At 63.2% G+C, this 55,950-nt stretch carries 55 protein-coding genes and 1 pseudogene (2 of these 56 cut by a window edge); 26 read left to right on the top strand and 30 right to left on the bottom strand.

Annotated elements, in window-relative coordinates; translation table 11 throughout:
- The 5 genes from HKD27_RS07745 to HKD27_RS07725 form a co-directional block, all read right to left on the bottom strand.
- Positions 1 to 541, bottom strand: partial view of a divergent polysaccharide deacetylase family protein gene (locus HKD27_RS07745; RefSeq protein ID WP_194689095.1) — the beginning only. 641 nt of this gene lie to the left of the window's left edge; only the first 541 of its 1,182 coding nucleotides appear in the window; it begins with the start codon at positions 539 to 541; the stop codon falls past the left edge of the window.
- Between the two features lie 17 nt (positions 542 to 558).
- Positions 559 to 2,016 carry a S41 family peptidase gene (locus HKD27_RS07740; RefSeq protein ID WP_194689094.1) on the bottom strand — a complete coding sequence of 486 codons (1,458 nt, stop codon included), beginning with the start codon at positions 2,014 to 2,016 and terminating at the stop codon, positions 559 to 561.
- A 128-nt stretch (positions 2,017 to 2,144) separates the two neighbouring features.
- Positions 2,145 to 3,434 (bottom strand): murein hydrolase activator EnvC, encoded by a 1,290-nt coding sequence (locus tag HKD27_RS07735; protein WP_194689093.1) that lies wholly within the window; start codon positions 3,432 to 3,434, stop codon positions 2,145 to 2,147.
- Positions 3,421 to 4,953 carry a 2,3-bisphosphoglycerate-independent phosphoglycerate mutase gene (gene gpmI / locus HKD27_RS07730; RefSeq protein ID WP_194689092.1) on the bottom strand — a complete coding sequence of 511 codons (1,533 nt, stop codon included), beginning with the start codon at positions 4,951 to 4,953 and terminating at the stop codon, positions 3,421 to 3,423. The genes HKD27_RS07735 and gpmI overlap by 14 nt, the downstream gene beginning before the upstream one ends.
- Positions 4,954 to 5,067: 114 nt before the next feature.
- Positions 5,068 to 5,259: a CsbD family protein gene (locus HKD27_RS07725; RefSeq protein ID WP_062493812.1), complete on the bottom strand. Its 192-nt coding sequence runs from the start codon at positions 5,257 to 5,259 to the stop codon at positions 5,068 to 5,070.
- Positions 5,260 to 5,408: 149 nt separating this feature from the next.
- On the opposite strand from HKD27_RS07725, the gene msrB reads away from it, so the two are divergent.
- From msrB to HKD27_RS07710, 3 genes are all read left to right on the top strand, one after another.
- Entirely contained in the window at positions 5,409 to 5,825 is a 417-nt protein-coding gene (gene msrB, locus HKD27_RS07720; protein ID WP_194263597.1) for a peptide-methionine (R)-S-oxide reductase MsrB, read from the top strand.
- Complete coding sequence (gene upp, locus HKD27_RS07715) at positions 5,822 to 6,460, top strand: uracil phosphoribosyltransferase (RefSeq protein WP_194689091.1); 639 nt, start codon at positions 5,822 to 5,824, stop codon at positions 6,458 to 6,460. Before msrB ends, upp begins: the two co-directional genes overlap by 4 nt.
- An 81-nt stretch (positions 6,461 to 6,541) precedes the next feature.
- Complete coding sequence (locus HKD27_RS07710; RefSeq protein WP_062448882.1) at positions 6,542 to 6,829, top strand: DUF1330 domain-containing protein; 288 nt, start codon at positions 6,542 to 6,544, stop codon at positions 6,827 to 6,829.
- A 3-nt stretch (positions 6,830 to 6,832) separates the two neighbouring features.
- Here HKD27_RS07710 and HKD27_RS07705 read toward each other — a convergent pair whose 3' ends face one another.
- From HKD27_RS07705 to carA, 5 genes are all read right to left on the bottom strand, one after another.
- A complete protein-coding gene (locus tag HKD27_RS07705) occupies positions 6,833 to 8,059 on the bottom strand; it encodes a threonine ammonia-lyase (RefSeq protein WP_194689090.1) in 1,227 nt (408 codons plus the stop codon).
- On the bottom strand, positions 8,059 to 8,532 hold the full coding sequence (gene greA / locus HKD27_RS07700; protein ID WP_062493804.1) for a transcription elongation factor GreA: 474 nt from the start codon (positions 8,530 to 8,532) through the stop codon (positions 8,059 to 8,061). The genes HKD27_RS07705 and greA overlap by 1 nt, the downstream gene beginning before the upstream one ends.
- A gap of 193 nt (positions 8,533 to 8,725) precedes the next feature.
- Positions 8,726 to 9,214 (bottom strand): hypothetical protein, encoded by a 489-nt coding sequence (locus HKD27_RS07695; protein WP_194689089.1) that lies wholly within the window; start codon positions 9,212 to 9,214, stop codon positions 8,726 to 8,728.
- A gap of 140 nt (positions 9,215 to 9,354) precedes the next feature.
- Entirely contained in the window at positions 9,355 to 12,609 is a 3,255-nt protein-coding gene (gene carB, locus HKD27_RS07690; protein ID WP_194689088.1) for a carbamoyl-phosphate synthase large subunit, read from the bottom strand.
- Positions 12,610 to 12,612: 3 nt separating this feature from the next.
- Positions 12,613 to 13,989 (bottom strand): glutamine-hydrolyzing carbamoyl-phosphate synthase small subunit, encoded by a 1,377-nt coding sequence (gene carA, locus HKD27_RS07685; RefSeq protein WP_194689087.1) that lies wholly within the window; start codon positions 13,987 to 13,989, stop codon positions 12,613 to 12,615.
- A 262-nt stretch (positions 13,990 to 14,251) separates the two neighbouring features.
- On the opposite strand from carA, the gene HKD27_RS07680 reads away from it, so the two are divergent.
- Entirely contained in the window at positions 14,252 to 14,707 is a 456-nt protein-coding gene (locus HKD27_RS07680; protein WP_041110791.1) for a GatB/YqeY domain-containing protein, read from the top strand.
- A gap of 57 nt (positions 14,708 to 14,764) precedes the next feature.
- On the opposite strand, the gene HKD27_RS07675 is transcribed toward HKD27_RS07680, so the two are convergent.
- Positions 14,765 to 15,544 (bottom strand): helix-turn-helix transcriptional regulator, encoded by a 780-nt coding sequence (locus HKD27_RS07675; protein ID WP_194689086.1) that lies wholly within the window; start codon positions 15,542 to 15,544, stop codon positions 14,765 to 14,767.
- Between the two features lie 115 nt (positions 15,545 to 15,659).
- On the opposite strand from HKD27_RS07675, the pseudogene HKD27_RS16640 reads away from it, so the two are divergent.
- From HKD27_RS16640 to HKD27_RS07660, 4 genes and pseudogenes are all read left to right on the top strand, one after another.
- Positions 15,660 to 16,145: pseudogene (locus HKD27_RS16640) on the top strand (NAD(P)-dependent oxidoreductase); the annotation flags it as partial.
- Between the two features lie 6 nt (positions 16,146 to 16,151).
- Complete coding sequence (locus tag HKD27_RS16635) at positions 16,152 to 16,556, top strand: NAD-binding protein (protein ID WP_370544255.1); 405 nt, start codon at positions 16,152 to 16,154, stop codon at positions 16,554 to 16,556.
- Between the two features lie 9 nt (positions 16,557 to 16,565).
- Positions 16,566 to 16,979: a nuclear transport factor 2 family protein gene (locus HKD27_RS07665; protein ID WP_194689084.1), complete on the top strand. Its 414-nt coding sequence runs from the start codon at positions 16,566 to 16,568 to the stop codon at positions 16,977 to 16,979.
- A gap of 71 nt (positions 16,980 to 17,050) precedes the next feature.
- Positions 17,051 to 18,013: a cation diffusion facilitator family transporter gene (locus tag HKD27_RS07660; protein WP_194689083.1), complete on the top strand. Its 963-nt coding sequence runs from the start codon at positions 17,051 to 17,053 to the stop codon at positions 18,011 to 18,013.
- A gap of 61 nt (positions 18,014 to 18,074) precedes the next feature.
- Here the strand turns inward: HKD27_RS07660 and HKD27_RS07655 are convergent, their stop codons facing one another.
- From HKD27_RS07655 to HKD27_RS07625, 7 genes are all read right to left on the bottom strand, one after another.
- Positions 18,075 to 18,446: a hypothetical protein gene (locus HKD27_RS07655; protein ID WP_062494940.1), complete on the bottom strand. Its 372-nt coding sequence runs from the start codon at positions 18,444 to 18,446 to the stop codon at positions 18,075 to 18,077.
- A 78-nt stretch (positions 18,447 to 18,524) separates the two neighbouring features.
- Positions 18,525 to 19,904, bottom strand: coding sequence for a sensor histidine kinase (locus HKD27_RS07650; protein WP_194689082.1), 1,380 nt, complete (start codon positions 19,902 to 19,904; stop codon positions 18,525 to 18,527).
- A gap of 124 nt (positions 19,905 to 20,028) precedes the next feature.
- Positions 20,029 to 21,012, bottom strand: a complete 984-nt coding sequence (locus tag HKD27_RS07645) for a zinc-dependent alcohol dehydrogenase family protein (RefSeq protein WP_194689081.1) — start codon at positions 21,010 to 21,012, stop codon at positions 20,029 to 20,031.
- Between the two features lie 25 nt (positions 21,013 to 21,037).
- Positions 21,038 to 22,069: an alcohol dehydrogenase AdhP gene (gene adhP / locus HKD27_RS07640; RefSeq protein WP_194263585.1), complete on the bottom strand. Its 1,032-nt coding sequence runs from the start codon at positions 22,067 to 22,069 to the stop codon at positions 21,038 to 21,040.
- A gap of 19 nt (positions 22,070 to 22,088) precedes the next feature.
- On the bottom strand, positions 22,089 to 23,510 hold the full coding sequence (locus HKD27_RS07635; RefSeq protein WP_194689080.1) for an NAD(P)(+) transhydrogenase (Re/Si-specific) subunit beta: 1,422 nt from the start codon (positions 23,508 to 23,510) through the stop codon (positions 22,089 to 22,091).
- A complete protein-coding gene (locus tag HKD27_RS07630) occupies positions 23,507 to 23,836 on the bottom strand; it encodes an NAD(P) transhydrogenase subunit alpha (RefSeq protein WP_041110778.1) in 330 nt (109 codons plus the stop codon). The genes HKD27_RS07635 and HKD27_RS07630 overlap by 4 nt, the downstream gene beginning before the upstream one ends.
- On the bottom strand, positions 23,833 to 25,071 hold the full coding sequence (locus HKD27_RS07625; RefSeq protein ID WP_194689079.1) for an NAD(P) transhydrogenase subunit alpha: 1,239 nt from the start codon (positions 25,069 to 25,071) through the stop codon (positions 23,833 to 23,835). The genes HKD27_RS07630 and HKD27_RS07625 overlap by 4 nt, the downstream gene beginning before the upstream one ends.
- A gap of 343 nt (positions 25,072 to 25,414) precedes the next feature.
- Between HKD27_RS07625 and dnaG the strand changes: the two genes are divergently transcribed.
- The 7 genes from dnaG (at position 25,415) to HKD27_RS07590 (ending at position 32,883) form a co-directional block, all read left to right on the top strand.
- Positions 25,415 to 27,262, top strand: a complete 1,848-nt coding sequence (gene dnaG / locus HKD27_RS07620) for a DNA primase (RefSeq protein ID WP_194689078.1) — start codon at positions 25,415 to 25,417, stop codon at positions 27,260 to 27,262.
- Between the two features lie 165 nt (positions 27,263 to 27,427).
- Positions 27,428 to 29,386: an RNA polymerase sigma factor RpoD gene (gene rpoD, locus HKD27_RS07615; RefSeq protein WP_194263581.1), complete on the top strand. Its 1,959-nt coding sequence runs from the start codon at positions 27,428 to 27,430 to the stop codon at positions 29,384 to 29,386.
- Positions 29,387 to 29,409: 23 nt separating this feature from the next.
- A complete protein-coding gene (locus HKD27_RS07610) occupies positions 29,410 to 29,985 on the top strand; it encodes a GNAT family N-acetyltransferase (RefSeq protein ID WP_194689077.1) in 576 nt (191 codons plus the stop codon).
- 159 nt (positions 29,986 to 30,144) lie between these two features.
- A complete protein-coding gene (gene rpsF, locus HKD27_RS07605; RefSeq protein WP_041110770.1) occupies positions 30,145 to 30,627 on the top strand; it encodes a 30S ribosomal protein S6 in 483 nt (160 codons plus the stop codon).
- 5 nt (positions 30,628 to 30,632) lie between these two features.
- On the top strand, positions 30,633 to 30,923 hold the full coding sequence (gene rpsR, locus HKD27_RS07600) for a 30S ribosomal protein S18 (RefSeq protein WP_062494891.1): 291 nt from the start codon (positions 30,633 to 30,635) through the stop codon (positions 30,921 to 30,923).
- Positions 30,924 to 30,933: 10 nt separating this feature from the next.
- A complete protein-coding gene (gene rplI, locus HKD27_RS07595; RefSeq protein ID WP_194689076.1) occupies positions 30,934 to 31,524 on the top strand; it encodes a 50S ribosomal protein L9 in 591 nt (196 codons plus the stop codon).
- A 138-nt stretch (positions 31,525 to 31,662) separates the two neighbouring features.
- Positions 31,663 to 32,883 carry a cyclopropane-fatty-acyl-phospholipid synthase family protein gene (locus HKD27_RS07590; protein WP_194689075.1) on the top strand — a complete coding sequence of 407 codons (1,221 nt, stop codon included), beginning with the start codon at positions 31,663 to 31,665 and terminating at the stop codon, positions 32,881 to 32,883.
- Between the two features lie 6 nt (positions 32,884 to 32,889).
- Here HKD27_RS07590 and rsmA read toward each other — a convergent pair whose 3' ends face one another.
- The 9 genes from rsmA to HKD27_RS07545 are packed head-to-tail and all read right to left on the bottom strand — an operon-like array spanning position 32,890 to position 42,799.
- Positions 32,890 to 33,708 (bottom strand): 16S rRNA (adenine(1518)-N(6)/adenine(1519)-N(6))-dimethyltransferase RsmA, encoded by an 819-nt coding sequence (rsmA, locus tag HKD27_RS07585; RefSeq protein ID WP_194259049.1) that lies wholly within the window; start codon positions 33,706 to 33,708, stop codon positions 32,890 to 32,892.
- Position 33,709: 1 nt separating this feature from the next.
- Positions 33,710 to 35,083 (bottom strand): peptidylprolyl isomerase, encoded by a 1,374-nt coding sequence (locus HKD27_RS07580; RefSeq protein WP_062494882.1) that lies wholly within the window; start codon positions 35,081 to 35,083, stop codon positions 33,710 to 33,712.
- Positions 35,084 to 35,085: 2 nt separating this feature from the next.
- Positions 35,086 to 37,410 carry an LPS-assembly protein LptD gene (locus HKD27_RS07575; protein WP_062494880.1) on the bottom strand — a complete coding sequence of 775 codons (2,325 nt, stop codon included), beginning with the start codon at positions 37,408 to 37,410 and terminating at the stop codon, positions 35,086 to 35,088.
- Positions 37,410 to 38,600 carry an LPS export ABC transporter permease LptG gene (gene lptG / locus HKD27_RS07570; RefSeq protein ID WP_081107213.1) on the bottom strand — a complete coding sequence of 397 codons (1,191 nt, stop codon included), beginning with the start codon at positions 38,598 to 38,600 and terminating at the stop codon, positions 37,410 to 37,412. Before lptG ends, HKD27_RS07575 begins: the two co-directional genes overlap by 1 nt.
- Positions 38,597 to 39,769, bottom strand: a complete 1,173-nt coding sequence (lptF, locus tag HKD27_RS07565; RefSeq protein WP_194689074.1) for an LPS export ABC transporter permease LptF — start codon at positions 39,767 to 39,769, stop codon at positions 38,597 to 38,599. Before lptF ends, lptG begins: the two co-directional genes overlap by 4 nt.
- Positions 39,770 to 39,826: 57 nt before the next feature.
- Complete coding sequence (locus HKD27_RS07560; protein WP_011251883.1) at positions 39,827 to 40,309, bottom strand: hypothetical protein; 483 nt, start codon at positions 40,307 to 40,309, stop codon at positions 39,827 to 39,829.
- 2 nt (positions 40,310 to 40,311) lie between these two features.
- The gene (locus HKD27_RS07555; protein WP_194689073.1) at positions 40,312 to 41,325 is read right to left on the bottom strand and encodes an L-threonylcarbamoyladenylate synthase; all 1,014 of its coding nucleotides are present in this window, start codon (positions 41,323 to 41,325) and stop codon (positions 40,312 to 40,314) included.
- A complete protein-coding gene (locus tag HKD27_RS07550; protein WP_011251881.1) occupies positions 41,322 to 42,119 on the bottom strand; it encodes a 3'(2'),5'-bisphosphate nucleotidase CysQ in 798 nt (265 codons plus the stop codon). The genes HKD27_RS07555 and HKD27_RS07550 overlap by 4 nt, the downstream gene beginning before the upstream one ends.
- Positions 42,120 to 42,169: 50 nt before the next feature.
- On the bottom strand, positions 42,170 to 42,799 hold the full coding sequence (locus HKD27_RS07545) for a hypothetical protein (RefSeq protein WP_194689072.1): 630 nt from the start codon (positions 42,797 to 42,799) through the stop codon (positions 42,170 to 42,172).
- Between the two features lie 103 nt (positions 42,800 to 42,902).
- Here HKD27_RS07545 and HKD27_RS07540 point away from each other — a divergent pair, with 103 nt between their 5' ends.
- The 11 genes from HKD27_RS07540 (at position 42,903) to HKD27_RS07490 (ending at position 53,770) form a co-directional block, all read left to right on the top strand.
- Positions 42,903 to 44,375 (top strand): leucyl aminopeptidase, encoded by a 1,473-nt coding sequence (locus HKD27_RS07540; protein WP_194689071.1) that lies wholly within the window; start codon positions 42,903 to 42,905, stop codon positions 44,373 to 44,375.
- A 16-nt stretch (positions 44,376 to 44,391) separates the two neighbouring features.
- Positions 44,392 to 44,835 carry a DNA polymerase III subunit chi gene (locus tag HKD27_RS07535; RefSeq protein ID WP_194689070.1) on the top strand — a complete coding sequence of 148 codons (444 nt, stop codon included), beginning with the start codon at positions 44,392 to 44,394 and terminating at the stop codon, positions 44,833 to 44,835.
- A gap of 84 nt (positions 44,836 to 44,919) precedes the next feature.
- Complete coding sequence (locus HKD27_RS07530) at positions 44,920 to 46,044, top strand: aromatic ring-hydroxylating dioxygenase subunit alpha (RefSeq protein WP_194689069.1); 1,125 nt, start codon at positions 44,920 to 44,922, stop codon at positions 46,042 to 46,044.
- Between the two features lie 21 nt (positions 46,045 to 46,065).
- Positions 46,066 to 46,911: an aldo/keto reductase gene (locus HKD27_RS07525; RefSeq protein ID WP_194689068.1), complete on the top strand. Its 846-nt coding sequence runs from the start codon at positions 46,066 to 46,068 to the stop codon at positions 46,909 to 46,911.
- 159 nt (positions 46,912 to 47,070) lie between these two features.
- Positions 47,071 to 48,276: a hypothetical protein gene (locus tag HKD27_RS07520; RefSeq protein WP_228518384.1), complete on the top strand. Its 1,206-nt coding sequence runs from the start codon at positions 47,071 to 47,073 to the stop codon at positions 48,274 to 48,276.
- Entirely contained in the window at positions 48,276 to 49,145 is an 870-nt protein-coding gene (locus tag HKD27_RS07515; RefSeq protein ID WP_194689193.1) for a hypothetical protein, read from the top strand. Before HKD27_RS07520 ends, HKD27_RS07515 begins: the two co-directional genes overlap by 1 nt.
- On the top strand, positions 49,142 to 49,663 hold the full coding sequence (locus tag HKD27_RS07510) for a hypothetical protein (protein ID WP_194689066.1): 522 nt from the start codon (positions 49,142 to 49,144) through the stop codon (positions 49,661 to 49,663). Before HKD27_RS07515 ends, HKD27_RS07510 begins: the two co-directional genes overlap by 4 nt.
- Positions 49,663 to 50,751 (top strand): hypothetical protein, encoded by a 1,089-nt coding sequence (locus HKD27_RS07505; RefSeq protein WP_194689065.1) that lies wholly within the window; start codon positions 49,663 to 49,665, stop codon positions 50,749 to 50,751. The genes HKD27_RS07510 and HKD27_RS07505 overlap by 1 nt, the downstream gene beginning before the upstream one ends.
- Positions 50,748 to 52,187 carry a hypothetical protein gene (locus HKD27_RS07500; protein WP_194689064.1) on the top strand — a complete coding sequence of 480 codons (1,440 nt, stop codon included), beginning with the start codon at positions 50,748 to 50,750 and terminating at the stop codon, positions 52,185 to 52,187. The genes HKD27_RS07505 and HKD27_RS07500 overlap by 4 nt, the downstream gene beginning before the upstream one ends.
- A complete protein-coding gene (locus HKD27_RS07495) occupies positions 52,184 to 52,669 on the top strand; it encodes an NADH-quinone oxidoreductase subunit B family protein (protein WP_194689063.1) in 486 nt (161 codons plus the stop codon). The genes HKD27_RS07500 and HKD27_RS07495 overlap by 4 nt, the downstream gene beginning before the upstream one ends.
- Positions 52,670 to 52,834: 165 nt before the next feature.
- Positions 52,835 to 53,770, top strand: coding sequence for an ROK family protein (locus HKD27_RS07490; protein ID WP_194263565.1), 936 nt, complete (start codon positions 52,835 to 52,837; stop codon positions 53,768 to 53,770).
- 74 nt (positions 53,771 to 53,844) lie between these two features.
- Here HKD27_RS07490 and HKD27_RS07485 read toward each other — a convergent pair whose 3' ends face one another.
- The 3 genes from HKD27_RS07485 to HKD27_RS07475 all read right to left on the bottom strand — a co-directional run.
- Positions 53,845 to 54,726, bottom strand: coding sequence for a phosphatidylcholine/phosphatidylserine synthase (locus HKD27_RS07485; RefSeq protein ID WP_194263564.1), 882 nt, complete (start codon positions 54,724 to 54,726; stop codon positions 53,845 to 53,847).
- A 14-nt stretch (positions 54,727 to 54,740) separates the two neighbouring features.
- A complete protein-coding gene (locus tag HKD27_RS07480; protein WP_062448984.1) occupies positions 54,741 to 55,418 on the bottom strand; it encodes a phosphatidylserine decarboxylase in 678 nt (225 codons plus the stop codon).
- Between the two features lie 89 nt (positions 55,419 to 55,507).
- A protein-coding gene (locus HKD27_RS07475; protein ID WP_194689062.1) for a methyltransferase crosses the window boundary here: on the bottom strand, positions 55,508 to 55,950 show its 3' portion. Its footprint extends 298 nt past the window's final position; 443 of the gene's 741 nt are visible here — the last part of the coding sequence; the start codon falls outside the window, past its right edge; the stop codon is at positions 55,508 to 55,510.

Here is a 55,950-nt window from a genome sequence, read left to right as displayed (position 1 = left end):
CGGGAATACGTGAAAGAACGTCGTAGGTCAGGGCATCGGAATAGCCAAATCCCTGTAGCACGATTGCGATGGCGGTTTTATCGGTCGGGAGGGGCGCCGATGCTTGTGGAGCAGGGGAAGCGGCAGAGGACACAACCGGGGGCAAAGCCTGTTGTGTCACAGCGGTCGAAGATCCCGCTGGTGAAGGCGGGATAGCCTTAGCGGGAATGGTGGTGGTCGCCGTCGGTAAGGCCATGTCAGCCGGCTTTGCCGGAACCGGCACGGCGAGTGCCTGCGCTCCAGCGGCTACCACGGTTGTCTCTTTTGGTGCCTGAGTGGAAACAATCGAAGAATTGGCCGGGGAAGTGGGCTGCGCAGGCAGAGGCGGTTTGGACTGCGGAGTGACCTTGGCGAGAACAGCGGGTTTCTGCTGGTGCAACAGAAACGCCGCCGTCCCGGCTCCACCGGCCAGAAGAACGGCCCAGAACGCGATCAGAAGGCGTCCAATAACGGGAAGTCGTTGCCAGAGCCCTGGTCGGCTGGAGGCGGGACGGTTCTGCACGATCCGGGATGTCCTTGTCAGTGGTGGGCTTCAGGCGGTTTGGGGGTGGTCGGAGTAGCAGCCTTGACCTCTGTTGCTGGCGCGGTGGCCGGTGCAGGATTTGAGAGGCCCGCCATGGCGTTGATCACCTTGATCGCCTGCTGAAGCTGGAAATCGGTTGCAGGCTTCGTGGCATCGAACGCGGGCCAGCTGGCATCCGGCATCTTCGGAATGGACTTCGCGATCGGCGGAATATCGGTGCGCGGCGTTTCGTTTGTGCGGTTGCCGCCGATATTCGTCAGGATATGGGACAGGTCGGCCTCACGATAACCATAGGCATCGTCATCCTTGGTCTCGGAGACGGGGATGTCAGGCGTGATGCCCAGGCCCTGAATGGAGCGGCCGGAGGGCGTGTAATAACGCGCTGTCGTCAGACGGACTGCACCCTGATCGCCGATGGGAATGAGAGTCTGGACCGAGCCTTTGCCGAAGGTCTTTTCGCCAAGAATAATGGCGCGGTGATGATCCTTCAGGGCGCCAGCCACGATTTCACTGGCCGAAGCCGAGCCACCATTCGTCAGGACGACGATCGGCAGGCCATTGGTGATGTCCGTACCCTTGGCATCCCAGCGCTGGTTGTTCTCGGCATGACGCCCACGGATCGAGACGATTTCACCGTCCTTGATGAAGTCGTCCGAAACGGCAATGGCCTGATCGAGCTTGCCGCCCGGATTGGAGCGCAGGTCAAGGATGATGCCGGTCAGCTTGCCGCCCGGTGCCTTGGTGGCCTGTGCCTTGAGCTTGTCGAATGCGGCATGCATGGCGCTTTCGAGATCGTCATCGAACTCGGTCAGGCGGATATAGCCCGTGCTGCCATACAGCGCAGACTTCACGATCTGGACGTGCACGATCTCACGCGTCATGTCGAAAGTGAGGGTCTTGCCGGTCTTGGGGCGCACGATCGTCAGGCTGATTTTCGTCCCCGGATCACCACGCATCTTGCGGACGGCCTGATCGAGTGTCAGGTCATCGATGCTCTTGTGGTCCACCATCGTGATGAAATCGCCGGGCTGGATACCCGCGCGCGCGGCCGGGGTTCCGTCGATCGGGGAGACCACGCGGACATGTCCGGACTCACCCTGAACCTGAAGGCCCAGACCGCCGAACTTGCCCGAGATCTCGGTCTGCATGTCGTGGAACTGGGCCGCGGTCATGTAAGAGGAATGGGGATCGAGATTGCCCACCATCCCATCAAGCGCGTTATTGATCAGGTCCTTGTCGGAGACGGGGTGGACATATTCTGCCTTCACCACGTCCATGACCGTTCCCAGCAGCGTCAGCAGACGGACGGTTTCCGCGCTGTTGTCATGGGAGATTTCACGGGCGAGGGCTGCACCCGGAAAGTCGCCGGAGCCAGCAAGACGCAGGGCTCCCGGTCCGACGGCCAGTCCGGCCAGAAAGGCGGTGCCCAGCAACAGGCCACTGCGAAACTTCATGTGATCTCCATCCTTGGGAACGAAGGAACGTACTGACCGTCGTCGCCTCGGAGGCAGACTAGGCCGGTTCGGGTTGCCAAATTATTAAGAAACGATCCTACAAGGTCAGACGCGCTCGGCAAACCGGATCAGAGGAAAGGAGCGGGACTGACAACCTGCGTACCATGCCGGAGCTGGACAAAAAGCATTCCGTCGGAAGCAGGCATCTGGCCCAGTGTGGCAGCTTTCCTGATGCTTTGGCCACCCGAAACATTCAGCTGTCCCAGTCCGGAAAGCACGAAGCGGTAATTCCGTCCGCAGTCGAGGATCAGCATCTGTCCGAAGGAGCGGAAGGGGCCTGCAAATTCGACTCGGCCCGTGCAGGGGGCCTGTACGGGCGCCGAAGAGAGGGCGGCGTAGGTAATGCCGGTTGCGGGACCGGCTTCGGTCGTCTGGCCCCAGCGGACGGCGATATGGCCTGAGACGGGGGCGTGACCACTGCCGCTGGAAACGCCCTGTCCGGCCGAAGAGAGCGCCTGGGCCTGCGACCGTGCATGGCGGGCGCGTTCGAGCTGGTGCTGACGGGTCAGGGCGGCGGCTTCCTTTTCCAGCTCGGCGCGGGCCTGGGCTTCCTGCCGGACAAGCGCGTCGATTTCAGCGGACAGATCCGCTGCGGCCTGCATGGCGTCGGCCACGGCCTTGCGAGCCTTCTGGGCGCCCTGATCCGCGACGGCTTCCTGCCGTGCCGCAATTCGGGTCCGGGCTGCGGCCGCATTGCGCTCGCGGGTCTGCTGCGCGAGGAGATCTGCTAGTTCTTTTTGCCGGTTGTCCAGATCAATGCCGATTGCATGCAGTTCGTCTTCGCGCGACTGAAGCGCCTGGGCACGTTGCTGCGTCAGGCGCGAGAAGCCACCGAGGACGGAGAGCGCGGTGACGCTTTCCGACGCTGTTTCCGGAGAGGCCAGCAGTGCGGCATCCGGTGCGATGGACAGGCGTGCTGCGACGGGAAGCAGCGGTTGCAGTGCGGCATTCTGCTGGCGGATATCCGCTTCGACAGCCGTCCGCTTGTCCATCAGTTCCGCAATACTGGCCTTGAGTGCAAGAATGTGGCTCTGGGTCGTATCTACGGCGGACTGGGCCGTGTGGGTCTGGGCCGTGAAGGCGAGAGTGCGTGCACTGTCCTGTTTCGCCTTTGCTTCGGCCTGTGCCGAGGCAATCTGTTTTGCTTTCAGGGCTGCTGCTTCATCCGCCTGCCGTTTTTCCAGCGCCCGTCGCGCGGCCTGGGCGCGGGCAAGGGCTTTCTGGCCCTCGCTGGGCGCGGCGGCCGCCGGTTTTCCCGTATGCTGGAGGTGATGATGAGACGCATGCCGTGCTGTCGCCCAGGCAGGCGACAGGAGCAGGGCGAGCGGCAGGAGATATCGCGGATCAGGCGCTTTCAAGCAGGGAGACACCCGTCATCGCGTCAGGCTGTTTCACGCCCATCAGTGCCAGCATGGTCGGTGCCAGATCGGCCAGACGGCCGTCATGGATGGTCTCCCCCTCGGCATGCGCCAGGATGACGGGCACCACGTTGAGCGTGTGGGACGTGTGTGCGCCGCCTGTCACGGGGTCCCGCATGGTTTCGCAGTTGCCATGATCGGCGGTGACGAGCAGAACGCCGCCCGCTTTGACAATGGCGTCATTGATGCGGCCCAGCCCCTGATCGACCGTCTCGCAGGCCTTGATGGCGGCGGACAGGGAGCCGGTATGGCCGACCATGTCCGGATTGGCGAAGTTCAGGACGATCATGTCGAATTTGCCGCTTTCGATGGCGGCAACGGCCTTGTCCGTCAGTTCAGGGGCGGACATCTCGGGCTGCAGATCGTAGGTCGCGACCTTGGGTGAGGGGACCAGAATGCGCTCTTCACCTTCGAACTGGACTTCGCGGCCCCCGTTCAGGAAGTAGGTGACGTGCGGATATTTCTCCGTTTCGGCCATGCGGAGCTGGGTCCGCCCTGCCTTGGCCACCACGTCTCCCAGCAGATTCTCAAGCGGCACTTTGGGGAACAGGATGCTCATGTAAGGTGCCAGATGATCGGAATAGCGCGACATGCCGCAGACGGCTGCGAATTTCACCTTCCGGCCGCTGTCATACTCCGCGAAATCCGGCAGGACGAGGACGTCCAGAAGCTGACGGATCCGGTCTGCACGGAAATTGCAGGCCAGAATGCCGTCCCCGTCCTTCATGCCGGCATAATCGCCCAGAACGGTGGGAAGAACGAATTCGTCTCCCTTGTCGCTGGCGTAGCTGGCCTGAAGGGCCGAGAGAGCGTCCTTCGCGTGGGGGCCTTTTGCGTCCCGGATGGCCTCGACGGCGAGGGCGACGCGCTCCCAGCGGCGATCCCGGTCCATGGCGTAATAACGGCCGCTCAGCGTTGCGATCTGCACGCTGTCAGGCAGGTCCTTCAGGAATTTCCCGATGAAGTCCTCACCCGAGCGCGGCGCCGTATCGCGGCCATCGCTGAAGATGTGAACGGCCACGGGCACACCCGCCGCGCTGACGATTTTCGCAAGTGCGACCACATGATCCTGATGGGCATGTACACCGCCGGGCGAGATCAGGCCCATGAGGTGGCAGGTTCCGCCAGATGCCTTCAGAGCAGCGATGAACTCCAGAAGTGCGGGGTTCTGTGCCAGGGAGCCGTCCCGGGCGCTGCGGGAGATGCGGGGGAGTTCCTGCATCACGACACGGCCGGCGCCGATATTTAGATGTCCGACTTCGGAATTGCCCATCTGCCCGTCCGGCAGGCCAACATCCTCGCCCGAGGTTTTCAGGAAGGCGTGAGGGCTTGTGGCCCAGAGGGTGTCGAAAGTCGGAGTGTTTGCGAGACGGACCGCATTGTCGGACTCATCCTCGCGCCAGCCGAAGCCGTCGAGAATGACGAGCATGACGGGGCGGGGTGTCGAGGATGCGGACATGGGATGTCTCCTGCAGGAAAGGAGGAATGGGACTGTTGCCCATCATGCCATCATTCCCCACAAATGCGAACGCCCGCCATGAGGGCGGGCGTTGCATTGTGATCGGAACAGGCTTCAGAGCTTGTCGATGCCGCTCTTGACCGCATCCTTGGCGTCGCCCGTGGTCTTCTGGACCTTGCCCTTGAGGTTCTGGGCCACACCTTCGCCTTCAAGTTCCTTGTCGTTCGTCAGATGTCCGACTTCTTCCTTGATCTTGCCGGTCACCTGATTGGCAACGCCCTTGATCTTGTCTTCGATAGAACTCATGACCGGATCCTTCCGTCTTGATGTTGTACAATCCCTAACGGGCGTCTCTGCGTCGGGTTGCGCCAGGACAGTTTAAGATGCGTGACAAAATACGGCCGCGCTTTCATACATCGTCAGAAGACGCCTTTCAGATTTTCCGGAGAACCAGCATGACCCAGAGTTGCGGCCCGAACGGGCAGACCGGCAGTGGCTGCGGTGTTGGCCTGACACCGGAACAGCGGCGTATCCTTCACGAACACGGAACGGAACGTCCCGGCTCCAGCCCCCTCAACGACGAGAAGCGCGCGGGGATTTATGCCTGTGCAGCCTGCGGGCGCCCGCTTTTTGCTTCGGAAATGAAATATGATAGCGGCAGTGGCTGGCCCTCGTTTTTCCAGGCTCTGCCGGATGGCGTCGAAACCACGCAGGACAGCCGCTATGGCATGGTCCGCACCGAAGTCCATTGCGCGAACTGCAAGGGCCATCTGGGGCATGTCTTTCCCGATGGTCCGCCGCCTACGGGACTTCGTTACTGCATGAACGGTCTGGCGCTCGATTTCCGCCCGGCCGAAGGAGAAAAAGCATGAGTCAGGCGCTGCCGCCTATCGTCCTCGACCACCCGCTGGTGCGCCACAAGCTGACCCGTCTGCGTGACCGCAATACCTCCACGGCCGGGTTCCGCCGCCTGACGCGCGAACTCAGCCTGCTGCTGGCCTATGAAGCCACGCGCAATCTGTCGCTGGCGCCGCGGCATATCGAGGCGCCGAGCGGCCCGATGGAAGGGGAGGAACTGGACGGCAAGAAGCTGTGTTTCGTCTCCATCCTGCGTGCCGGAAACGGTCTGCTGGATGGGATGCTGGATCTGGTGCCGTCCGCCCGGGTCGGACATATCGGTCTGCGCCGGGATCACGAGACGCTGGAAGTCAGCGAATACTACTTCAACATGCCCAGCGATGTTCCGGGACGGACCTGCATTGTGCTCGATCCGATGCTGGCAACCGGACATTCCGCCGCTGCGGCCATTACCCGCGTGAAGGCGGCTGGTGCCAAGGATCCGGTTTTCGCCTGCCTGCTGGCCGTGCCGGAAGGGATTGCCCATGTGCAGGGACTGCACCCCGATGTGCAGATCGTGACCTGCTCCATCGACAGCCATCTGGACGAACACGGCTATATCGTTCCGGGCCTCGGCGATGCGGGTGACCGTCTGTTCGGTACGCGCTGAGGCTGCGGCACACGCTCTTGTGTGCTGAAACTTCCGCGGTTTTGTGGCGGGTATGGAGGCTCATCCAGAAGGGAGCGTTCCATGCCTGCCTATGCTGTATTCATTCGTGAAAAACTGACCGACCCGGCCGAATTCCAGAAATATTCGGAAGTGGTTGGGGAAACCTTCAAGGGATTTCCGGCCAAAATCCTCGCTGCCTATGGCAAGCAGGAAAAACTCGAAGGCACCGAGCCTGATGGTGTCGTGATTATCGAGTTTCCGGACGCGGCCTCGGCCCGGGCCTGGTATGAAAGTCCGGCCTACCAGAAGGCTGCCGCGCATCGCTGGAAAGCCGGGCCTTACAACGTCGTTATCGTGGACGGTCTCTGAAAATCAGTCGCGCCGGACGATGTAATGCCGCGCCAGATCGGTCTCGATCTGGTGGGCATGTTCGGTGTCGCGGGCTTCCACCATCACCAGCAGTTCTGCCGTCTGAACGGACGGGGACGCGAACAGGCGGTGATGGGAGACCTCGATGATGTTCCCGCCGTAATTGCCGATGCGGGCCGAGATGTCAGCCAGCATGCCCGGACGATCGGGGATCTGGAAGATCAGCCGCAGGATCCGTCCATCCCGGAGCAGGGAGCGCAGGATCGTGTTGGCAAGGATACGGGCGTTGATGTTGCCGCCCGACAGCGGCAGGGCAACGCGGCGTCCTTTGAACAGCTCCGGATAGGCCAGAACGGCCGCGAGACCGGTAGCGCCTGCACCTTCACAGACCTGCTTGGCCTTTTCGGCCAGCGTCGTGATAGCGCTTTCGACCTGAAGCTCGCTGACGACAAGGATCTTCGAGATCCTGTTGCGAAAGGCGTTCAGGCAGTGATCGCCAAGCCTTGTGACTGCAATACCTTCCGCAATGGTTGAGCCGCCCTGCGTCGGGCCGTCTTCCTGCGGGTAGTTTGACAGGGACGCATAGGCCTCTACCTGTACGCCAATGACCTCGACATCGGGGCGAAGTGCAGCCATGACGGTCGCAAATCCACCGATCAGGCCACCGCCACCCACGGGCACGACAACCGTATCGATGCCCGGAGCATCTTCCAGAAGCTCCAACGCCGCAGTGCCCTGACCGGCGATGACGGCCGGATCATTGAACGGGTGGACGAGAACGCGGCCGTCCTGCTTCTGAAGCTCGGTAGCGGTCTCGCTGGCCTGCGCGAAATCGTCTCCCGCGAGCACGACATTCGCGCCCCAGGCCTGCGTTGCCGCGACCTTGGTGGCCGGCGTGAAGCGCGGCATGACGATGGTTGCATCGATGCCGAGAAGACTGGCCTGACGGGCCACACCCTGTGCGTGATTGCCTGCCGAGACGGTAATGACGCCGCGTGCCCGCTCTTCCGGCGTCAGGAGGGCCATCTTGTTGGCCGCTCCACGCTCCTTGAAGGAGCCGATCGCCTGAAGGTTTTCGAGCTTGAGCGTAATTTCCGCGCCTGTCAGCTTGGACAGTGCGGGACAGGAAATCGTCGGCGTGCGGACTACCGTGGATGCGATGCGCTCATGGGCGCTTTCGATATCCGCGATGGTTACGACAGGGGGAGGGGACGCCAGGACGTCAGACATCAGCGATATGAGACCTTGAGGATTTCATAGGTCCGGTCGCCACCGGGGGCGGGTACGGAGACAGTGTCACCGACATCCTTGCCGATCAGGGCCTTTGCCAGAGGCGAGGAAATCGAGATCAGGCCCTGCTTGATGTCGGCCTCATGAACGCCAACGATCTGGTACAGGGCTTCCTTGTCGGTCTCTTCGTCGACGAGTTCGATATGCGCGCCAAAACGGACGCGCGTTCCGGTCAGCGTCGAAGGGTCGATCACCTCGGCATTGGAGATGATGCCTTCCAGCTCCAGGACGCGGCCTTCGATGAAGGACTGGCGGTCACGGGCGGCGTGGTACTCGGCGTTTTCGGACAGGTCACCATGTTCGCGGGCTTCTGCAATGGCACGGATGACGGCCGGGCGGTCAACGCTCTTGAGGGTCCGCAGCTCGTCTTCGAGACGCTGCTGTCCCTTCGCGGTCATGGGGATCTTCTGCACTCTGAAATCCTCGAAAAAGCGTGACTGAAATTATGATGAAGCCAGACAACCTAGGGTTTGCCGGGGTTTTTTGCAAGGTGGGGCGGTATGATGCCTGTGTATGTCAGGCCTGATGCTGTTCCCACAGGCCGGGGTGGCTCATGGGCTGCGCTGAGTGAAAATGCAGGTCCGGCGAGAGGCAGTCTGTGTAAGATCAGGCTTTCTTCTGGCGTTCGCTCAGGACCAGCCAGCCAAAACAGGCGGCGAGTCCGGCTGCAAAGAAAATGGCCATTTTCACGCTGATGAGAAACCGCTGTCCCATCCCGATATGCACGGATGTCTCATTGGTATCCCACAGGTCGGGAACGCCATGGGCATGGGGATTGTTGCTGTGGATGACGCCATGGGACAGGTAGTGTCGCATCAGTTCATGCGACGAAATCACGCCCTGATGAAAATGATCGAGGATCAGGACGATGACCAGAAATGACAGTCCGGCTGGACCGGCGATGAAATGGTCGCCTGCAAGGCAGCGCTTCAGCAATCTGAACTGGATGAAGAGGACGCCGATAAAGAAGATCCAGAGCATCGGTGTGGGGAGTGTCAGCCACAGCCCGATCTCGATGGCCGCCAGGGCCGCAACCGCTAGATAGACCATAAGATCGGTCCGAAGCGGAAAACCGCTGATGGCGAGCCTGAGCATCGTGATGTCCTGCATGGAGAGTGGAGTTGCGGGGCATCCAGACTATCCGCTCCCTCCTTTGCGCGACAAGTCCGATGACCCCTTCCGGAAAGGCTGTGATCCCCTTGTGGGACAGCTGGGCCGGAAGGGTGTTGATAGGATCAGAACGCGCCCTTGAAGTAGGACTGGAGCGGGGCGACGCCCAGATTGTCTTCCTTCAGGACCGCGATGGCGTAGGTCGCGGCACGGGCGCCTGCGATCGTCGTGTAATGCGGGATGCCCATGGTCAGGGCGCTGCGACGGATTTCGTAGCTGTCCTGCGCGGCCTGACCTCCCTGCGAGGTGTTGATGACCATCTGCACGTCACCCGAGCGGATGGAATCCACGCAGTTCGGACGGCCCTGCATCACCTTGTTCACGCGCTTTACGGGAATGTCGGCGGCTTCCAGACGGGACGCCGTGCCGCTGGTGGCGAGGATCGTGAAGCCCATGGCGACCAGCTTGCGGGCCAGCGGCTGGACATGCGCCTTGTCGCTGTCGCGGACGGAGAGGAACACCGTGCCCGAAAGTGGCAGCGTCACGCCGGCTGCAAGCTGCGACTTGGCAAAGGCGCGCTCGAAGCTGGAATCCAGCCCCATGACTTCGCCCGTGGACCGCATTTCCGGGCCGAGGATCGTGTCGGCATTGGCAAAGCGATGGAAGGGGAACACGGCTTCCTTGACCGCCACATGCGGAGAGACCGCACCGCCATCGAGCTGGAACTCGGTCAGCTTCGCACCGGCCATGACTCGGGCACCGATCTTGGCAACCGGAACGCCGGTGGCCTTGGCGACGAACGGCACGGTCCGGGAGGCACGGGGGTTCACTTCGAGGACGAAGACTTCCTGATCCTTGATGGCGTACTGGACGTTCATCAGGCCGCGGATGCCCAGTTCGCGGGCCATGGCTTCGGTCTGCGAGCGCAGTTCCGTTACCAGTGCGGGAGAGAGCGTGTAGGGCGGCAGGGAGCAGGCGGAATCACCGGAATGGATGCCGGCTTCCTCGATGTGTTCCATGACGCCTGCGACATAGACGTTCTCACCGTCGCAGATGCAGTCCACGTCCGCTTCGATCGCGTCGTTAAGATAGTGGTCGAGCAGGACGGGGCCGGTCGAGACTTCGGGGCCGGCGGCACGCAGGACCTCGTTGAGGTAGCGCTTGAGGCCGGGCTTGTCATAGACGATTTCCATCGCACGGCCGCCCAGAACGTAGGACGGGCGGGCGACGACCGGATAGCCGACCTCTTCCGCAATCTTTTCGGCTTCCGTCGGGCTGCGGGCGATGCCGTTGCGGGGCTGGCGCAGGCCGAGCTTGCGGAGCATGGCCTGGAAGCGCTCGCGGTCTTCGGCGCGGTCGATCGCGTCGGCCGGCGTGCCGAGCAGCGGGATGCCGGCTTCTTCAAGCGCGCGGGACAGCTTGAGCGGGGTCTGGCCGCCATACTGCACGATGCAGCCCAGAACCTTGCCGCCCTTGGCTTCGGTGCGGATCAGGGCGATCACGTCCTCGGCGGTCAGGGGCTCGAAATACAGGCGGTCCGAGGTGTCGTAATCGGTCGAGACCGTCTCGGGGTTGCAGTTGACCATGACCGTCTCGAAACCGGCTTCGCGTAGGGCGTAGGCGGCATGGACGCAGCAATAGTCGAACTCGATGCCCTGACCGATGCGGTTCGGGCCACCGCCGAGGATGACGATCTTGTCGCGGTTCGTCGGGCGGCTTTCACAGTCGGGGGTGCCGAAGCCGCCTTCATAGGTCGAGTACAGGTAGGGCGTGTCGGAAGCGAATTCGGCAGCGCAGGTGTCGATCCGGCGATAGACCGGCGTGACAGCCAGCTTTTCACGCAGGGCTGCGACATCCGTAAAGCTCCGGCCCGAGAGGCGGGCGAGCTGGGCGTCGGAGAAGCCCTGGGCCTTGAGGCGGCGCAGATTGTAGGCGTCCTTCGGCAGGCCGGTCTTTTCGATCTCGCGCTCGGACGTCACGATGTCTTCGAGCTGGCGGAGGAACCACGGCTCGAACTTGCAGGCTTCGTTTATCTGCTCGACGCTTAAGCCTGCGCGCAGGGCCTGTGCGGCCATCAGGATGCGCTCGGGGCGCGGCTCGGCCAGAGCGGCGAGATAGGCGTTGTGCGAACCGTCGCCGGGGGCTTCGACGGGATCGAGGCCGGTGAGGCCCGTTTCCATAGAGCGCAGGCCCTTCTGGATGGCTTCGGCGAAGGAGCGGCCAACCGACATGGCTTCACCGACCGACTTCATGGACGTCGAGAGGAGCGCCGGAGAGCCGGGGAACTTCTCGAAAGTGAAGCGGGGGATCTTGGCGACGACATAGTCGATCGTCGGCTCGAAGGAGGCCGGGGTCGTTTTCGTGATGTCGTTCTTGAGTTCGTCCAGCGTGTAGCCGACGGCCAGCTTGGCGGCGATCTTGGCGATCGGGAAGCCGGTGGCCTTCGAGGCGAGTGCTGAGGAACGCGACACGCGTGGGTTCATCTCGATGACAACCAGACGGCCATCGGCGGGGTTGACGCCGAACTGCACGTTGGAGCCGCCGGTCTCGACGCCGATCTTGCGCAGGCACGCGATCGAGGCGTCCCGCATGCGCTGGTATTCCTTGTCGGTCAGCGTCAGGGCGGGGGCGACGGTGATGGAGTCACCGGTATGGACGCCCATCGGGTCGATGTTCTCGATGGAGCAGATGATGATGCAGTTATCCGCGGTGTCGCGGACCACTTCCATCTCGTATTCTTTCCAGCCGAGGACGGATTCTTCGATCAGGACTTCGGTCGTCGGCGAGGCATCGAGGCCGCCTGTGACGATCTGGTCGAACTCTTCACGGTTATAGGCGATGCCGCCGCCAGCGCCGCCCATGGTGAAGGACGGGCGGATGATGGCGGGCAGGCCGACATCGGCCAGTGCCGCGCGGGCTTCTTCCAGCGTATGGGCGATGGTGCTGCGGGGGCTTTCGATCCCGATCTCGTCCATGGCTTCGCGGAACTTCTGACGGTCTTCCGCGCGGTCGATGACTTCCGCATCGGCGCCGATCAGTTCCACGTTGTGCTTTTTGAGGAAGCCGGACTTGTCGAGCGCCATGGCGGCGTTCAGGGCGGTCTGGCCACCCATCGTCGGCAGGACGGCGTCGGGCTTTTCCTTGAGGATGATGCGCTCGACGAATTCCGGGGTGATCGGCTCGATATAGGTCGCGTCCGCCAGGCCGGGGTCGGTCATGATGGTGGCGGGGTTCGAGTTGATCAGGATGACGCGATAGCCTTCCTCACGCAGGGCCTTGCAGGCCTGTGCGCCGGAATAGTCGAATTCGCAGGCCTGTCCGATGACGATCGGGCCGGCGCCGATGATCAGGATGGACGAAATGTCTGTCCGTTTTGGCATGGCTCAGGCTCCTGCTTTAGCGCGACGGTCCATGACCGCGACGAAACGCTCGAAAAGATAGAAACTGTCGGACGGGCCGGGGCTCGCCTCGGGGTGGTACTGGACGGAGAAGGCGTCCTTCGTGGTCGAGGCGATGCCTTCGTTAGAGCCGTCGAACAGGCTCACATGCGTCACCTTCACATCCGCGGGCAGGGACTTCTCGTCCACGGCGAAACCGTGGTTCTGGCTGGTGATTTCCACGCGGCCGGTTTCGACGTCCTTGACCGGCTGGTTGGCGCCGCGATGGCCGCGCTCCAGCTTGTAGGTCTTGCCGCCCAGAGCCTGTGCGAGAAGCTGATGGCCGAGGCAGATGCCGAAGACGGGCACGTTTGCGTCCAGCACCTTGCGGATGGCGGGGACGGCATAGGTGCCGGTCGCGGCCGGATCGCCGGGGCCGTTAGAGAGGAACACGCCTTCGGGCTTGAGTTCCAGGATATCTTCGGCGGTGGCCGTGGCGGGCAGGACGGTGACGTCACAGCCGGCGGTCACGAGGCAGCGCAGGATGTTGTCCTTGGCACCATAGTCCATTGCGACCACGCGGCGGCGGTTCTCGCGCACAGGCTTTGTGGAGTGCCACACACCTTCGGTCCAGACGCGCTTGGGGCGTGTCACTTCCTTGGCGAGGTCCATGCCTTCGAGGCCGGGCCACTGGCGGGCGCGGTTCAGCAGGCTGTCCGTGTCGATACGGCCGTTTTCCGGGAAGGCGAGGATGGCGGTCTGCGGGCCGTTGTCGCGCAGGGTGCGGGTGATGGCGCGTGTGTCGATGCCGCTGATGCCGGCACGACCGTGATCGCGGAGCCATGCGGCGAAAGGCTCGTGGGAGCGCCAGCTTGCCGGGGCGGTGATGTCTTCCTTCACGACGGCGCCGAGGGCGGCCATCTTCGGGGCCTCGTTGTCATCGGTGTTCGTGCCGACATTGCCGATATGCGGGAAGGTAAAGGTCACGATCTGGCCAGCGAAAGACGGGTCGGTCAGGGTTTCCTGATAGCCGGTCATGCCGGTGGAGAAGCAGAGTTCTCCGACGGCGCCTTCCGTATGGGCACCGAAGCCACGGCCCCACAGGACCGTCCCATCGGCAAGGACAAGGGCGGCGTTGGCGCCGGGAGGGCAGGGATTGGACACGTCCGTCTCTCTTTCTTGTTCTTGCTGGGTTTCAGTCGTGGTGAGGTCTGCTGTCAGATCCTGCAGGGCGATTCCCGGCACGCGCAGCAGGGCTGGCCAGTGCTTGGTCGGGACCATGCGGGACTGGCGCCACTTGCGGACGGCTTCCAGTCCGACACCGGCAAGAGCGGCAATTTCGTCCGCGCCTCCGGCTTTTTCGATGATTCTGTCGATGTCCATGGTCGCCCCGTTGCTGGCTGCCGGATGTACTTCTGGGGCCTCTGAATAAGGGATCGGAAACGGAATGGGAAGTTTTTTCCCACTGCCTGTTTTGCGTTATCGCGATGGGTGGGAAGTTTTTTCCGAATGGCTTGTTTTGCGGCCACAGGGGCTGCCGGATTGTTGCAAACCGGCTTTTGTGCGATTTTGCCGCCATTCAAGGAATGAGGGACGGCTCGCCGAGGGAGTTTCCAAGGGGCTGTCCGATGTAAGGAGAACGGCGATGTCGCTTCGCAAGCAGATCATGGACGACCTCAAGACAGCCATGAAGGCCGGTCAGTCCGAGACGGTGGCCCAGATCCGCGGGATCACGGCCAAGATCAAGGATCTGGACGTTGCTGCCCGTGCCAAGAGCGCCGAGGTGACGGATACGGACATCATTTCCGCCCTGCGCTCCATGATCAAGTCCCGCACGGAATCCGCCACGATGTATCGTGAGGGTGGCCGTCCGGAGCTGGCGGAAAAGGAAGAGGGCGAGATTGCGACGATCAAGTCCTACCTGCCGCCGGAGCTGGATGAAGCCACGCTGAAGGCCGGGATCGAAGACGCCGTGAAGAAGACGGAAGCGGCCGGCATGAAGGACATGGGCAAGGTCATGGCGGCGCTGAAGGAGCGTTTTGGCGCGGATCTGGACCCGGCGAAGGCCAGTGCGCTGGTGAAGGCGCATCTTTCGGCCTGATCCGTCGATCAAGTCGCACGATGGGAAGCCGCTCCTTCGGGGGCGGCTTTTCTGTTTTCAGGGTGTCCGGCAGAGCCTGGCGTAATCGCTGGGCCGGTAGCCCGTGTTTTTGTGGAAGGCCGTGGCGAAGGCGCCGAGGCTTTCATAGCCGACGTCCAGTGCCACACTGGCCACGCTCTCGCCGCGTGCCAGTTTTTCCTGTGCGTTCAGGATGCGCAGGCGCTGCCGCCAGACGGAGAATGGCAGTCCCGTCTCAAGCGTGAAATGACGGACGAAGGAGCGCAGCGACATGGCGGCCAGTTTGGCCCAGTCTTTCTGGTCGCGGGAATCTGCGGGATTGTCGCTCAGGGTGTTAGCGACGCGGCAGAGTTGTTCGCTTTTCGGGAAAGGCAGGGACACGGAGGCGCGCAGGGCGGTCAGGAATTCGTGCCAGAAGCATTCCGCGAGGCGGCTGATCTGGGCGTCCCATCGTGTTTCGTCGGCGTCGTGGGAGAGGCGGTCTGCCAGAGCGGTGAGGAGGCGTGTTCCGCCAGCGAGGAAGGGTTCGTCTGGCAGGTCGGAGCATTTTGCTGCGCTGACATACAGGCTCCAGCCTGCGACGGCTCCGTGGGAACGGGCTTCGTGCAGGAGCCGGGGCGGGAGCCAGAGGCACTGGCCGGGGCCGATCAGCCAGTAGGCGTGCTCGGTGCGGATGGCCATGACGCCGCTTTCGATGCCGAAGATCTGGCCGCGTGCATGGGCGTGGCGTTCGGCGATCCGGCGTGTGTCCTGCTTCATGTGTCCGCCAAGCAGCCATGGCGTTTCGGCGTCTGGACGGTCTGCGGCGGCAGGGGTCATGAAGGAATTGGCGCACATGAGTCGAACTATGGCCTGAGAGCGTGAGAACGCCAAAATGACTTTCGCTAGAACTGTCGTCTCCGGGTGGGTTTGAAGCTCTGCACGGAGTGTTCAGCGGGAGATCAGGATCATGAAAGTCGGCTTTGTGGGCCTCGGGGCCATGGGACATGCGATGGCGGAGCGTCTTCTCAAGGGAGGGCATGAGCTTGTCGTGACCAACAGGACACGCGCGAAGGCGGATGATCTGGTGGCGCAGGGGGCTGTTTTTGTCGAAACGCCTGCGGATGTGGCGCGGCAGGTGGAGGTCGTGTTCTCCATGCTGTTCGATGATGCCAGCACGGAAGAGGCTGTCTTCGGAGAGCATGGCATCGCGACGGCTCTGGCGCCGGGCGGTATTCATGCGTGCAGCAGTACGCTGTCCCTAGAGCAGGCGCGCCGTCTGCGGGACGGTCATGCGGAGCGCGGGCAGGGTTATGTCAGTGCCAATGTGCTCGGGCGCCCTCCGGCGGCGAAGGCGGGTGAGCTGTTCGTGGTGACGGCGGGAGCGGAGGAGGCACTGACGCGTCTGCGGCCTTTGCTGGAATGTTTCGGGTCGAAGATTTTCGAAGTGGGGCAGGACCCGGTTCAGGCCAATCTGGCCAAGCTGTCTCTGAACTTCATGATCTATTCGACGATCGAGCAGATGGCGGAAGTCTTTGCGCTGAATGAAAAGGCCGGGACGGATCCGCATGCGATTTTCGAGATCATGACGGGCAGTTTCTACAACGCGCCGGTTCACAAGAATTACGGAAAGCTGATGGTCGATCATGAATACGATCATCCGGGCGCGCCGGTGACGCTGGGGCTCAAGGACATGGAGATGTTTCTCAAGGCCGGGGGTGAGCATGCCGTTCCGCTGCCTTATGCCTCGGTGGTGCGGGACCGGTTGCTGAGCGCGATCAGTGCCGGGGATGCCGGGCGGGATTTTGTCGTGCTGCTGGAGCGGGCGCGGCAGGATAGCGGGCTGAAATAGGGGACGGGCATGTCAGGAAATGTTGGGACGGGCGATCATGCGCCGGAAAAGATCATTCGGGACATGTTCGCCATGTTTACGGATTTCGGGTCCGATCTGGATGCGCTGACGGCGTTCATGACGCCCGATTATCGCCAGCTTGTGGATGGGCGGGAAATGACGCTGGCGGATTTTCGCGCCCATGCACTGGCTCTGCGGGAGGGGCTTTCGTCTCTGGAAATCGAGATCCTGCATCTGGTTTGTGAGGCGGATCGGGCGGCGACGGTTCATCTGGCTTCGGCGACCCGCCCGTCGGGGGCGCGGAGCGTGATCCGGGTGGTTGCGTTCTATCAGTTCCGTGGCGGGCGGCTCTGTCTTGTGGATGAACTGACGCGTGTCCAGCAGGGCCATGACGGCGATGATGCGCTGGGAAGCCTGCAATAGGGTGGGGCAGGGTTTGACAGCGCGGCGGCCAGGTCTTCACTCTGAAATCCTGTTTTGCGGATGAGGCCAGAATGTCGGCAGGTGGTTCAACGAAGGTCGTTTTCATTGCGCTGGGGGTCAATCTTGCGATTGCCTGCGTGAAGGGTGTGGCGGCTCTGCTGACCGGTTCGGCCGCGATGCTGGCGGAGACGGTTCATTCCTTTGTCGACTGCGGTAACCAGCTTCTGCTGCTGGTGGGCATGAAGCGGGCTGCGGCTCCCGCGACGAAGGAGCATCCGCTGGGGCATCACCGGGAGCTTTATTTCTGGACGCTGGTGGTGGCGGGTGCGCTGTTCATTGGCGGCGGGGTCGCATCCCTGCATGAAGGCTGGGAGAAAGTCTGGCATCCCGCTGCGATGGATCAGGTCCGGGTGCTGGGGTATGTCTTTCCCGGCTGGTGGCTGAATGTCGCCATCCTCGGGATTTCGGGCAGCATGGAGGGCTACGGGTTTCTGGCGGCCATGAAGTCCCTGCCTTCGGGCAAGGGATCGCTATGGACCCTAATCCGTCGCAGTACCGATCCGGGGCTTTTCGTCGTGCTGTTTGAGGACGGTGCGGCGCTGGTCAGTCTGATGATCGCGCTGGTCTTTACCGTGCTGTCCGTCGTGACGGGGTGGCATGTTCTGGATGGTGTGGCGTCGCTGCTGATCGGGCTCGTTCTGGTGATCGTCGCGGTGCTGCTGACGAATGAGACGCGCTCGCTGCTTGTCGGGGAGAGCAGTCCGGAAATCGATGCGTTCGTGCGGGCCCAGGCGGCGAAGCTTCCGGGTGTGATCGGGGTCAATGAGGTCGTGACCGAGACGCGGGGGCCAAGGAGCATCATTGTCCTGCTGTCGTTGGACTGGGACGACACGCTGACCGCCGGGCAGGTGGAGCAGGGAGTGTCGGCGCTGGAGCGGGTGACGCGAGCGCGGTATCCGTCGGTGCTGCGGATGTATGTCGAGGCGCAGGACAAGCGCGACAGTGCCCCGGATATTGCCGTGCAGCACCCCTGAACGCAGATCGGGCCCCCTTTCGGGAGCCCGACACCGTCAGCCGTAACGGACTGGCAGGATTTTACTGCTGCGGCTGCGTGGCTGGAGCCGGAGCGGCAGCGCCCGGCTGGGTCGTGCTGTTCATCTGGCCAGGGGAGGTCGAGTGCTCGACATCGTAGGCGGTGGCCTTCTCGATGTAGGTGCCCTTCGCGCCCGGATGTTCCTTGTCGTACAGGGCGGCCTTTGCGCGGGCTTCCTTGCGGTAACGGTGACGCACATACATGCCGGTCGCGCAGCCGCCCACGGCGCCCAGGACGCCGTGATGGTTGGCGACATGTCCACCGACAGCGCCGGCAGCGCCGTATTTGAGGCAGCCACCCGGTTCTGCTTCGGCCGTCGTGATCGACGTTGCCAGCAGACCGGCTGCGGCGGCAAGCATCAGGTACTTTTTCATGAGTGCTTCCTGTTTTTCCAAAGCTGTCGGGTCACCCGGCAGCACAGAGACGGCTGCCAGCATGCCCCAACCCGGCGTTCAGAACAACCGGGAGGGGCAGCGCACCACGTTTTCGGCCGGCGCGCTGAAGGTCCAGACGGTGCCGTCCGGGTCATGGCAGCAGGAACTGCTGGCGCCGGGGATCGAGCGTGGATTGTGTTCGATGACGATCGATCCGAAGCCGCGCCGTTCGGGTCTGGCGACGGTGGGGCCGCCGGTCTCTTTCCAGCACATCCGGAAGACGGGTTTGTCCTCTTCGTCGTGCAGATCCCAGGTGACGGTTACGGTCCCGGTGTCGTTCGACAGGGCGCCGTATTTGATGGCGTTGGTTGTCAGTTCGTAGATCGCAAGGCCGATGCGGTCGGCAGTGTCGGGGACGAACTGAAGCTCCGGATCGCCTTCGATCCACAGGCGTGTGGCGGGGAAATCGCCGGCCACGGCGGTCTGGGATGTGACGACATCGTGGACCGTGGCGCCCGTCCATTCGCCGTGGATCAGAAGGTCCTGGCTGCGGGCGATGGAGGTGATGCGCTCTTCCAGAACTTTGACGAAGGGGGCCGTGGGGTCGGGGACGGTGCGCCGGATCAGGGCCTGAAAGATGGCGAGCATGTTCTTGGAGCGATGGTTCAGCTCGTTGAGCAGCAGGGCGATCTGCTGTTCGTGCTCGCGCTGGATCGTCACGTCGCGCGAGACGCAGAGAATGGCTTCGACGCTCTGATCGGGGTTCAGGAGCGGAGTCAGCATGTTGTCCCAGTGCCGGACGGGCTCACCGGGGAGCTGGCTGATCCCCATGAAGCGGACGTTCTGTCCTTCGGCGGCGTCCTTCAGGGCCTTGCCGCCGGGAACATGCGCTTCCGGCGGGAGCAGGCCGAGCCAGCTCATGCCGAAGCCCGAGGTGCTGTCCACGCCGAGGGCCTCGCAGCCCGCGGTGTTCATGTGAACCAGAGTGCCGTCTTTCGCGATTTCCTTGATGCAGTCCACGCTGACATTGAGCATCCGGTCGCGGATGTCGGCCTTCTGAAGCAGGGCCACCTCACGACGTTTCTGCTCATGGATGTCGGTCAGGATGAGGAGGCGGCCTGTATCATTTCCGACGCGGGGTAGCTGCTGGACGAGGCGCAGAAGGAACCAGCGGGCGTGTCCGTCCGGGTTCAGGATGCGGAAGCTTGTGCTCCGGAGCCGGTCTGAGGGTGTGGTATCGCGGAGAATGCGGGTGATCTCTGCCTGATCGGCGGGAACAATGACCGGGAGCCACTCTGAAAAAGGGAGTGGCACGCCAAGGGCTGCGGCCTGCTGCTTCCAGGCCGTGTTGAAGTGCATGGCGCCTGCGTTGCTGACGGGCTCCATGCAGATCAGATCAGGCAGCAGGTCGAAGGCGGAACAGAACATGTCGGCTGGGGCGGTCTGTGTCTGTCCCATATCTCTTTCTGACGGTAGCGCGTAGTATTGCGATGGTTTCAGGATCCATGCGCGATACTTTTGGTCGCGCTTTGAGACGTTTATCCCGAAAATTCATCTTTCCGAAACCTGCTTTTGGCGCGGATCAGGGCAGCAATACGGCGGCACCGTCGAAACGGCCGTGCCGGAGGTCATCGAGGGCCTGATTGGCGTCCTTGAGGGCATAAGGCGTGTTGGTCACCTTGATGCCGACTTCCGGGGCGATTTTCAGGAACTCCAGACCGTCCTGACGGGTCAGGTTGGCGACGGAGACGATTTCGCGCTCTTCCCAAAGCGTGTCGTAGGAAAAGGCCGGGATTTCGCTCATGTGGATGCCGCCGCACACGACCTTGCCGCCCTTGCGGATGGCTTTGAGGCCTGCGGGCAGCAGGGCGCCGACGGGGGCGAACAGGATCACGGCGTCCAGCGGTTCAGGCGGGAGTTCGTCCGAGCCACCGGCCCAGACGGCGCCGAGGGAGCGGGCGAAATCCTGTTTCTGCGTGTCACCGGGGGATGTGAAGGCGTAGACCTCGCGGCTCTGCCAGCGCAGCACCTGTGTGATGATATGGGCGGCGGCGCCGAAGCCGTAGAGGCCGATCTTTTTGCCGTCTCCGGCCTTTTTCAGGCAGCGCCAGCCGATCAGCCCGGCGCAGAGCAGGGGCGCGAGATCCTTGTCTTCGCCCTTGTCGCCCATCGGGAAGGCGTAGCGGGCATCGGCGACTGTCATGGTCGCGTAGCCGCCATTGCGGGTGAAGCCGGTGAAGAGGGGATGGTCGCAGAGATTTTCCATCCCGTGCGTGCAGTAATAGCAGTGCCCGCAGGTATGCCCCAGCCACGGCACGCCGACCCTCTCGCCCACCGACAGGCCGGTGACATTGCTGCCGAGCCTGTCGATCCGGCCGACGATTTCGTGGCCGGGGATGATGGGGAGGGTGGCGTGCGGGAGTTCGCCATCCACGACATGCAGGTCCGTCCGGCATACGCCGCAGGCGCCGATCCGGATGCGGATTTCATCGGGGCCGGGTTCGGGATCGGGGAGTTCGACCCATTCCAGAGGGGTGTGATGGGCTTTGAGCTGCATGGCGAACATGGCGTGTTCTCCTGTGGCTTGTAGTTCAGGACCGGAAGTCGAGCACTGTCCGGCCTTCGAGGCGACCATTCTGCAGATCGTCGAAGATCGTATTGATGTTTTCAAGTTTTCCAGGGGTGACGACGGATTTGACCTTGCCGCGGGCGAAGAAATCCATGGCTTCGATCATGTCCAGCCGTGTGCCGACAATGGAGCCGCGGATGGTGGTGCCGTTCATGACCATGTCGAAGATCGAGACCGGGAAATCGCCGGGCGGCAGGCCGTTCAGGACGATGGTGCCGCCGCGCCGGGCATAGCCCATGGCCTGCGAAAACGCCGTCCGTCCGACGGCGGTGACGAGGGCGCCATGTGCGCCGCCGATCTGCTGCTGGATGAATTTTGCAGGATCGGTGTCCTTGGCGTTGACGGTCAGGGATGCACCGAGCTTCTTGGCCGTGGCGAGTTTCTCGTCGTCGATATCCACGGCGACGACATTCATGCCCATGGCGATGGCATACTGCACGGCCATCTGGCCGAGGCCGCCGACGCCCGAAATCGCGACCCATTGGCCGGGGCGGGCCTCGGTCATTTTCAAGCCCTTGTAGACTGTCAGGCCCGCGCACAGGACGGGAGCGGTCTGGAGCGGGTCGATGGTCGAAGGCAGGTGCGCGACGTAATTGGGGTCGGCCACGACATATTCGGCGAAGCAGCCATTGACGGTGTAGCCGGTGTCGTCCTGCTTTTCGCAGAGGGTTTCCCAGCCACCCAGACAGTGTTCGCAGTGGCCGCAGGCGGAATAGAGCCAGGGCACGCCCACGACATCGCCAACCTTGACGAAATTATCGACCTGACTGCCGACGGCGACGATATGGCCCACACCTTCGTGGCCGGGAATGAACGGCGGGTTGGGCTTGGAGGGCCAGTCCCCGCGGGCTGCGTGCAGGTCGGTGTGGCAGACGCCGCAGGTATCGACCTTCACGAGAATCTGGTTGGGGCGGACATCCGGGATGGGCAGCCGCTCGATGGTGAGCGGTTTGCCGAATTCACGAACGACGGCGGCAAGCATTGTATCAGCCATGGGGAAGGTTCCTTCTGGATTACGATGCGGAGAGGCCCTTGACGGCCTCCACCATCTTGGAAAGCACGGCCTGCGCATCGCCGAAGACCATGGCGCAGTTGTCCTGGAAGAACAGCGGGTTCTGGACGGCGGAATAGCCCATGCCCATGCCGCGCTTGATGACGAAGACCTGACGGGCCTTGTCGGCATTCAGGATCGGCATGCCGTAGATCGGGGACGACTTGTCCGTCCGGGCGGAGGGGTTCACCACGTCGTTCGCGCCGATGACGAGGGCAACGTCGGTGTCGGCGAAGCTGTCGTTGATGTCGTCCATGTCGTAGATCATGTCGTACGGCACGCCGGCTTCGGCGAGCAGCACGTTCATGTGGCCTGGCATGCGACCGGCGACGGGGTGGATCGCGAACTTCACGTCCACGCCTGCAGCCTGGAGCAGTTTGACGAACTCGTAGAGCTTGCCCTGGGCCTGTGCGACGGCGAGACCGTAGCCCGGCACGATGATGACCGTGGAGGCATAGCGCATCGTGGTCGCGGCATCGCTGGCGCTGACGGATTTGGCTTCCTTCTGCGGGCCGCTGGCGGCGGCAGCGGTGGCTTCACCGAAATTGCTGAACAGGACGTTGGTGATGGAGCGGTTCATGCCCTTGGCCATCATGACCGTCAGCAGCGTACCGGCCGACCCCACGACCATACCGGCGATCATCAGGGCCGGGTCGGCCATGACATAGCCTTCAAGGCCCACGGCAAGGCCCGTGAAGGCGTTGTACAGCGAGATCACGACCGGCATGTCGGCACCGCCGATGGGGACGGTCATGCAGATGCCGCAGAGCAGCGCGCCGATGAAGAACAGCAGGGCGAACAGGCCATCGCCGGGCTGGTGGTACTGGGCTACGGCCATGACGCCGAGCAGGATCGTCAGCATGAAGACGGCGGCATTGACGATGCGCTGTCCACCGAAGCGGATCGGCTTGTTCATGCGGCCATCGAGCTTGGCCCAGGCGATCAGCGAGCCGGAGAGCGACATGCTGCCGATCAGGCCACCTGCGACGGTGACGAGGAGCTGGCCCACGCCGGTGTCTTTCGGGCCGGTGAGGGCGATGACGGACACGGCTGCGGCAGCGCCGCCGCCCATGCCGTTGAAGAGGGCGACCATCTGCGGCATCGCGGTCATGGCGACGCTGCGGCCTTTCCAGCCGGCCCAGCCGCCACCGATCAGCAGTGCAAGCACGGCGAGGATGACGTTCACGACGATATGGGGCTGGGCCGCGTCAGAAACGCTGAAGATCTGCAGGAAGCTGGCCGCGACGACGAACAGCATGCCCCAGCCTGCGGTCACGATGCCGGAGACGGCCGTGACGGGGGAGGACATGCGCTTGAGGCCATAGACCAGCAGGCCGGAAGCGATCAGGCCACTGAGGGCCACGATATAGGCGAGCAGGATCATGATTTGGCTCCTGATGCCGGAGCCGATGCTGCGGGTTTCGTGCTGGGTTTGAACATGGCCAGCATCCGGTCGGTCACGACATAGCCGCCGACCACGTTGCCGGCGCCGAGCATGACGCCCAGGAAGCCGACCACCTGTTCGAGAACGGAAGACGCGTTGAACAGTGCGCCGAGGGCGCCGACGACGACGATGCCGTGTACGAAGTTCGAGCCGGACATGAGCGGCGTGTGCAGGATGGAGGGGACACGGCTGATGACCTCATAGCCCGTGAAAGCCGCGAGCATGAAGATGTACAGGGCGATGACGAAGGTCATTGCGGTGATCATTTTGCGGTCTCCTTGCCTGCGTCGTTTGCGGCGGGGCCAGTGGGCGCGGGAGTGGCAGCGGGTGCGATCACAGGCGGGGGGGCAGGCGCGGGCGGGGCTGGCGAATTCGGATCCACGGCGGTGCGGATGCCGTCATTCGTGATGTAGCCGCCATGCGTCAGCGCGGTGCCGGAGATGACTTCGTCGGTGAAATCCGGCGCCAGACCCTTGTCCTTGGTGATGATCTGCTGGAGCAGATGCATGATGTTCTTGGAATAGAGTTCGCTGGCCTGCTCGGCGAGCATGGACGGAACGTTGACGGGGCCGACGATAGTCGTGGGGCCAACCTGAACGGTCTGCCCGGCCTGTGTGCCTTCGCAGTTGCCGCCGCCTTCCGCGCCAAGGTCGATGATGACGGCGCCGGGCTTCATGGCCTTGATCTGTTCGGCGTCGATCAGGCTGGGGGCGCGCTTGCCGGGGACGGCGGCCGTTGTGACGATCAGGTCCGAGCGGGCGATATGGTCGCTCAGCGCCTTGCGAACCTTCTGTTTCTCGTCATCCGTCAGTTCGCGGGCATAGCCGCCCTGACCGGTGGCATCGACGCCGGTATCGACGAATTTTGCGCCCAGCGACTGCGCCTCTTCCTTGGTCTCCGGGCGGACGTCATAGCCTTCGGTGATGGCACCGAGGCGCTTTGCGGTTGCCAGAGCCTGAAGGCCCGCCACGCCGAGGCCCATGACCAGAACCTGTGCGGCGCGCAGGGAACCTACGGCCGTGGTCATCATGGGCAGGATCTTGGGCATGTGCACCGCGCCCATCAGGACGGCGTAATAGCCCGCCAGCGTGGCCTGGCTGGAGAGGGCGTCCATGGCCTGTGCCCGGGAAATGCGGGGCACCAGCTCCATGGCGAAACAGGTGATCTTCCCGTCCCGCAATGCTTTCACCAGATCCGGATTGTTGCGGCCATAGATGAAGGCGATGAGAATGGCACCGGGCTTCATGGCCTTTACCGTTTCCAGCGTCGGCGGCTGGACGGCGAGGACGATGTCGGCATCGGCGACAAGGGCGTTGCGGTCCGGCGAGAAGGTGACGTCCTTGTAGGCGCTGTCGGGGTAGGACGATGCAACGCCTGCGCCCGTTTCCATGGCGAAGGTGATCCCCAGCGGGGCCAGTTTCTCGGCGACCTGAGGAATGAGGGCGACGCGGCGTTCCCCGCCTTCGTCGCGTTCTTTCAGGACTGAAATCTTGACAGTCATTGGTTGCGATCCTGTGTCTGTCGTCGGGCGCGGGCTGTCGCCGAAGGGCAGGCTGAGCAAAGAGGGCCCGCGCCCCGTTCAGCGTCACCATGACGCTTCTTCGGGGTGGAAACCATTGATGGATATCAAAAGGGAGAAATTATATCTGTAAGGAAATTATTCGTAATGACCGATCGGTCATTATGATTCTGTGACAGGGCTGACCGATCGGTCACTTTTCTGCGCTCCATCGGGAAAGGGAGTATGGTGGATTTCGGGAAAAAGTTTCCTTTAAACAGAAGGGCTGGCGCTGTATGCGCTCGTGGACCTTCTTTCCAACCCGCATGAAAGGCTCTTCCTGCCCATGGCAATTGATGCTGCTTTTCTCGACGAACTGCGGAACCGGACGCCGCTGCCGTCGCTGATCGGGCGGCGTAACAAGTTGGTGAGGTCCGGTCGGAACTGGAAAACCTGCTGTCCGTTCCATGGCGAGAAAACGCCGTCCTTCTACATTTACGACGACCATTTCCATTGCTTCGGCTGCGGCGTGCATGGCGATGCCATCAGCTACGTGATGCAGAGCGAAGGGCGCAGCTTCCCTGAAGCTGTCGAGCAGCTTGCGTCTGAGGCGGGACTCGAGGTTCCGAAAGCCGACCCGCGGACGGAAGCCCGTGCCCGGGAAGCGCAGTCGCTGGGTGACGTGCTCAATCTCGTGCAGGAGAGCTATCGCCGCCGGTTGTACCGCCCGGAGGGACGCGAGGGGCTGGCCTATCTGCGGGGACGCGGGCTGACGGAAGAGACGATCGAGCGGTTCGGTCTGGGTTGGTCCGGCGACGGGCGGCAACTGCTGGACGAACTGCGACCGCATGGTGTGACGGTCGAGATGCTGATCCGCGCCGGGGTCATGCGCGTGGACGAGCAGGGGGCGCCGAAGGGGGAGCTGTTCTTCAATCGCGTGACGTTCCCGATCCGGGACCGGCGGGGGCGCATGATGTCCTTCGGTGCCCGGACGCTCGGGGACGGGCAGCCCAAATATCTCAATGGCCCGGAGACGGCCCTGTTCTCCAAGCGGCGGACGCTGTTCAATCTCGACTTGGCACGCGAAGCCGTGCATCGCGGGGCCGATCTCGTGGTGGTCGAGGGCTATATGGACGTCATCGCCATGGATCAGGCGGGGTTCGGCGGGGCTGTGGCTCCTCTGGGGACGGCGATGGGCGAGGAACAGCTTGAACTGTTGTGGCGCATGTCGCCGTCACCGATCCTGTGTCTCGATGGTGATGCGGCGGGGGCGCGGGCGGCGCTCCGGGTGTGTGAGGTTTCGTTGCCCCTTCTGTCGCCTGAGCGGACGATCCGGTTCTGCCGGTTGGACCCAAAGGATGATCCGGATAGTCTGATCCGTAGCCGGGGGCCTCGGGCCATGCAGGAGGCACTGTCCGGCGCGACGTCGATGGCGGAGGAACTGTTCGGGCTGCTGACGGTGGGACTGGTGGATCCGGGGCCGGACCAGCGGGCAGCCTTGCGTGAAAAGCTGGTGGCGCTGTCGCGGCTCATTCCGGACAAGGCTCTGGCATCGGAATATCGCAGCACGCTGCTGGACATGTTCTTTGCGCGCTTCCGGCGGAAGAAAACCTTCCAGCGCAAGGGGGGCGAGAGTCTGCCGCTCTCCACGCAGGCGCCCGGGGCAATGCGCGATGTGGAGTCGGGAAATCTGGAGCGGCTGAACATTATGACGGCGATGCTGCTTCACCATCCCGATATCCTTCCGGAAGTGGAACAGGCGTATAGCGGTCTGCATCTGACGCCTGAACTGGACCGTCTGCGTTCGGCGCTGCTGGACTGGTCCTGTCAGGAAGAGGAACAGGACGCTCTGACGGAAGAGGGCTGCATGGCCTGGCTCGAGGAGCATGGGCTGGCGGATCTGGCAGGAAGGGTGAAAGGCGGCCCGTTGCCGCGCAGTGTGGGGGACGGGAAGGTCAAGGACGAGATCCTGAAGGTGGATGTCATTGAAAGCTGGTGGCATTTTTATGCCCTGGTCAATTTCCAGACCTTCGAGCGGACCCTGGAAGAGGACGTGACCCGGGCCGTGATTGAAGGGGACATGGAGCCTTTCGTGGATGAGAACGGGCAGAGCGGCCTTCGTTTTCCCAATGCGCTCATGACCCGGCTGCGGGTTCGAGATGCCCTGAAAAGCGGAGAGAGGGTCGGAGAATAAGGGGTGGCGGAGACTGTTCCGCCACAGCGGAAGAAACGCTTCCGGAACGAATTTTATTCCCGAAAGGTTGCATTCTTTGGGGTGCCAATCTTGACTTCGGGCGCAGGATCGACCACCTGCACGCTGCCGGATTGCTAACTCGCGGCGGAGTTGACGGAGAGACGAATGGCGACGAAAACAGCCTCTGGAACGGATCGGAACGCGCAGGAACAGGAGGGGGATACCACTCTCCTCGATACGCAGTCCGCTGCCGTTAAGCGGCTGATCGCCAAAGGGCGTGAACGCGGACACATCACCTTTGACGAGCTGAACGCTGTCCTGCCGCAGGACCAGATGTCTTCGGAGCAGATCGAGGACGTCATGGCGGCGCTGTCCGAAATGGGCATCCAGGTCATCGAGAACGAGGACCAGGACGAAGCCGAGGCTCCCGCGGAAAAGGAAGCCGAGGGCGACGGCGAGGAAGCCGAGGGCCCGCAGGGCGGTAACGTCGATGCCGAGGCCGCCAGCCGCACGGATGATCCGGTCCGCATGTATCTGCGTGAGATGGGCTCGGTCGAGCTGCTGTCGCGCGAGGGCGAGATTGCGATCGCCAAGCGGATCGAGGCTGGCCGCGACGAGATGATCGGCGGCCTGTGCGAGAGCCCGCTGACGATTCGCGCCATCATTTCCTGGCATGAGCGCCTCAAGGACGGCGAGATGCTCCTGCGTGACATCGTGGATCTCGAGGCTAGCCAGGGCGGTGGTCCAGACCCCGAGGCGGTCGAGGGCGAAGAAGGTGACGAGGCGTCCGAAGAGGACGACTCTGCCGAGGACGAGAACGAAGAGGGTGAAGGCGACCAGCAGGAAGGCAGCGGCCTGTCCCTGTCCGCTCTGGAAGAGAAGCTGAAGCCGGAAATCCTGGCGCGTTTCGAAGCCATCGAGCCGCTGTATCACAAGCTGCGCAAGCTCCAGATCAAGCGCATCGAGGCCCTGACGGGTGGCGAGGATCATTCGGACAAGTCCGAGCAGACCTATGAGAAGCTGCGGCATGAACTGGTCAGCCTCGTTGAGCAGGTGCATCTGCACAATAACCGGATCGAAGAGCTGGTTGCGCAGATCAAGATGCAGGTTCAGAAGCTGAACAATGTCGAAGGCCGGATGATGCGTCTGGCTGAGAACTGCAAGATCTCGCGTGATGACTTCCTCATCAAGTATCGCAGCCGCGAACTTGACCCGACCTGGCTGGACAGCATTTCCGCGCTGCCGGGCAAGGGCTGGAAGAACCTGACGACCAAGCACATGGACCAGCTGCGCAACCTGCGTGGCGAGATTGCGGCCCTGTCGCATGAGACGGGTCTGCCAGTTGGTGAGTTCCGCCGGGTCTATGCCACCATTTCCCGTGGCGAGCGTGATTCCACGCGTGCCAAGAAGGAAATGATCGAGGCGAACCTGCGTCTGGTGATCTCGATCGCCAAGAAGTACACGAACCGTGGCCTGCAGTTCCTGGATCTGATTCAGGAAGGCAACATCGGCCTGATGAAGGCCGTGGACAAGTTCGAGTACCGTCGCGGCTACAAGTTCTCGACCTATGCAACCTGGTGGATCCGTCAGGCGATCACGCGTTCCATCGCGGATCAGGCCAAGACGATCCGTATTCCGGTCCATATGATCGAGACGATCAACAAGCTGGTCCGCACGTCGCGCCAGATGCTTCATGAGATCGGGCGCGAGCCGGCTCCGGAAGAGTTGGCCGAGAAGCTTGGCATGCCGCTGGAGAAGGTTCGCAAGGTCCTGAAGATCGCCAAGGAGCCGATTTCCCTCGAAACGCCGATCGGCGACGAGGAAGACAGCCATCTCGGTGACTTCATCGAGGACAAGACGGCCGTCATTCCGCTGGATGCTGCCATCCAGACGAACCTGCGTGAAGCCACGACGCGCGTTCTGGCGTCGCTGACGCCGCGTGAGGAGCGCGTGCTGCGGATGCGCTTTGGCATCGGCATGAACACGGACCACACCCTTGAGGAAGTGGGCCAGCAGTTCAACGTGACCCGTGAGCGTATCCGTCAGATCGAGGCGAAGGCGCTGCGCAAGCTCAAGCACCCGAGCCGCTCGCGCAAGCTGCGCTCCTTCCTCGACGACAACTGATCGTCGGGCGCGGGACCGGGGCGATGCTGCCGGACTGGCTTAAGCCGAAAGGGACATCCACCCGTCTTGCGGTGGATGTCATCTTTCTGGAGACACGCTCTCCCCGTCCGTTCCCCGTTCTGCCGGAAGGATATTCCCTGTCCCGCGTGACGGGGGATGAGGTCGTGCCGCTTTATCGCGTCCTGTATGCGGGGGTGGGGCAGGACTACTGCTGGTGGATGCGCCGGTCGATGCCGGATGCTGAACTGGCGGGGATTCTTCATGATCCTGCCGTTCATTTCATGGTCCTGCGTGATGGCTCCGGGGAGCCGCTCGGGTTCTACGAACTGGATCTGAGGCAGGGCGGGGATGCCAATCTGGCTTATTTCGGCCTTCTGTCGCAGGGGATGGGGCGCGGTCTGGGGCGTGTGCTTCTGGATCATGCCGTGGCCCGGGCCTTCGGGGCCGGAAGCTGGCGCCTGCGGGTCAATACCTGCACGCTCGATCATCCCCATGCGCTGCCGAATTACCGGCGGGCGGGATTTGAACTCCGGTATGTCGTGCCGGAAAGCTGGGACGTTCCGGACGAATATGTGCCGCAAAGGCTGAAGCGACTCTGAGGCAGGACTTGCCTTGAGACGCATGGTGTGATTAATGCCGCCTTTCCCTGCCGGGCGATGTGGCATCGCACCGGCTATACCCGTGCCCTGAAACATGGGCCCTGTTTCCGGCATGGGCCGGAGCCAGTCGCGGGTTGACCTCATCCGAAGGGAGTATTCATGCCATTGTATGAAAGCGTGCTCATCGCACGTAATGATGTGTCGCAGGCTCAGGTGGAAACCCTGGTCGAGACCATCGAAACCCTGCTCAAGGACAACGGCGGTTCCATCCAGAAGCGCGAGTTCTGGGGCCTGCGTTCGCTCGCATACCGCATCAAGAAGAACCGCAAGGGCCATTACGTCCTGCTGGGCCTTGACTGCACCCCCGACACGCTGCGCGAGCTGGAGCGTCAGCTGGGCCTGAACGAAGACGTGCTGCGCGTCCTGACGCTGCGCGTTGACGAGATCGACGAGAACCCGTCTCCGGTTCTGGCTCGCAAGAGCGATGATCGTGGCGATCGCGGCAACTTCCGTGGCGGCTCCAAGCCGGCCGGTCGTTTCGAGAGCGGCCGTGGCGGTCCCCGTCGCAGCAGCGAAGACCGTGAAGAATATCGTGCACGTGGCGAGCAGGACGATGCTCGTGAGACGGCCGGAGCGGAGTAAGAAACATGTCCGAGACCATCACTCCCGACGTCAGCGAAGTGAACCCGGCTGCCCGTCGTACGGCAGTTGGCGCACGTCGTCCGTTCTACCGTCGTCGCAAGTCCTGCCCGTTCTCCGGCCCCAACGCGCCGAAGATCGACTACAAGGACGTGCGTCTGCTGAGCCGCTTCCTTTCGGAGCGCGGCAAGATCGTGCCGAGCCGCATCACGGCCGTTTCGGCCAAGAAGCAGCGTGAGCTGGCACAGGCGATCAAGCGCGCCCGTTTCCTCGCCCTGCTCCCCTACGTCGTGAACTGAGGAGAGCATCATGTCCCAGACCGCACTGATCCTGCTGCAGCGGGTCGAGCATCTCGGCCAGATGGGCGACCTGGTGCACGTGAAGCCGGGTTATGCCCGTAACTTCCTGCTGCCCCAGGCCAAGGCCATGCGCGCCACGGTTGCCAACAAGAAGCGTTTCGAGATCGAGCGCGCCCAGCTTGAGGCCCAGAACCTCAAGAAGCGTGAAGAGGCCGAGCGTCTTGCCGAGCGCATGCACGAACTGTCCGTCGTCATCATCCGCCAGGCTGGTGACAGTGGAAGCCTGTACGGTTCCGTTAGCACCCGCGACATCGCGGCTGCCGCTACGGAAGCCGGTCTGACGATTTCGCGTCAGCAGGTTGTCCTGGCACACCCGATCAAGCAGCTTGGCCTGACGGAAGCACGCATCGTGCTGCATCCGGAAGTGTCTATCCCGCTGACGGTGAACGTTGCCCGTTCCGCTGAAGAAGCAGAGCGTCAGGCCCGTGGCGAAGCCATTGGCGTGCAGGACGAGGATGAGAACATCCTTGGCGAACTGCAGGCTGAGAATGCCGCCGAAGAGGCTGCTGCCGAAGCTGCCGAGGCATCGGAAGAAGCCTGAGGCTTTTACCGAGGACCTTGTCCTGAAAAACCCGGCCGGGGATATCCCCGGCCGGGTTTTTTTGTGTCTGTTCTTCCGGAGGAGTACAACTCCAGACCTGTTCGGGCTTTTTCCCGGTATTGGAAACAGGAGATCGGAATGAAACGGATTCTGGATTTTGTCTTGAGGAAGTTCATCCAGACAGGAAGCCTGAGGGTCACGTTCAGTGACGGGACTGTCTGCACCTATCGTGGCCGCAAGCCGGGACTGGAAGCCGGACTTCATCTGCTCAACAAACAGGCAGAGCGGGCCCTGATCATCAATTCCGGTCTGGCGTTCGGCGAGGAATACATGGCGGGCAGCATTGTGCCCGACGGCTGTACGCTCGAGATGCTGCTGACGGTCCTGATGGAGAACATCAACGGGCACGGGCATGTCTTCGAAGAGATCGAGGATCGTCTGCGCTATGTGACGCGGGCTTGGAAGACGCTCAATTCGCTCAAGAAATCCCGCAGCAATGTCGCGCATCACTATGATCTGAACGGTACGCTGTACGATCTGTTCCTGGACAAGGACCGGCAGTATTCCTGCGCCTATTTCGCGCGTGAGGACATGACGCTGGAAGAGGCGCAGATCGCCAAGAAGCGGCATATTGCCTCCAAGCTCAATCTGGATCGTCCGGGGCTCGAGGTGCTTGATATCGGCTGTGGATGGGGCGGCATGGCCCTGACGCTGGCGAAGGATTATGGCGCGAAGGTCCTTGGCATCACGCTGTCACGCGAGCAGCTTGAGGTGGCGCGGAAGCGGGCGAAGGACGAGGGGCTTGAGGGCCAGGTGCGCTTCGAGCTGATCGACTACCGCAACCTGCATCAGCAGTTCGATCGGATCGTCTCGGTGGGCATGTTCGAGCATGTGGGCCCACCGCAGTTCGAGGCATTTTTCAAACAGCTCAAAGCCTGTCTCAAGCCGGATGGTGTGGCGCTGATCCATTCCATCGGACGGATGGACGGGCCGGGAACGACCAATCCCTGGATCCAGAAATATATCTTCCCCGGCGGATACTCACCGGCGCTGAGCGAGACGCTGGCGGCGATCGAGCGGTCGGGGCTGTGGATGACGGACTGCGAAGTGCTACGCCTTCATTACGCGCGCACGCTGGCGGAATGGCGCAAGCGTTTTGACGCCAATCGCGACAAGATCCGGGCGCTGTATGACGAGCGGTTTGTCCGGATGTTCGAGTTCTATCTTGTGGGGGCCGAACTGGCGTTCCGCGTGCAGGGGCACATGAACTTCCAGCTTCAGCTGACCCGGTCGATCGACGCCGTGCCGTTTACGCGGGATTACATGTTCGAGCGGGAACGCGAAAGCGCGACGTCGTAAGGGGCTTCAGCGGCTGGCGAGATTCAGTTCCGCCAGCCGCGCGAATTCGGCGACCGATAGTGTTTCGGCCCGGCGTGTTGGTTCGATTTCGGCCTGTTCCAGCAGACGCTCGCCGCCGATGGATTTCAGCGAGGAGCGCAGCATCTTGCGGCGTTGTCCGAAGGCGGCTGCCGTGACCTGTTCCATGGCGCGGAACAGCTGCGGAGAAGGCTGTTCGGCATGGGGGATGATGACGGCCACTGCGGAATGGACCTTGGGTGGCGGCGAGAACGCGGCTGGCGGGATGCGCAGGGCGACCGAGCATGAGGCGCACCACTGGGCCAGCACCGCCAGGCGTCCGTAAGCTGAACTTCCCGGAGCCGCGCAGATACGCTCCGCGACTTCAAGCTGGAACATCAGCGACAGCCGTTCCCACTGCGATGCCTGGCGGAGCCAGCCCACGAGCAGGGGCGTGGCAACGTTATAGGGCAGGTTTGCAATGATCTGGCGCGGAGCGGGGGCCAGAGTGGCAGCATCCAGCTTCAGGGCGTCCTGACGGACGACGTGCAGGCGGTCCGGGTAGTAAGTAGCCAGTTCGTCCAGCAGGGGCCATGCGCGCTCGTCGATTTCCACGACATCGACGCGGCTGGCAGGGGTGTCCAGCAGGGCGCGGGTCAGGCCGCCCGGACCAGGGCCGATTTCGACGACACTGCGTCCTGTCAGATCACCGCCGAGAGCTGCGATCCGGGCGCAGATGCCCGGATCGAGAAGGAAGTGCTGGCCGAGAGATTTCTTCGCATCCAGACCATGGGCCTGAATGGTGTCACGCAGTGAAGGAAGGGACACGTCAGTTGAAGGCCGTCTTGGCGGCGGGACGCATCTCGATGATCGCGCGGCGCTGAAGGTCGCGCTGAAGCTGGCGGGAGGCCTGCTCGACACGTTCGTTCATGAGCTGATCGGCGATTTCGCTGGGGCTCTGCTGGGCCAGGTTTTTCTGCTGGCGGTTGCAGACCATGAGCAGGGCAATACCGTCCATCGAGACCAGCGGACGGCTGACCTTGTTGGGGGGGAGCGCTTCGAGAACTGCCTTCATCTGGGGCATCAGGCGCTCGAGGATCTGCGAGCCCGGATTGCTGGGACGCTTTTCACCAAGGGATTTGTTGAGCGCTTCCATGGCGTCACAACTATGGACCGTCTGTACGGCTGTCGTCGCTTTCTGCAGGGCGGCACGCTGCTGATCGGTCGGGTTCTGCGGGTTCAGGGGCGCATCGAACGGGAAAAAGGCCTGTCGCAGGTCGAGCTGGGTGCCCATCTGCTTGCCGACCACGCGTTTTGACTGAACGGTGGCGATCACGAAGCCGCCGGCGACCTGGATCGGGTTGGAAATGGCGCCGATCGGCATCTGGCGGACGATGTTGACGACCTGCGGATCGAGGTTGTCTTCCTGCACCCAGCCCATGGAGCCGCCATCGAGGGCTGACTGGGCCTGCGAGAACTGGGCGGCCACGATCGGGAAGGGAGCGCCTTCGCGGAGCTGGGAAATGATCGTCTTGGTGAAGGTAAGCTCGGCTTCGTCATGCCGTGGATCGGCCACGGGAACAAAGATTTCGCTCATGAAATACTGGGCGCGTCCCTGCTCGGCCTGAAGGGCCTGCTCGCGCTGGCTGATCTGGGTGGCGGTGATCCGGCCTTCCTCGCCCAGCTTTTCACGCAGGACCTGCATCCAGCCGATCTGCACGCGGATCTGGTCGATCAGCGTCGTCAGTGACACGCCATCCGAGGCCAGACGGTCTCGCAGGGCGTTCTTGGGCATGCCGTTGCGCTGTTCGATATTCGAAATGGCGCCCGCGATCTGGTCAGGTTCCACATTGATGTGGAGCCTGAGGATTTCCTGTGTTTTCAGGCGCTCGTCGATCAGCTGATGGATAATCTGGCCGCGCATGCGGTTCATGATTTCCGGGCTGATGGGCAAGCCGGTCGAGAGCACGAAGAGCTTTGCGCGGTTGTCCACGTCACGCTGCGTGAGGACCTGTCCGTTGATGACGGCCAGGATCTGGTCCTCGGGCGGCTTGGCCGGAGGAGCGTCCTGCTTGGTCGCCGCAGTTTTCGAAGCCGCTTTCGGGTCCGCCTTGTGATGCGGGGCGGCCGTGGCGGGGAGGGCTGCCGAGAAGGCGAGAAGGGCAGCCAGGGCCGTAGAGGCGATGCAGTGGGTCTTGGACATGCTCAACCGTTGATTCCGAAGGTGCCGATCGTCTTGAACGTGAAGTTGAACAGGACGGTCTCGTTACGCTGTTCGCCGCCGATACGGGTGTATTGCTTGATATACATGATATCCAGCCCGAAACAGTCATTGGAATAGCCGATCGTGCCACCGTTTGCGACGAACTGTTTCCTGGACAGGCTGCGGCGGAAGAAACCCGACGCATGGTAATTCCGCCAGTGGGTTGAAAACCCGCCAGTCACTTCGCTCGTCTTGACCATGTATGGTGCATTGGGACCGGATTCGCGGAAATCTGTCGCGTAATAATAATATGGCGTTACGGGCGCGTAGATGTAGCCACCTGTCAGACGGAACATCGGAACGCCGGTGCTGACGAGGCCTTCGCCGTAGTCGAACTGGTGGGTCCACGGGTTGAAGCGGCCGCGGGCCGTGACATCGACATACTGGTTCGGGCTGACGCGCAGGCGACCCACCGGGTCCGACAGGTGATGGTCGAGGCCGGAATAGGGCAGGCGGTTGTGGTCGATATGTTCCTGGAAGCTTTCACCAACGAGCATGTCGATGGCGTGGCCGTTCCAGGACCAGTTCTGATGGATGCCCACATTCGCGCGCAGGCCGCCGTCGAGACGGTCCGTGCCGAGATAGCGGTTGAGGGAAAACAGCGTGGTATCGGTGAACTCGTAGGACAGGCTGTCTTCGTTGGGGATATTGCGGTTCTGTGAGTTGCCGGTGTTGGGGGCGGCGATGATCTGGGCGATCGGCTCCAGGATCTGTGAGCCGTGTCCCTTGGCGAAGCTGCGAAGGAACGGCCAGTTCATCTTCAGGGCGATGGTCGGCTGGACCTGCCCGACGAGATGGTTGCCGCCGGCGTTCGTGTAGTAGGTCGGCTGCTGGTAGGCCTGGGTGGCGTGATAGACCATGGAATCAATCCGGGCCGTCAGCAGGAACTGCTGCCCGAGCTTGTTGTGGAACGGGCGGTCCCACTGGATGGCCGCTTCGCCGCGCTGATCGTTGATGCCGTTTTTGCGGTACAGGTTGAAGTCCGTCGTCTGGACGCTGAGACGGCCGCCGAACATATCCGGCTGTCCCTGAAACGCGTAGGTCAGTCTCGGAAGGGCCCAGGGAAGATCCGAGTTGCGGATGACGCCCTGGTTCAGGCCCTGATAGGCCTGTCCGTCGAGACGCATGTAGGAGCCAACGCCGTATCCTTCGAGGAACAGGTTGGAATTCAGCATTTCCTGACCGTAGCCGGGAACGCGGTAGTCACGCATGTAGTTGGCGGAACTGGCGACGTTGATGTTGGCGCCAAGCTGCCAGTTGCGGTCGAGGGCGAAATTGGCGCGACCGAACACATAGCCCTGTACGCCATATTCGCTGGATGAGCCGACATTGTTGCCGAAGGTGTTGGTGTACTCGCTTTCGTTATGGGTGTCGTAGGCCACGCCGCCCGTGACGTCGACCGAGCCGAAATTCATGCGGTTGCGGTACTGCGCGGTGAGTTCGGGGCCGGTCTTGGTGGAGACGAGGCCGCGAACCGTCAGGTCCTGCTGCTCGTCGATGGCCCAGAAATAGGGGAGCGTGAAATAGGTGCCGAGATAGCGGTCATGCGGGCTGATGCCCGGCATCAGGAAGCCGCTCTGCCGTTTAACGGACGGATCGGTCATGGAGAAGAACGGGAAATAGAAAACCGGCAGGCCGAGCATTTTCAGCCAGGCATGATCGAATTCGAGGCGCTTGTGCTGCACGTCCTGCGTCGCATCGAAGGCCTGGAACTGCCAGAAGGGGGGCAGGTCGGGATTTTTCTCGCAGATCTTGCAGGCCGTGTAGACGGCATGCGTCAGGTCGTTGAGCATCCCGTTCGTGCGGCGCATGCCGTTGCCGGCGAGCTTGGCGTTGTCTTCCATGCGGATGTAGATGCCGCTGCCGATGCCGTCGTGCATGCCGTGGCTGAACTCGACGTAATCGGCATAGGTCGTGCTGCCATCGGGTTCCACGACGGCGACATGGCCTTTGGCGGACAGGATGCCGGTGCTGCGGTCATAGGTCACGCGGTCGGCGCGCATGGCATGATCGCCCTGCCAGACGCGGACATTGCCGTCCCATGTGATCAGGCCGTTCTTGGCATAGCTTTCGCTATCCGCAAGATAGGTCAGGGGATCGGTCTGGGATGTCGGCTTTCCGATGACGATGACATGGGAATTGTCGCGCTGCATCGTGTTGGCAGACATTGTCTGCGGCGCCACGAGCGCGGTTCCAGCCATCAGCGTGGCACCGACGAACGAAGCGCGTCTGCGGGCGCGTGTTGGGAGCCACAGGGGCACCGTCATCAACCATCCTCCATGTGCAGCAAAAGGGCCACCGCGAGGCAGAGCCCCGCACCTGTCGGCGCCCATGCAGCAAGAACCGGCGGCAGGGCGCCGGATTCACCAAACTGTTCGGCCACTTTCGAGATGGTGAACAGCGCAAAGCCTGCGGCGATTCCCGATCCCAGCATCCGGGCCACGCCGCCGCGCCGTGTGGGGCGCATCGAGAAGCCTGCGGATACCAATGCCATGGTCCCGGCCAGAATGGGAAGGGCCAGTAGCGACTGGAAATGAAGTCTGTGCCGGATCGAGGGGAATCCCGAGCGCTCCAGAAGGCTGATGAAGCCCGGAAGAGCGAAGACGGACAGCGTATCCGGCGATGCGAAACTTTCCTGCACGCGGCCGACCGTCAGATCGGATGGCAGGGTCATGTCCCCGATCTGCTGCGGCAGGTGATCGGGGTGGAGCACCGAGGTTCCGTGCAGGATCCACTGGTGCTCGCCCAGCGCGCCTTGGGGGGCTTCGACGCGGACGATCAGGCGGTCCCGGTCATCGAGGCGGAAGATCGAGACGCCCGAAACCTTCAGGGCGCCGTCGATGAGATGGACATCCTGGGCATGCAGGATCGCAACACCGTGCGGAACCAGACCGTCATCGGACTGTCTGAGCCAGAGCGCACCTCCATTGAGTGTCAGGGGGCCGCCGCCGGTGCGCAGATAGGTCTGGTCGAGCATTTCGGCGCTGCGGAACATGGTCGAGGACAGGGCCGAGATGCCGGTTGTCGTCAGCAGGCCCGTCAGCAGGGCGCAGGCCAGCGGGCTGGCGAGGAACTGCCAGGCGGAAATGCCGGCGGCGCGCGCCACGATGAGTTCGGAGGAGCGTGTCAGGCGGGAGAAGCACACGATCCCGCCCAGCAGGATGCCGAAGGGCAGGACGTAGATGATGTAATAAGGAACATGCAGGGCCGCGATCTTGACGATGAGGCTGGCCGGGACGTTGGGCCGTGTTGCCGCGCGGCGCAGCAGGTCGATGAAGTCGAACAGGGAGACCAGTCCGGTCAGGGCCAGCACCATGGACAGGGTGCTGAGCATGAACTGCCGCGCGATGTAGATCGCGAGGGTCGTAGAAAACCCGGCATGTTCGTCGCGGGTGCTGATCGCCTGGAACAGGGATGTCAGCCAGGGGCCCAGGCGGGGGGACGGGATGGCTCTCATCGGGCGCCCCCTGCGGAGGGCACGGAGGCCGGAGCGGTCTGGCGCACGGTGCCGGTCCACTGTTCGAGGAACAGCATGGCCGCGCAGACGATGGCCGGGAGAATGGCCTCAAGCCAGATGAGAGGCACCAGCGCGAGGTGCCGCCCGGCGAGGTTCTGGAGCATGAGCGAGATGGCCAGCAATCCGACGACCGTCAGGATGGCGATCAGGGGGCGTGTGATGTTGCCGTGACGGGAGAAGGCCCCCCGGAGCACGGTGACCAGACCGATCATCGCGAAGGACAGGGCCGTCAGCGGTGAGGTGAGCCGGCGCCATCCCACGACGATGTTCTTGCCGCGGTCACGCTCTGAGACTTCGTGGGGATCGGGATGGAACAGCTCGCGCAGGGACATTTCGTCCGGGTCCCGGTCTTCGTGGTTGTGCTGGCGCGATGAGGTGAGATCGATCGTGTTGCGTCCGAATGTCAGGACATTCAGCCGTCCTGTATGGCGGTCGATTTCCTCGCGCGAGCCGTCATACAGGACGACGCGCGGCTGGTCGTTGACCACGACCATGGTGCCGCGTTCCGCGAGGATCGTGGTGTGGGAATCGGGGTCGCGGTCGTCTTCGACCAGCACACCGTGCAACTGGCCGTCACTGGTGCGGCCGCGCACATAGACCGTCATGTCATTGGACAGGCTGGTGAACACGCCGTCCTGAAGCAGGAAGGCCGCCATGCGGTTGCGGATCTGGAACTCGTAGCGATGGAACGCATGGTACGAAACGGGCGCGAGCCACAGGGTCAGGACGTAGCACAGGACCACCGAGAAGAACGCGCAGAGCAGCCCTGGCCTCGCCAGTTCCAGCGGTGAGCGGCCGGCTGCGCGCATGACCGTGAGTTCCCGGTCGCCGACCATGCGCTGATAGGTGAAAAGTACCACAAGAAACGTCGTGATCGGCAAAATCACGGCGATGAAGGATGGCAGCATCAGCGAGGTGAGCTGGATGAAAACCCTCAGGGACAGGCCGTGCTGGACCACCATCGAGACGAAGTGCAGCGACTGGGTCAGCCAGATCAGTGCCGTCGCCCCTCCCGTCAGCGCCAGCAGGGCGATGAGAAGCTGGCGGAGAATGTAGCGGTCGAGCAGAGGCAGGATCTGCCGCCCGGAGGTTCCGGAGGATGAGGCCATGGCCCTTCATCTATCCCTAGCGCGTGGCGGGAGGAAGGCGAAAAAACGAAACAGTTTCTATCGCAGATAGGAGGCCCGGTCGATGGGCGCCCTTGTGACGGACAGGCTGTGATAGAATTGTGTTCCGGCAATGCCGACCAGAAGACCCGCACCGGCGGCGAAGACGATGGCGATGTAGCGCCAGGGTCTCTGCATGCGCAGGGTTGCCAGTTCCAGCTGGATCAGCCCCAGATCCGTCTGGCAGCGTCCCAGGCGCGTCTGTGCCGTGCGGGTGTCGGACTCGCTCTGACCCAGGCGGCGCTCCAGCCCGGAGATCTGCTCCCGGAGACGTTTTTCGCGCTCGGTTTCGTCTTTGCCGGATATGGTTCCGATGCGGGTGGTGAACAGGTTTTTCAGCGCGCCACCCGTGACACCGTCGCGCCGGGCCATCTGGCGGATCCGTTCCAGAGCGGTCGCCGCATGCCCCGGCTGTTCATCCAGCACCAGCGCCAGAATGTCCGACAGGATCTTGATTTCCCTGGGGTCCGGGGCGCGGGCCATGCTCAGGTCAGGGTCGCGGCATGGGGGCGCGGTTCGGCGGCGCGGCGAAGACGGTCCCGGATGGCGAGGCCGAGCCCGTGGCGGGGGATCGTCTGGGCGGCGATGGTTTTCAGGCCACGACGGGTTCCTTCCGCATCCAGAAAGCGCAGACCGGCGAAGAGGCGGGCTGCCGCTTCTTCAAGATTGCCGCTTTCGCTCAGGTTCCATGTCAGGCCGGCTCCGGGAAGGGGCGTGCCGAAGGCAAGCTGGGCTTCGTCGGGCGCGATGGAGGTCGCATCCAGCCTGACAGGCAGGCTCGGGGCGTAATGCGAGGCCAGCCGACCAGGCGAGGCCGGGGCGATTTCGGAAAAATCATCCGGATGGCGGATGGGGCCGCACAGTTCGGTGAGGTCTTCAAGCGTCACACCGCCGGGACGCAGGAGAACGGGCACCTCCCGGGTCAGGTCGAGCACGGTGCTTTCCACGCCGATCGAGCAGGGGCCGGAATCCAGAACCGCGTCGATCCGGCCATCAAGCGAGCGCAGGACGTGGAACGCATCGGACGGGCTGACCGTGCCTGAGACATTCGCAGACGGCGCGGCAACGGGAGCGCCGACTTCGCGGAGCAGCGCCAGGGCCGTCTTGCCGCGCGGAACACGCAGCGCCAGTGTGGACAGGCCGGCCGCCGCGAGGTCGGAGACGGTTGAATTCGGGGAGCGGGGCAGAACCATCGTCAGCGGGCCGGGCCAGAAACGCTCGGCCAGCGCATGGGCGATGTCTTCCATCCTGCCGCTCAGCGACGCCTGCGCGAAGGCGCTTTCAGCATCGGGGAGATGGCTGATGAGCGGGTTGAAGCGCGGGCGTCCCTTGGCGGCGAAGATCTTTGCGACAGCGGTGTCGGACGAGGCAATGGCGCCAAGGCCGTAGACGGTCTCGGTTCCGAATGCGACCAGCTTTCCGGCCTTGAGGAGTTCGGCGGCGCGGCGGATGCCTTCGGGGGTGGCTGTCAGACGCTCGGTGTGAAGCGTGTCGCTCAAGATGCGCCTCCGGTGCAGTAGAATGAGCCGTTCAGCCGGTCCGGCTTGCCATAGCGCAGGGGCGCGCCGGTCTCGTCGAGCAGGGCGCCACCTGCGGCTTCAAGAATGGCCTGGGGGGCAGCTGTGTCCCATTCCATTGTGGGGCCGAAGCGGGGATAGAAATCCGCGGCCCCTTCGGCGACCCGCATGAACTTGACCGAGGATGACAGCTTCTCGACGGAGGCAACCTGTCGTCCGGCGAGCCAGCGCTCCAGAAGTTCGGGATTGCCGTGATGGCTCGAGGCCAGAACGCGCAGGCCTTCTGCAGGAGGCGTGGCGGTATGGATCGGCGTGCTGTTTGTGCCGTCCGAGCGGTGGGCGCCGAGACCCTGTCCGCCGCTGTAGATCAGGCCGTAACCTGGCAGGGCAACCACGCCCAGAACCGGACGGTCATGGCGGACCAGGCCGATATTGACGGTGAAATCCTTTCCGCCCGAGGCAAAGCCGCGTGTCCCGTCGAGGGGATCGACCAGCCAGTAGGCGTCTTCCGCGTTCACCCGGATTCCGGCCGACATTTCTTCCTCGCCGATGGCGGGAATGGACGGGCAGGCCGCGCGCAGGCCCGACAGGATATGATGTTCGGAGGCGTGGTCCGCTTCCGTGACAGGGGAGGCATCGTCCTTGATGTCCGTCCGGAAGCCACGTTCGCGGATGGCGTTGATGATGTCCGAGGCTTCGGATGCGAGCCGGAACGCCAGGGCCAGAAGGGCGCGGTCATCGTCCGCAGGGACGGTGATGGGTGAGGCAGAAGTCATTCGTCCAGACTACTCCAAGATGGCTTTTGCGTCATGTGCTGATGCGCCCGTTATTGCGGGCAGGTCGGGACAGGCTCCTGATCCCCGTTCCATTTTGCAAACGGGATTTTTGTTGCGGCACTCAGGGCGATGTCTGCGTGGCAGGTCGTGACCGGAGATATGAGCGTGGTGCGGAATGCGAAATAAAACGGTGTGCTGCCCGGTTCTCCGTCCCCTTGGGTCAGCTGGTACACGCGGATATGCGCCGGGCTGGGCTGCGGAACGGGATTGGTGCCAGTGTCGCGGGTTGTTACGAACAGCAGAAGAGCCGGGGTTCCGTTTATACGGGCGGATGCGAAATGGATGGTCTGGACCGCGTCTTCGCCGGTGTGGGGACTGTCCTGCAGCATGTCGAGAAGCTGGCCGGCATGGTCCGGGTTTTCCGTATCGATGAGGCTTGTGCGGCCGGGCTGCTCTGTGTCGCGGGTGGTGACGGTATAAAGATGGTAGCTCCATGCGTTTCCGTTTTCACGCCACAGCGGGGTGATGGTCACGTCCGGGAAGCCCGATTGATGAAGCGTGACGGGGCTGTTGCCGAGTGGGATAGGCTTGATGTCGGTGAGCCGTGAGGTGGCCTGTGCGTGCGGGGCAGTGCAGGCGAGGCCGGAGCAGAGCAGAAGCGTCAGGAGAGGACGGCGCATCGGGCGGTCTTTCTTCATGCCGGATGAGGGGAGGACTTGCGGGGGCGGTCGGTGTTCCCGATAACGGAGGCAACGACTTCATGTTCCAGACGGCAGGACCATCATGCTTTCAGTGATTTTCGATTCCTTTCCAGCCTTTTCTGCGGATGCGCCCAGAGCTGTTGTCCTGCTGTGCGATGCGGCGTCCGGCGAGACATTTGCTGCGCTGGACAATGCTTCCGCGGGGGCCGTTTCGCGCGCCGTTGCGCTGAAAGGCTTCAAGGGTGAGGCCGGGCAGAGCGTGGTGCTTCCGGCTCCGGCGGAAGGACTGTCGCAGGTCGTGCTTGCCGGCGTGAAACCCAAGGGTGGTGCGGCGATTGATGCCGTGGCCATCGAGAACGCGGCCGGTCGGACCGTTCGTCTGCTGGATGGTGTTGAAAGCGCTGTTCTGGCTTTTTCCGAAGGACTGGAGCAGTTTGCTCCGGACGCGGCTCTGGGGGCGCGTCTGGCATCCTATGATTTCGATCTGTACCGCACGAAGAAATCCGAGAGCCGTCCGGTTCTGAAAACGCTGCATGTTGCGGTTTCCGATGTTGCGGCAGCGCAGACGCGGTGGACGGCTCTGGATGCGGTCTCGCAGGGTGTGATTCTGACACGGAACCTCGTGAGCGAGCCGCCGAATGTGCTTTATCCTCAGACCTTTACGCAGCGCATTGAAGAACTGCGTGAGCTTGGCCTGACGGTTGAAGTGCTCGACGAAAAAGCCATGACAGAGCTGGGCTTTGGCGCGCTTCTGGGCGTGGCCCAGGGCAGTGTGCACAAGCCGCGCACGGTGATCGTCCGCCATAATGGTGGTGGCAGCGATGCTCCTCTGGCGTTCATCGGCAAGGGCGTGACCTTCGACAGCGGTGGCATTTCCATCAAGCCGGCGGCTGGCATGGACGAGATGAAGACCGATATGGGTGGTGCTGCGACCGTGATTGGTCTGATGAGCGCGCTGGCCCGTCGCAAGGCGCCGGTCAATGCGATCGGTGTGGTTGGTCTTGTCGAGAACATGGTGTCCGGTGGGGCCCAGCGTCCGGGCGATATCGTACGGGCCTATGACGGTCAGACGATTGAGGTTCTGAACACGGACGCAGAAGGACGCCTCGTTCTGGCGGATGTGCTGTCCTATACGCGCAAGCGCTTCAGCCCGAAGCTGATGGTCAATCTGGCGACGCTGACGGGCGCGATCGTGGTCAGCCTTGGTTATGAGAACGCGGGTCTGTTCAGCAACAGCGATACGCTGGCCAAGGGGCTGGCCGAGGCCGGGGCGCAGGTCGGCGAAGGTCTGTGGCGGATGCCGATGGGCGACGCCTATAACCGTGAACTCGATTCCGATATCGCCGACATGAAGAACATCGGTGGTCGTCCGGGCAGTGCGATCCTGGCGGCGGAGTTCCTCAAGCGCTTCGTGGGCGACACGGACTGGGCGCATCTGGATATCGCAGGGACAGCCTGGAAGACCAAGGCGTCCGCTATTGCCCCAAAGGGTGCGACGGGCTTTGGCGTGCGTCTGCTGGACTGCTTCGTAAAGGCTCACGAAGCCAGCGCCTGAGGAGCGGAATTACGCCGTGGATGTCGGGTTCTATCATCTGACGCGCACGCCGCTTGAAGAAGCGCTTCCGGCCCTGCTGGGCCGGACGCTGGATGCGGGGGAACGCGCGGTCGTGCGCTGCCCGGATGCGGCTGCGGTCATGGCGCTGGATGCGGCGCTCTGGGCGTGCCGGGACCCGGTCTGGCTGCCGCATGGCACGGCGAAGAGCGGCCACGCGGCCCGGCAGCCGATCTGGCTGACCGAGGGTGAGGACGTGCCGAACGAGGCGCGGTTCCTGTTCCGCGTGGATGGCGCGGGGAGCGATGCGTTCGCGCCCTTTACGCGGATTTTCGATCTTTTCGATGGCGGAAATCCGCAATCCGTTCAGCGGGCAAGACAACGCTGGGTGGCCATGAAATCTTCCGGTCACAATCTCGTGTACTGGAAACAGGAAGAGCGGGGCTGGAAAAAGGCGGGGTAAGGTTTCAAATTGTGTCTGAGACCCTTGATGGAAGACGCTCCGTAACCGGGGTGCCGTTCATTCCACTGGAGAGGACGCCTGACTGTGCCAGAGCCCACGAATTCTTCCCCCGCGCCTTTGAAAACTGATCTTCGTCGCGTCGATATCAATCCCGACTTCTGGTATCCGCTGGCCTGGTCGAAGGATCTCAAGCGCGGCAAGACGATCGGGCGACGGTTCGGACGCTTTCCCATTGCACTGGTGCGTCCTGAAGAAGGAAGTGTCTTCGCGCTTGAAGACCGTTGTGCGCACCGTCAGGTTCCGCTCAGTCTGGGCAAGGTCAGCGGTGAGGCGGTCCAGTGCTGCTATCACGGCTGGGCTTATGGCCGGTCCGGGCGGTGCATCGATGTGCCGTATCTGGGCAAGGGCAAACTGCCGAATGGCGTGAAGACGTATCCCTGTCGTGAGGCGGGCGGGATGATCTTCATTTTTCCCGGCGATGCGGAAAAAGCGGAGAGCGTGCCGCTGCCGCCTCTGGCCCAGGTGGACAATCCGGCGTTCAAGACGCGGCGTTTCAGCCCGGTTGTGAAGTGCCACTACACGTTCATGCATGAGAACCTGATGGACATGAACCATCAGTTCCTGCACCGCCGCCAGATGGGGCAGATCAGGGCGCGTTTTCTGGGGCAGGATGCGGGCGAGAACTTCATCGAGGCGCGTTACAGCTTTGCGCGGGCGGGAAACCAGCAGCCACTGGCGGAACGCCTGATCTTCGGCAAGCATCACGATGATCCGAACCGGGAGCAGCCGGTCGAGGAAATCGTCAGTATCCGCACGACCTATCCGTATCAGAGCCTGAAAATCCATGACAAGGACGGCGATCTGATCATGGAACTGTTCAGCGTTTATGTGCCGAATGCGGCGGATGGCATGAGTACGCAGTGTTTCGGCCTGCTGTCGGTGCTGCGGCCCAAGACGCCGTTCCTGATCGACATGATCTGGCCTGCGCTGGGTATTTTCACGCACCGGATATTTGAAGAAGACCGCGAAATCATGGAACTGGAGCAGAACGCCTGGCGCGAACTGGGCGGCGATCATAACGTCGAGGTCTTCCCGATCGTGCGCAAGCTGCGGGATCTTCTGGCGCAGAACGGTGTCGCGCCGGGGACGGATACGGTGGCGCAGACTGAAGTTTCGAGGGAACAGCCGGCTGATCCTGTCGTTGTCTGAAGACACAGGCAGGAAACGGTCATGAAAACAGTCACACTCAGGAATGGTGTCACGGTCCCCGCGCTGGGCATGGGAACCTGGAATATCGGCGACAGCGCCGCGCGGCGCGTGGACGAAATCGAAAGCCTGCGTCAGGGGCTGGAAGCCGGACTGCGGGTTGTCGATACGGCCGAGATGTATGGCAACGGCCGGTCGGAAGAACTGGTGGGGGAAGCCATCGCGGATGTGCGCGATGACGTTTATCTCGTCAGCAAGGTCGTGCCGTCCAATGCGTCGTATGATGGTGTGCGCAAGGCGTGCCGGCGTTCACTGAAGCATCTCGATACGGATTGGCTTGATCTGTACCTGCTGCACTGGCGCGGGGGTACGCCGCTTGAGGAGACAATCCGCGCGTTCGAGGATCTAAAGGATGACGGGCTGATCCGGGGCTGGGGTGTTTCGAATTTCGATGTCGATGACATGGAGGAAATTGAAAGCCTGTCGGGGAACTGTCTGGTCAATCAGGTTCTGTATAATCTTGAGCATCGTGGGACAGAGTTCGATCTTCTGGATCATGATCTGAGCACCGATACGGTCACCATGGCGTATTCGCCGCTCGGGCAGGGCGGGGAGCTTCTGGAACATCCGGCTCTGAAAGACGTAGCGTCGCGGCATGAGACGTCGCAGGGGCCTGCCGATCCGGTTCAGATCGCGCTGGCCTGGGTGCTGCGCCGACCGAATGTGATGGCCATTCCGAAGGCCGGGTCTCCGAAGCATGTTGCCGGAAATCTGGCCAGTCTGGAGATCAGTCTGACGGATGCGGATCTCAAAACGCTGGACAGTGCTTTCCCTCCGCCGAAACGCAAGGTATCTCTCGCCATGATCTGACGGTCGTGATGATTGCGGTCCGTTTCCACTTTTTGTCCGGACCGCGCCCTGCATATTTTCGCCTCCCTTTTCCACGTTGATCCAGTTTCTCTCTGCCTGGCGCTTCTGGTCGTTCCTGCCTGTGTGCAGGCGATGCAGCCGGGGCGAGCTGGGAGAGCCATGGTTCTCTGTGTGGCGGCGCTGGCTGCGGTTCTGGGCCTGTCGCCAGCCGTTCAGGCAGTCGCGCTGGGCGTGATTGTGGCGCAGGACCGGGAGGCCTGTCCGGTAGTGTGGAGCGTTCCGGCTCTACTGCTGTCTGTGCTGTTTCCTGCCCAGACATTCGTCGTGCTGGCAGTGCTGCCGGTCCTGTTCTGGTCCGCGCTGGTGCGCCGGCCTGACGTAGAACAGGAAGGCGGGGCATTTCCCGCCGTAATGGGTATTCTGGGCGTATCGCTGGTCTGGCATGCGCCGGCGGCGGTTTCGGCAGAACTCGTCGCGGGGCTTGGGGCCGCTGTGATCGGGTTGCTTGGCCGGTCTGTGCTCGGGGCCTGTCGTCCGGGAGATCTGGGGCTTTTGCGGCCTGTTCTTCTGATGGTTCTGGTCGTGGCGGCGCAGGCGGAAGGTCTTGCGGTCTGTGCCCGGATTGCACTGGAAGCCACACTTCTTGATCTGTCACTGCTGGTTCTGACGGCCGCACTGGGACGCGTGTTTCCGGTACTGTCGGTGTTGCGGCTGCCGTTTCCGCCTTTGCCGGGGCTGGTTGTCCTGTGGCTCGGGATTCATGCCGCGCTTGGTATGGCTGCGGGTGTCGAGGGGTGGAGCGTGCTTGGGGTGGCGGTCGCCCTGCTGCTCGGCCTGCTTGGTCTGTCGGATATTCTTGTCGTGGGGCGCGTGTTCCGTGCGTGGCAGGGGCGTGTTTCGGGCGTTTCCGTCCTGCTGGTGGGGGCTGGAAGTCTGCTGCTGCCCGCTCTGGTGTTCGGAATGGTGAGCCCGGTCCTACATTTCGTAGGTGGGGAGTGGGTCTGGCCTGTCTGGCGTATGGGCGGAGGAGACGGAGCTTCTCTGCGGTTGCCGGCTTTCGTGCTGACGGGGGCGGTTCTGTGGTGTGTGCTGGTGCGTCCATGGCGGGTTGTCGGCGGGATCGTGCAGACGGCTTCCACGCTTCTTCCTGCACTGGGAAATCTGCTTTCGGTCGGGGACGGCCTGTTTGAGGAAGCGCCGTCTCTGGGCTGGAAAATGCGCTGCGTCATTGTGGCGGGGCGGCGTCGTCTCAGGGCGCTTGGCGGCGTAAAGGCTCCTGTTCTGCCTGATCTGCGTCAGGGCGCGGTGGGGCTCTGGCTTATGCTTCTTGGTCTCGTTCTGGCGGTGCTGGGAGTGATGGCGTGATGGGGCATGAGATCGGGCTGATCCTGCTGTCCGTGCTGGAAGCGCTGTTTCAGCTGGGGCTGCTTCTCGTTCTGGCGCCCGTGATGGGCTGGTGTCTGGACACTCTGCCGTTCTGGCTGGCGGGACGTTCGGTCGGGACAGTGCGGTTCCGTCTGTTGCAGACGGCTCGTTTCTGGAGATCGCTGGTTCAGGTTCCGCTGGGCGGGCGTCCGGCGCTGGCGCTGACGGCGGGTGTGCTGACGCTTGTGTGTCTGCCGGCGGTCACGACGGGATCGGGGCTGTCGTCGCTGGCTGATCCGCTTGTTATCGGACTGGTCGTGCTGCTGGGGCGCGGATTTCTGGGGCCGGGGCTGTTGCAGGGGGCGGCGGCGCGTCTTGTGCCTGCGGTGCTGCTCCTGTGTCTGACCGAGGCCCTGATTGCTCTGGCCGCGCCGGGAACGGACGGTCTGTCTGGCCTGTGCGCGATGCTGCATATCGAGCCTGAGCCGGGCCTGGAAGGGGCGCTTGCGGCCTGTGCGCTGGCGCTTGGAATTGCCTGTCCGCCTTTGCGTTCGGATGATGTGACGCAGATGCTGTCCGGATTGCGGGACCGGCATGAACGTGAGGCCGCGCGCAGCATTGCCGATGTGCTGAACTGCGGCTGGCTGCTGCTTTTGGCAGATATGGCGCTGCCGGTGAGTGTCGGGCTGGCGCAGGGTGGTGTGCAGAGCTGGTGGCTCGGGCTGCTGGCGCTGGGCGGCCGGCTGGCGCTGACGGTTGCTGTGGCGGTCGGGCTGCGTCTGATGGCGCAGGAGCGGAGCGCACGGCTGACGGCGCTGTTTGCGGGTGTGGCGCTTCTTCTGGCTCTGGCGGGGAGGTTCGGCACATGATCGTCGGGTTTGGATTACTGCTGCTTCTTGCGCTGGCGGGTCTGGGCAAGGACGGGCGGGGGCTGCCGCTTTACGGGGCAGTCTGTGCTTTTGCAGGGGCGACGGTCTGTTCGGGGCTGATGGCACTTCTGACGTCTGCGGCTCTGGTTGGGCTGAATGTGCTGGCCTGGGCGTGGCTGCGGCGGTTTGCGGCGGAAGCGCCGGACCGGGCGGCTGTTCTGCCGGTTGTCGGGACGCTTGTGCTGCTGCTCGCGCTCGGACTGTCCGGTGCGGGGCTGGGGCTTGCACCTGTTCTGGGCGCGGGGGCGGTTCTGGCCGGTCTTTGTGGCGCTGCGTGGGGCACGCCGCTGGTTCAGTTCACGGGGCTTTTGCGGGCCGCGGACGGGCTGGTTGTCGTGGCCTGCGTGCTTCATTCATGGCCGCTTTTTGCGGCAGCGCTGAGCCTGTGGGGCGTTCTGGCGGCGCTCGGTGTGACGCTTCTGCCGCGTCTGGCGTGGCGCAGGGTGGAGGACGTCTGATGCATCCGCTTGCTCCTGTTGGAACGCTGTTTGCCGTAACGGTCTGGCCGCTTCTGGCGGCGTTCCTGCTCCTTCTGACGCCGGAAAACCGCCAGTCTGCCAGCAGTCTGACCTTCGCTGTGGCGGGCCTCGTCATTACGCCCCTGGCTGTCTGGCTCATGCCGGGAACGGATGCGCTGGCGGCGGCGTGTTCGTGCATCGTGACGGCCATTCCGCTGCTTCTGCCGCAGGCTCAGGACCGGACCGGGCGGATCCTGCCGTTTCTGGTGACGGGTTGTGCGCTTCTGGCGCTGAACATTCACTCGGCCTTTGCCGTGACGGTCCTGTGTGGTGCGGGAACGGTCCTTCTGGCTTGGCGCGAGGGGCGTGGGCCCCGCAAGGCGCTTGTTGTCTGGGATATGGCGCGCAGCCGGCTGGGCGGTGTGGTGCTGGGGCTTCTGGGAGCGTCGCTTCTGCCGATGCAGCAGTCGTCGCTTGGTGCGGTGCTGCTGACGGTGGGGCTGTGCATGGTGGCGGGGCTTGGACCATCGCCGGCTCCGGCGCCTGAAGCAGCACTTCTGGATACGGGGCTGCGGTTTTCGGCGCTCATGCTGATGTTCCGGCTGAGTGCGTATCCTATGGTTCATCTGCTGATGCTGATTGCGGGGTTCGGGACGATCATCATGCTCGTCTCGTCACGCTCCTCGGGCCGGAGCATGTCCCTGCCGATGCTGTCTGCATTCGGGGCCCTGGCGGCTGCGACCGGGGAAGGCACGGCGCTGGTCCTGCTGCTGCTTGCGGCGCTCGGGCTTGCGGTTCTGGATCTGCGCGGGGCAGAGGGCGAGGACGGGATCGCGGCCGGGGCTGCGCCCTGGCCGGTGTTCTGTGCGCTTGTCGGGATCGGGCGTTCGCTTGAAACCGGGCAGCTTGTTCTGCTGGTGGTGTGTCTGCTGCCCGCTCTGTGGTCGGTACGGCACAGGACGCTTCTGCTGGCGTTTGCGCGGGGAGAGCGGGGCATGGTGGCCGTGATGCAGGCGGTTCTGCTGCTGGGGGGGCTGTGTGGTCCGCTGTTTCTGGCCTGGCATCCGGTGACGGGGTGGCGGCCATGATGGGGATGGGTCGGATCATCCGCAGCGGCGAGCGGGTTGCGCTGTCGCATTATCATCTCGATGCCGAACAGTGGAGCGCGATGCTGTCTGCGCCGGGTGCGACGCTGCCGCTGATATCCTGCTGGGCGGATGATGCCCGTGCCTATGTGCTGCTGCTGGAGGGGGATCGTCCGCTTCTGGCGAGTACGGCGGTGGAAGAGCGGCGTTATCTTGCGCCGTCCTCGCGTTTTGCGGGGGCCGAGTGGGGCGAGCGCGTGGCCTATGACCTCTATGGCGTGGAAGCGATGGATGCCCGTGGGAACGGAGCACCGGCGCTGGATGAGGGCGGTTGGACGTCCACCTGGCCGCTGTCGTCCCGTCCGGGGCCGGCCGCGGGGGGATTGCGGCCGCTGGCGGGAAGCCATCTGCTGCGTCCTGAGCAGACGGGGCTGAGCGGACCGCTCGAACTGTCCTTCGAGGTTCTGAAGGGCAAGGTCCGGAGTGTGGAGGTCTGTGCGGGCGGGGCGCATCGCGGGGTCGTGTCGCGCCTGCTGGGACGGACGCCGGAAGAGGCCATGCTGCTGGTGTCGCGGATGACAGCGGGCGGGTTCGTGGCGCATCCGCTGGCTTTTGCGCGGGCTGTGGCGCAGGCGCGCGGGCTGGTTCCGGGGCCTGGTATCCGGGATGTCTGGATGGTGCTGCTGGAGATCGAACGGATGTCGCTTCATCTGTTCGACATGGCCCGGACGGCGCGGGGCGTGGATGCGGAGCTGCTCGCGACGCATTGCGATCATGCGCGGGAAGCCATCGCTCGGGCCTGTGCGGAGCAAGGCGTTTCCCGCCGTCTGATGGATATGGTGGCCTGTGACGGGTTTCGGGATGGGCTCGAGATCGTGCCGCTGGCTCAGGCCGTTCATGCGGCGATGCAGCCGCGTCTTGCGGCGCTGGAAGAGCTTCACCGGGTTTTTGCGCCACGTCTGGACGGGTTTGCGGTTCTGGATGTACGGCTGGCCGAGCGTTTTGCCGTGGGGGGCGTGACCGGGCGCGCGAGCGGTCGCAGCATGGACATGCGGCGACGGGAAGCAGGGATGCGGCTGGAGGCGTTGCGGGCGACAGGATCGAGCCAGGGCGATGCCCGGGCGCGTGAAGGGCTGCGGCTTGCGGAAATCCGCGATTCCCTGAAGCTGCTGGAGCGGATCCTGGGGAGTATCGGTCTGGAAGACGACGAGCCCGCGCCGGACCGGACGGATGAGGGCATTGGCGTGGCCGAGGGCGCGCGCGGAGACGTGTGGTACTGGGTGCGCTTGAAAGACGGGCGGATCGAGAGCCTGCATGTGCGGGACCCGGGCGTATCGCTTCTGCCGGTTCTGGGCGCGATGCTGCGGGGCTATCCCGTCAGCCGGGTGCCGGTGGCTCTGGGTTCGATCGGGATTTCACCGGCGGGGATTGCGCTGTGAAGACTGGGCAACGGACGGGGCCTCTGAGCCTGCTTTACGCTTTCATGGATGCAGCGCGCGGGCGGGCGTCTGTGGAAGGAGAAGTTCTGCGGCGGGAGCGGCCGATCGGGCTGTATGTCCTTGAGACCGGTGGGTGCGAGGGATGCTTCATGGAGATCGAGTCCCTCAATGGCAGTGCGTTCGCGCTGGAGCAGGCGGGTTTTGTCTGTGTGAGCGATCCGGCGGATGCGGACTGGCTGCTGTTGACGGGGGCGGTGACGCGGGTCTGTGCTGAAATGGTGGACCGGGTGTGGCGGGCCATGCCGCCGGGCCGGAGCCTGATTGCTGTGGGCGCCTGCGCGGTGGATGGCGGGCCTTTTCCGGCCGGTTATGCGACGCTGGGGGGGCTGGAGGCGCTGACGCCGGTACGGCGTTCGATTGCGGGATGTCCGCCGTCGCCGGACGATATTCTGCGGGCTTTGCAGGAACTGGCGCAGGTCTGAACGGTTTGTCCGGACGCGGGAATTTTCCTGAAACAACGAAGTTTTGTCCCCCGACGGCTTGCCGTAACACGGTTTCGCGTTAAAGCAGACGGACGCACTGGATGCGTTTTCCATGAGGTTCGGTCGCCTGTCTTTCAGGTCACCGTATAGAGCACAGGGCTAGAGATGGCTGATTATCGCCTTGGAATTGATCTTGGTGGCACGAAGATCGAAATTGCCGTTCTGAACCGTTCGGGCGATCTCGTCCTGCGTGAACGCATTCCCAATCCCGGTATCTATAATGAAGCCGTTCTGGCCATTCGTGATCTGGTGACGGATGTGGACCGTCGTCTGGGTGCGGTGCCGAGCCACCGCGTTTCGGCCGGACAGCATACGTCCACGCTGGGCATCGGCATTCCGGGATCAATCTCCCCCGAGACCGGGTTGATCAAGAACGCCAATGCGACCTGGCTGAACAACCAGCCTTTCGGTCAGGATGTAGAATCTGCGCTGGCGCGTCCGGTCCGGACGGAAAATGACGCGAACTGCTTTGCCCTGTCCGAAGCGGCGGATGGCGCGGCCAAGGGCATGCTGACGGTGTTCGGCGTTATCATCGGAACCGGCATGGGGGCGGGCATCGTCAATAACGGCCGTGTTCTTGAAGGGCGTCATCATATTGCGGGCGAGTGGGGGCATCTGCCTCTGCCCTGGCCGACGGAAGAGGACGCGCCTCCACGTGAATGTTTCTGCGGCAACAAGGGCTGCATGGAGCGCTATCTGAGCGGTCCGGCCCTGGCGGTGGATTGGAAGGGGCCGGGTCACCGCAATACAGCCGGGATCGAGGAGGCGGCGGCCAATGGCGATCAGGCCGCCATCGCGGCACTGGGTCGTTACACCGAGCGTTTCGCCCGAGCCTGCGCGATGGTCATCAACTTCCTCGATCCGGATGTGATCGTTCTCGGTGGTGGCGTGTCCAACCTGCATACGCTGTATGAGCGCGTGCCGCCGCTTCTGGCCAAGCATGTCATCACGCCGGTCTGCACGACGCCGATCGTGCGCAACAAGCACGGTGACAGTTCGGGCGTTCGTGGCGCAGCGTGGCTGTGGGACGTGACGGAGTAAACCGGCTCATCGGCTGGATATGAAAAAGGCCGCCCGAGTGACCGGGCGGCCTTTTTTGTTGGGCTTTATGCGGCTTAGGCGGGTTCTTCTTCCACCGTTTCCGACATTTCTTCCGCCGCCTGTTTCAGGCGGTGATAGGAGCGGCGGGAGAAAGGCAGGATCGCGATATAGAGCAGTCCGGCTCCCGCAAGGGCGCCCCAGGGGTCTGCGACCATAAGGGCGGCGTAGAGGCCGGTTCCCAGCATCAGGGGCAGGACGTAACGCGCCGGGACCTTGAAGTTCTTGAAGGACCAGACCGGCAGGGTCGAGACCAGAAGCAGGCCTGTGAAGATCAGGCAGACGGCCGAGACGATGGGCAGGCGGGCAAAGGCGGCCAGTCCCCCGGCATGCAGCCGGTCGGCCTCAAGGCCCAGGAAGACCGGGAACAGCACCAGTCCGGCTCCCGCAGGGGCGGGAACGCCCGTAAAGAAGCTGTAGGAATATTCCGGCTTATCATCGTCATCGAGGCTTGCATTGAAGCGGGCGAGACGTAGCGCCATGCAGACCGTGAACAGGATGCAGGGGACGAAAGAGTAGCGCCCGGCATGTTCGAGCGACCACATCAGCAGCACGAAGGACGGTGCCACGCCGAAGCAGACAAAGTCCGACAGGCTGTCGAATTCCGCGCCGAAGCGGGTGGCACCCTTGAGCAGGCGGGCGATCCGCCCGTCCAGGCCGTCGATACAGGCGGCGATCAGCAGCGCCACGGCCGCGGGTTCGAACTGGTGTTCGAGCGCGAAACGCATGCCGCTGAGCCCGGCGCAGAGGCCGAGCATGGTCATGATGTTGGGGATGAGGCGGTTGAACGACGGCCCCCGCACGCGGGTGCGGGGATTGCGCCCCATGCGTCGGAGCCTGCGTCGGATGCGACGTCTTTTGGCGGGGCGGATGGGTTCAACCGTTGGCGGTGTGGTCATGAACGGCGTCTGGCTCAGAGCTTCGCCAGGACAGTTTCGCCACCAACCATGGTCTGCCCTTCCACAACCAGGGGTTCAACGCCGGGCGGCAGATAGACATCCGTGCGTGAGCCGAAGCGGATCAGGCCGAAGCGCTCGCCGGCTTCCACGCGGTCGCCTTCCTCGACGAAACACAGGATACGGCGTGCGATCAGCCCGGCGATCTGGACAACGCCGATGTTGCGACCGTCCGGCAGCGTCAGGCGCAGTTCGTTGCGCTCATTGTGTTCGGAGGCCTTGTCGAGGCTGGCATTGAGGAACTTGCCGGCGTGATAGGCAATCTTCGTCACTTCACCGGCGGCTGGCATGCGGTTGATGTGGACGTTCAGCACGGACAGGAACGTCGAGACGCGCCAGACCGGGGTGTGGCCCATTTCCAGAGCGGCAGGTGGGGTGACGAGCGCGACGGATGTGACGCGGCCATCAGCGGAGGCCAGCACCAGATCCGTGCGCGGTGGCGGGACGCGCTTGGGATCGCGGAAGAAGTAGAGACAGAACGCCGTGAAGGCGATGCCCGCGTTGCCCAGCAGGCGGGTAGGGCGCCAGGGCGTGGCCCGTCCGAGAAGCCCGACGAGTGAACCCGCGAGGAGAAAGGGAGTCGCGGCGCGATGCGGCGGCGACAGGACAAGCTTGAAGGACTGGATCAGCGACATGGAACGCACTCTTACGGCACACGGCGGGAGGGTCAAGAATTCGCCACAAAGAAGGCGTTTTTCGGGCAGGTTTTCTGCTTCCGTCGCCTTCAGGCGGGCTCGGCCACCTGCCGGGGGAGCGGGACGCACAGTTTTTCGTCGATCAGGGGCGTTCCTGCATAGACATTCTTGCGGGCGGTGACGACATGCACTCCGCCGCAGGGCAGTCGCAGTGTGCGGCCTGCCCGTTCCATCAGGCGGCCATGCGTGACTGACAGTGCGGCGGGTGGGATCATCAGCGCGCTGGAATGATGTTCGATCCGGAACAGGGCCTGATCGAGCAGGCGCGTCAGCTGGCCGCTGCTGTAGGGGATGCCGTAACCAAAGGGCGTGGCATCCGTGTGAGCCCAGTAGCCGGAGCGGTTGGGAACGACCAGCGTCAGGACCCCGTCATCGCTGAGAGTGCGCCAGATGGCGCGGAGGAAATCCGGAGCGAAGCGGGTGAATTCGAGGCCGTGGACCACGAGGACGGCGTTCATCGAGAGGTCGTCGA

It is taken from the genome of Gluconobacter sp. R75690, from assembly GCF_015244525.1.
GTDB lineage: Bacteria > Pseudomonadota > Alphaproteobacteria > Acetobacterales > Acetobacteraceae > Gluconobacter > Gluconobacter potus.
The sequence above is the reverse complement of the archived record's forward strand: the minus strand, read 5'-3'. Positions and strand labels throughout refer to the sequence as shown.

Bases quoted from the DNA above. Each gene is read 5' to 3' on its own strand.
- HKD27_RS07740 (WP_194689094.1), bottom strand. From the start codon at position 2,016: ATGAAGTTTCGCAGTGGCCTGTTGCTGGGCACCGCCTTTCTGGCCGGA.
- gpmI (WP_194689092.1), bottom strand. From the start codon at position 4,953: ATGTCCGCATCCTCGACACCCCGCCCCGTCATGCTCGTCATTCTCGAC.
- HKD27_RS07725 (WP_062493812.1), bottom strand. From the start codon at position 5,259: ATGAGTTCTATCGAAGACAAGATCAAGGGCGTTGCCAATCAGGTGACC.
- msrB (WP_194263597.1), top strand. From the start codon at position 5,409: ATGACCCAGAGTTGCGGCCCGAACGGGCAGACCGGCAGTGGCTGCGGT.
- upp (WP_194689091.1), top strand. From the start codon at position 5,822: ATGAGTCAGGCGCTGCCGCCTATCGTCCTCGACCACCCGCTGGTGCGC.
- HKD27_RS07710 (WP_062448882.1), top strand. From the start codon at position 6,542: ATGCCTGCCTATGCTGTATTCATTCGTGAAAAACTGACCGACCCGGCC.
- HKD27_RS07705 (WP_194689090.1), bottom strand. From the start codon at position 8,059: ATGTCTGACGTCCTGGCGTCCCCTCCCCCTGTCGTAACCATCGCGGAT.
- HKD27_RS07695 (WP_194689089.1), bottom strand. From the start codon at position 9,214: ATGCTCAGGCTCGCCATCAGCGGTTTTCCGCTTCGGACCGATCTTATG.
- carB (WP_194689088.1), bottom strand. From the start codon at position 12,609: ATGCCAAAACGGACAGACATTTCGTCCATCCTGATCATCGGCGCCGGC.
- carA (WP_194689087.1), bottom strand. From the start codon at position 13,989: ATGGACATCGACAGAATCATCGAAAAAGCCGGAGGCGCGGACGAAATT.
- HKD27_RS07680 (WP_041110791.1), top strand. From the start codon at position 14,252: ATGTCGCTTCGCAAGCAGATCATGGACGACCTCAAGACAGCCATGAAG.
- HKD27_RS07675 (WP_194689086.1), bottom strand. From the start codon at position 15,544: ATGACCCCTGCCGCCGCAGACCGTCCAGACGCCGAAACGCCATGGCTG.
- HKD27_RS07665 (WP_194689084.1), top strand. From the start codon at position 16,566: ATGTCAGGAAATGTTGGGACGGGCGATCATGCGCCGGAAAAGATCATT.
- HKD27_RS07660 (WP_194689083.1), top strand. From the start codon at position 17,051: ATGTCGGCAGGTGGTTCAACGAAGGTCGTTTTCATTGCGCTGGGGGTC.
- HKD27_RS07655 (WP_062494940.1), bottom strand. From the start codon at position 18,446: ATGAAAAAGTACCTGATGCTTGCCGCCGCAGCCGGTCTGCTGGCAACG.
- HKD27_RS07650 (WP_194689082.1), bottom strand. From the start codon at position 19,904: ATGGGACAGACACAGACCGCCCCAGCCGACATGTTCTGTTCCGCCTTC.
- HKD27_RS07645 (WP_194689081.1), bottom strand. From the start codon at position 21,012: ATGTTCGCCATGCAGCTCAAAGCCCATCACACCCCTCTGGAATGGGTC.
- adhP (WP_194263585.1), bottom strand. From the start codon at position 22,069: ATGGCTGATACAATGCTTGCCGCCGTCGTTCGTGAATTCGGCAAACCG.
- HKD27_RS07635 (WP_194689080.1), bottom strand. From the start codon at position 23,510: ATGATCCTGCTCGCCTATATCGTGGCCCTCAGTGGCCTGATCGCTTCC.
- HKD27_RS07630 (WP_041110778.1), bottom strand. From the start codon at position 23,836: ATGATCACCGCAATGACCTTCGTCATCGCCCTGTACATCTTCATGCTC.
- HKD27_RS07625 (WP_194689079.1), bottom strand. From the start codon at position 25,071: ATGACTGTCAAGATTTCAGTCCTGAAAGAACGCGACGAAGGCGGGGAA.
- dnaG (WP_194689078.1), top strand. From the start codon at position 25,415: ATGGCAATTGATGCTGCTTTTCTCGACGAACTGCGGAACCGGACGCCG.
- rpoD (WP_194263581.1), top strand. From the start codon at position 27,428: ATGGCGACGAAAACAGCCTCTGGAACGGATCGGAACGCGCAGGAACAG.
- HKD27_RS07610 (WP_194689077.1), top strand. From the start codon at position 29,410: ATGCTGCCGGACTGGCTTAAGCCGAAAGGGACATCCACCCGTCTTGCG.
- rpsF (WP_041110770.1), top strand. From the start codon at position 30,145: ATGCCATTGTATGAAAGCGTGCTCATCGCACGTAATGATGTGTCGCAG.
- rpsR (WP_062494891.1), top strand. From the start codon at position 30,633: ATGTCCGAGACCATCACTCCCGACGTCAGCGAAGTGAACCCGGCTGCC.
- rplI (WP_194689076.1), top strand. From the start codon at position 30,934: ATGTCCCAGACCGCACTGATCCTGCTGCAGCGGGTCGAGCATCTCGGC.
- HKD27_RS07590 (WP_194689075.1), top strand. From the start codon at position 31,663: ATGAAACGGATTCTGGATTTTGTCTTGAGGAAGTTCATCCAGACAGGA.
- HKD27_RS07580 (WP_062494882.1), bottom strand. From the start codon at position 35,083: ATGTCCAAGACCCACTGCATCGCCTCTACGGCCCTGGCTGCCCTTCTC.
- HKD27_RS07575 (WP_062494880.1), bottom strand. From the start codon at position 37,410: ATGACGGTGCCCCTGTGGCTCCCAACACGCGCCCGCAGACGCGCTTCG.
- lptG (WP_081107213.1), bottom strand. From the start codon at position 38,600: ATGAGAGCCATCCCGTCCCCCCGCCTGGGCCCCTGGCTGACATCCCTG.
- lptF (WP_194689074.1), bottom strand. From the start codon at position 39,769: ATGGCCTCATCCTCCGGAACCTCCGGGCGGCAGATCCTGCCTCTGCTC.
- HKD27_RS07560 (WP_011251883.1), bottom strand. From the start codon at position 40,309: ATGGCCCGCGCCCCGGACCCCAGGGAAATCAAGATCCTGTCGGACATT.
- HKD27_RS07550 (WP_011251881.1), bottom strand. From the start codon at position 42,119: ATGACTTCTGCCTCACCCATCACCGTCCCTGCGGACGATGACCGCGCC.
- HKD27_RS07545 (WP_194689072.1), bottom strand. From the start codon at position 42,799: ATGCGCCGTCCTCTCCTGACGCTTCTGCTCTGCTCCGGCCTCGCCTGC.
- HKD27_RS07540 (WP_194689071.1), top strand. From the start codon at position 42,903: ATGCTTTCAGTGATTTTCGATTCCTTTCCAGCCTTTTCTGCGGATGCG.
- HKD27_RS07525 (WP_194689068.1), top strand. From the start codon at position 46,066: ATGAAAACAGTCACACTCAGGAATGGTGTCACGGTCCCCGCGCTGGGC.
- HKD27_RS07520 (WP_228518384.1), top strand. From the start codon at position 47,071: ATGGTTCTCTGTGTGGCGGCGCTGGCTGCGGTTCTGGGCCTGTCGCCA.
- HKD27_RS07515 (WP_194689193.1), top strand. From the start codon at position 48,276: ATGGGGCATGAGATCGGGCTGATCCTGCTGTCCGTGCTGGAAGCGCTG.
- HKD27_RS07510 (WP_194689066.1), top strand. From the start codon at position 49,142: ATGATCGTCGGGTTTGGATTACTGCTGCTTCTTGCGCTGGCGGGTCTG.
- HKD27_RS07505 (WP_194689065.1), top strand. From the start codon at position 49,663: ATGCATCCGCTTGCTCCTGTTGGAACGCTGTTTGCCGTAACGGTCTGG.
- HKD27_RS07500 (WP_194689064.1), top strand. From the start codon at position 50,748: ATGATGGGGATGGGTCGGATCATCCGCAGCGGCGAGCGGGTTGCGCTG.
- HKD27_RS07490 (WP_194263565.1), top strand. From the start codon at position 52,835: ATGGCTGATTATCGCCTTGGAATTGATCTTGGTGGCACGAAGATCGAA.
- HKD27_RS07485 (WP_194263564.1), bottom strand. From the start codon at position 54,726: ATGACCACACCGCCAACGGTTGAACCCATCCGCCCCGCCAAAAGACGT.
- HKD27_RS07480 (WP_062448984.1), bottom strand. From the start codon at position 55,418: ATGTCGCTGATCCAGTCCTTCAAGCTTGTCCTGTCGCCGCCGCATCGC.